We start from the raw sequence: 56,132 nt of genomic DNA, 5'->3' as shown, positions 1-56,132 counted from the left end.
ACTGGCCGGATATCGGCGGCATGGTGCCGGGCGGCTTCTCGGCCCACGCCACCGAGGTCGAGCAGGAGGGGCTGCGCCTGCCCCCGGTCAAGCTGTTCAAGCGCGGCGCGATGGATCCGGAGATCTTCTCCATCATCACCTCGAACATCCGCGTCGCGGACCAGCGGATCGGCGATATCCGGGCCCAGGCCGCGTCCCTCGCGGTCGGCGAGGCCCGGCTGCGGGAGCTCCTGGAGAAGGTCGGCCGCGCCACCCTCGACGCGGCGATCCGCGAGATCCGCATCCGCTCGGCCGAGCGGATGCGGGCCGAGATCCGCCGCATCCCGGACGGCACCTACGCCAGCGAGGCCTTCGTCGATTCGGACGGGGTGGTGGACGCGCCTTTGCGCATCGCCCTCACGCTGACCAAGCGGGACGACACCCTGCACTTCAACTTCTCCGGCTCCTCGCCGCCGTGCCGGGGGCCGATGAACTCGGTCCTGGCGACCACCGTCTCGTCGGTCTACCTCGCGGTGAAGCACGTCTTCCCGGACGTGCCGATCAATGCCGGCACCTTCGAGCCCCTGGTGATCCGCCGGCCCGAGGGGACCTTCCTGGATGCCCGCTACCCGCGCCCGGTCTCGGGCTGCGCCGCGGAGGTGAGCCAGCGCATCGCGGAAGCCGTGTTCCTGGCCCTGGTCCAGGCGATCCCCGACCGGGTGACCGCGGCGCCGGCCGGCACCTCGGGCAATTTCGCCCTCGGCGGCTTCGACCCGCAGAAGCAATCCCCCTACGTCATGTACCAGATCACCGGCGGCGGCTACGGCGGCAATGCCGCGCATGACGGGCTGTCGAACGGCTGTTCGACCATCGGCATCTCGAAGACCGCGCCCGTCGAGGTGATGGAGCAGTATTACCCGGTGCTGTTCCGCCGCTTCGCGCTGCGGGAGGGCTCGGGCGGGGCCGGCGCGCACAGGGGCGGCTTCGGCGTGCATTACGAGGTCGAATTGCTGCGCGGGGAGGCGCGGGCCTCCTTCGTGATGGATCACGGCCGCTTCGGCCCGCCCGGGGTGCGCGGCGGCGGCGACGGGGCGCCGAACGTGGTGCGCATCCACCGCGACGGGGAGACCTTCACGCCGGCCCACCTGTCGAAGGACCAGAACATCGCCATCCGGGCCGGCGACCGGGTCGAGATCATGACCCCCGGGGGAGGGGGCTACGGCGATCCGCGGGAGCGCGATCCGGCCCTGATCGCGCGGGACGTGCGGCGCGGCTACTACACGGCCGAGGAGGCCGAGGCGCTGTGGGGGAGGCGGGAATGAGGGCGGGATCTCCGATGCGCGGCATTCCGGTCTCCCGCCCGCCGGCCGCGGAGGCCGCCTGATGCGCTACTTCCGCCCCACCACCCTCGCGGAGGCCCTGGCGATCCGCCGCGCGCAGGCCGTCACGGTTCTGGCCGGCGGCACCGACCTCTACCCGGCCGCCGCCTCCCGGCGGGCCTGGGGCGACCCCGCGCAGCCCGACATCCTCGACATCTCCGCCATCCCCGAACTGCGCGGCATCGCCGAGGAGGGCGGCCACTGGCGCATCGGGGCGCTCGCGACCTGGACCGACCTGATCCGCGCCGACCTGCCGCCCCTCCTCGACGGGCTCAAGCGGGCGGGCCGGGCGGTCGGAGGGGTGCAGATCCAGAACCGGGGCACCCTCGTCGGCAATGCCTGCACGGCCTCGCCGGCGGGGGACGGCATCCCGAACCTGCTCGCCCTCGACGCGGTCTTCGAGGTCTCCGGCCGGGACGTCCCGGCGCGGGATTTCTTCACCGGCTACCGGACCAATGCGGTCGGGCCGCAGGACCTCGTCACGGCGATCCGCATCCCGAAGCGCGCCGGGCGCGGCCATTTCGAGAAGCTCGGGGCGCGGCGCTACCTCGTGATCTCCATCGCCATGGCGGCCCTCGCGGTCGAGACCGGGCCGGACGGGCGCGTCCGGGAGGCCCGGATCGCGGTCGGCGCCTGCGGGCCGGTGGCGCGCCGCCTCACCGCCCTCGAGGCCGATCTGCGCGGGGTGCCCCTGGCGGCGGCGCCCGGCCTCGTCGCCGCCCATCACCTCGCGGATCTCGCGCCGATCGACGACGTGCGGGCGAGCGCCGCCTACCGGCGCGCCGCCGCCCGTGCCCTGGTGGCGGACGGCCTCTCCGCCCTGATCGAGACCGACCGGAGGGCTGCCTGATGCGCGTCACGCTCCTCGTCAACGGCGTCTCCCACGTCGTCGAGGCGCCGCCCCTGGCGACCCTCGCCGACACGCTGCGCGAGCGCCTGCACCTCACCGGCACCAAGATCGGCTGCGAGGCCGGCGATTGCGGCACCTGCACGGTGCTCCTCGACGGCGAGCAGGTCTGCGCCTGCCTGGTGCCGATCGCCCAGGCCGAGGGCCGCGCCGTGACCACCATCGAGGGCCGCGACCCCGAGGGCTGGATCGACCGGCTGCGCGAGGCCTTCCTGGCCCGCGGGGCGGCGCAATGCGGGATCTGCACCCCGGCCATGATCCTCGCGGCCGCGGACGGCCTGCGGCGCCAGCCGCGGCCGGACCGGCGCGCGATCGAGGACGCGATCGGCGGCGTGCTCTGCCGCTGCACCGGCTACGCGGCGATCGTCGAGGCGATCATGGACGTGGCCCGCGGCGGCGGCGCCGCCGCGCCCGCGCCGGAACCCGGCGCCGCGGTCGGAACCCGGATGGCGCGCGTCGACGGCCGGCCGAAGGTCGAGGGCACCGACCTGTTCGGCGCCGACCACCAGCCCGAGGGCGCGCTCTGGCTGCGCCTCGTGCGCGCGCCGCACGCCGCCGCCCGCTTCACCCTCGGGGAGCTCGCCCCCGTCCTCGCCCGGCATCCGGGCCTCGCCCGCATCCTCACCGCCCGCGACATCCCGGGCGAGAATTCCTTCGGGGTCTTCCCCCACATCAAGGACCAGCCGGTCCTGGCGGACGGCCTCGTGCGGATGCGCGGCGATCCGGTCGCGGCGCTGGTCGGCAGCCGCGAGGCCGTCGAGGGCTTCCCCGATTCCGACCTTCCGATCGCCTACGCGCTGCTCCCGGCCCTCTCCGGCACCGCGGCGGCGCTCGCCCCCGGCGCCCCGTCCCTGCACGCTTGCGTCCCCGACAACGTGCTCACCCACGGCAGGCTGACCCGCGGCGACGTCGAGGCCGGCCACGCCGAGGCCGCCGCCACCGCCTCGGGCAGCTTCGAGACCGCCTTCGTCGAGCACGCCTACCTGGAGCCCGAGGCCGGCTTCGCGCGCCGGGTCGGCGAGCGCATCGAGGTGACCGCCTGCACCCAGGCCCCGGTGATGGACCAGGAGGACGTCGCCCGCGTCCTCGGCCTGCCCGCGGCCGCGGTGCGGATCGTGCCCACCGCCTGCGGCGGCGGCTTCGGCGGCAAGCTCGACGTCTCGCTGCAGCCGATCCTGGCGGTCGCGGCCTGGCTGACCGGGCGCCCGGTGCGGATGGTCTTCACGCGCACCGAGAGCATGGCCGCGACCACCAAGCGCCATCCGGCGACGATCCGCGCCCGGCTCTCGGCGGATGCGCGGGGGCGCTTCACCGCCTTCGAGCTCGACGCCGATTTCAACACCGGCGCCTACGCCTCCTGGGGGCCGACGGTCGCCAACCGGGTGCCGGTCCACGCGCCCGGCCCCTACCGGGTGGCGCATGTCCGCAACCGCACCCGGGCCGTCTACACCAACGACACCCCGGCCGGCGCCTTCCGGGGCTTCGGCGTGCCCCAGGCCACGATCGCGGCCGAGACGCTGATCGACGACCTCGCCCGGGATCTCGGGATCGACCGCTGGACCATCCGGCGCCGCAACGCCCTCGACCACGGCGACGCGACGGCGTCCGGGCAGGTGCTGCACGCCTCGGCCGGCCTGCCGCAATGCCTCGATGCCCTGCGCGACGATTTCTTCCGGCTCGTCGCCGAGGCCGAGGCCGCCAATGCCGGGGGCGGCCGGATCCGGCGCGGGGTCGGGCTCGCCTGCATGTGGTACGGCTGCGGCAACACCTCGATGTCGAATCCGTCGCGGATGCGCATCGCGCTCGGGCCGGACGGCGCGCTCACCCTCCTCAACGGCGCCGTCGATATCGGGCAGGGCTCCTCCACGGTGCTGCTCCAGATCGCCGCCGACGCGCTCGGGCTGCCGCCGGACCGCTTCCGCCAAGTGGTCGGCGACACGGACCTGACCTACGACGCGGGGAAGACCTCGGCCTCCCGCCAGACCTTCGTGTCGGGCAACGCGGCGCGGCGCGCCGGGGAGGATCTGCGGCGGCGCATCCTGGCGCTCGCCAATGCGGGGCCGGCGGCGCGGCTCTCCCTCGACGGGGCCTGGCTCACCATCGCGGACGGGCCGGCGAGCCGCCGCATCGACCTCGCGCGCCTGACCCCCGACGCCACCGGCGCGGTGCTGGCCGGCGAGGGCTGGTACGACCCGCCGACCACGGCGCTCGACGCCGAGGGCCAGGGCATCCCCTACGCCACCTACGGCTTCGCCGCGCAGCTCGCGGAGGTCGCGGTCGACACGGTGCTGGCCACCGTGCGGGTGAGCCGGATCATCGCCGCGCACGATGTCGGGCGGGCGATCAACCCGACCCTGGTCGAGGGCCAGATCCACGGCGGCATCGCGCAGGGCCTCGGCCTCGCCCTGATGGAGGAGTTCATCCCCGGCCGCACCGAGAACCTGCACGACTACCTGATCCCGACCGTCGGCGACGTGCCGGAGATCGCGGTGCGGATCATCGAGGATCCCGACCCGGAAGGCCCCTACGGCGCCAAGGGCGTCGGCGAGCCGGCCCTGGTGGCGACCGCGCCCGCGATCCTGTCGGCCATCCGCCACGCCACCGGGGCGCGGCTCACCCGGGTGCCGGTGCTGCCGCACCGGCTGCACGCGGCGCTCAACCGGAGGGAGGCGGCGGAATGAGACTCGCAGGCGCGCCCGCGCCGTCCGGATCCCGGCCGCACCGCGCCCGGAGCCGGCCATGAGCGCCGATCCCCTCTCCCCGGACGCCCGCGCGAACAAGTTCGGCGCCGCCGAGGGCGACGGCATCGTGCGCTGCGATGCCTGCCCGGTGCTGTGCCGGATCCGGCCCGGGCGCGCCGGCGCCTGCGCGCGCTACGCCAACCGCGACGGGCGGCTCGTGCGCACCGACCCGGTCGTGCTCCTGCACGACACCGTCGAGGCGGGCGGCCGGCTGGTGCCGTTCGGGGCCGCCGCCTGGGACGGGCACGGGGCCGATCCGGCCCGAACCTTCGTGACCGGGATCGGCGCGGGCACGACCTATCCGGACTACAAGCCCGCCCCCTTCATCGTCGCGAGCGAGCACGAGGGCGTCGAGACCGTCACGGTCGTGACCGAGGGCATCTTCAGCTATTGCGGCGTGAAGGTGAAGATCGACACCGACCGCCATCTCGGGCCCGAGCGCGCCGCGGTCCGGGCCGGCTCCGAGGAGGTCGGCCACGTCACCACCGCCGAGTACGGCTCGCAGATGCTCTCGATCGGGGGCGTGCGCCACCTGACCGGCGGCTCCAAGAAGGAGGGGCAGGTCACCTGCGAGACGCTGCTCGCCCTCTGCTCCGGCGCGCCGGCGACGCTCGCCATCGACGGGGGCCACGCGGTCGTGGTCCAGGCCGGCCGCGCGCCGATCGTCGACGGCGTGCCGGAGCGCCGCATGCGGGTCGGCTGCGGCTCGGCCACGGTCGGCATCTTCGCCCGTCAGTGGCTCGGCCACGCCGACGAGGTCATCGTCGTGGACGACCACATCACCGGGGTCCTGACCGAGCATCAGGCCGGCAAGGTGCTGGGCATGCGCCCCGCGGGGATCCGCGTGCGGGGCCGGCGCTCGACGCCGGGGCGCTACTTCCAGGTGGCGAAGCCCGGCACCGGCTGGGGCGGCACCGACATCGCCGACCCGCTCGCCATCATCCAGGCGATCGATCCGGCCGTGGCCTGGCCGGGCCTGCGGCTGCTGATGACCTCGACCACCGGCGAGCACGCCCTCTGGCTCGTCCTCGACGAGCGCCTCACCCCGGTCCCGGCCGAGATGCCGCCGGCGATCCGCGCGGTGGTCGCGCGCATCGGCGAGAATTGCGAGCCCTCCCTCTGCACGGTGCTGTTCGTGGCCGGCGCGGGCGGGTCCCTGCGGGCGGGGGTGACCGAGAACCCGGTGCGCCTCACCCGCTCGGTCGCCTCGGGCGAGACCCGCGTGACCATGGGCGGCGCGCCCGTCACGGTCTGGCCGGGCGGGGGCATCACCGTGATGGCGGACGTCACGCGCCTGCCCGGCAACGCCTTCGGCGCCGTGCCGACGCCCGCGCTCGTCGCCCCGATCGAGTTCACCCTGCCGCGCGCCCTCTACGCCGATCTCGGCGGTCACCTGGGCGAGGTCGTCGCCATGGCGGACCTCCTGCGGGAGGTGGGGCCGGGCGCCCGCCACGAGGCGTGGCGGCCGGACAATCCCTGGCCCGCCCGCCCCGCCGCGAAGGGAGGGGGGCCGTGAGCGAGCCCCGGCGCCGCGAGGGGCTGCGCGTCGACCCGGAGGCGGTGCGGATCTACCGGCTCGAGGAGCAGATCGGCTACCTGATCCGCCGGGCGCACCAGCGCGCCTCGGCGATCTTCGAGAGCGTGATGCGCGACTTCGACGTGACGCCGGTGCAGTTCGCCGCCCTGGCGAAGCTCCACGACCTCGGGCCGACCTCGCAGAACCAGCTCGGGCGGCAGGTCGGCATCGATCCGGCGACGATGAACGGGGTGGCCCGCCGGCTCGCCGCCCGCGGCCTCCTGCGGCCCTCCCCCGACCCGGACGATGCCCGCCTCGTGCGCCTCGCCCTGACGGCGGAGGGGCGCGGCGTGGTCGAGGCCATGAAGAGCCGGGGCGCCGAGGTCACGGCCCGCACCCTCGATCCCCTGACCCAGGCGGAGGCGAAGGATCTCACCCGCCTCCTCGCCAAGCTCGGCTGAGCGCCGTGGAGGGGCCGCGCGTCCAGGCGCTGCCCGGCGGGCGACTCCACCTCCAGCACGGGCCGATCGACGTGGTGCTGCGGGCCCACGGCGCCGAGGCGGCGGTGCGGGAGGCCTACCGGGCGGCGGCGGCGCGCTTCGCGCCGCTGCTCGGCGAACTCGTCGCCGAATTGCCGGCCCTGCGCCGGCCGATGCGCGCGCGGCCGCGCGTCGAGGGGGCGGTGGCGCGCCGCATGGTGGCGGCCTGCCGCCCGCACCGGGAGTTCCTCACCCCCATGGCGGCCGTGGCCGGGGCGGTGGCGGACGAACTCCTCGCCGCCATGCTGGCCACGGCGCCCCTCGCCAAGGCCTTCGTCAACGACGGCGGCGACATCGCCCTCCACCTCGCCGAGGGCGAATCGATCGCGGTGGGCGTGGCGGGGGATTTCTCCCGCGGCCCGGTGCCGGCGCTGAACGGCCGGGTGCGGCTCTCGCACGCGGACGGGATCGGGGGGCTCGCGACCTCCGGGCGGCAGGGCCGCTCCTTCTCGCGCGGCATCGCCGATTCGGTGACGGTCCTCGCCCGCGACGCGGCCGCGGCGGACGCGGCCGCGACGCTCATCGCCAACGCGGTCGACCTCAAGGGCCATCCCGGCATCCGCCGCGCGCCGGCCGACAGCCTCGATCCCGATTCGGATCTCGGCGCGCGGCTCGTCACGGTGGGGGTCGATCCGCTGCCGCCCGAGGCGGTGGCGGCGGCGCTGGAGGCGGGCCGCGCCCGCGCCGCCGCGATGCGCGGCGCCGGCCTGATCCGCGACGCCGCCCTGATGCTGCAGGGGCGGAGCGTCGTCCTCGGCGGGATCGGGCGGATCGGCGCGGGCGCCTGAGCGGCGCGGTCGATCCACCTATCGCAGCTGCTCCAGGTTCTTGGCGGCCGCGAGGTTGCCGTTGGCCTTGGCTTGGCTGAACCAGGCCCGCGCCTGGGCGAGGTCCCTCGGCACGCCCGCGCCGCGCGCGTAGGCCACGCCGAGGGCGTTCTGGGCGGCGGCGTTGCCGTTGCGCGCCGCGCGCTGGTACCAGGAGACCGCCTCGGCCGGGTTGGCCGCCACGCCGTTGCCCTGGTCGTACATCGTGCCGAGATAATACTGCGCGAGCGGCTGGTTCTGCTGCGCGGCGCGCTGGAGCAGGGGCAGGGCCGCGGCCGGATCGCGGGGCCCGCCCGTGCCCAGGAGCAGCGCCTCGCCGGTCCTGGCCTGCCCCAGCGGGTCGCCGTGCTCCGCGGCGCGGCGATAGAGGGCGAGGGCCTGGCCCGGGTCGCGGGGCAGGCTGGTGCCGGTCTCGTAGGCCGCGCCGAGTTCGGCCTCCGCGAACCCGTCGCCCGCCTCGGCGGCGCGGCGGAACCATTGCAGGGACAGGCCGCGGTCGGCCGGCACGCCGGACCCGTCGCGGTAGGCGAGGCCCATGCGCCGCTGCGCGAAGGTGTTGCCCTGGTCCGCCGCCTTCTGGAACCAGGACACCGCCTCCTTCGGGTCCATCGGCTTGCCGTCGCCGGTGAGGAAGGCGTAGCCGAGCCGGGCCTGGGCCTCCGCGTCGCCCCGTCCCGCCGCCCGGGCGAGGTGCTCCATCGCCTGGGCCTTGCTGGCGGCGATGCCGCGCCCCTCCAGCAGGTGCACCCCGAGCAGCCGCTCGGCCCCGGCATTCCCCTGCGCGGCGGCCTTCTGGTACCAGCCCACCGCCGCGGCCTGATCGGCGGGGAGCCCGCCGAGCCCCCGCTCGTAGGCCCAGCCGAGCTCGGCCTGCGCGAAGGCGTCACCCGCCTCCGCGGCCCGGCGGAACCACGACGCGGCGCGGGCCGGATCGGCCGCCATGCCGACGCCGCGCTGCGCCGCGAGGCCGGCGAGGCGCTGGGCCGGCACGACGCCCTGCTGCGCCGCCTTCTCGATCCAGGGCAGGGAGGCGGCCGGGTCGGCCGGCACGCCGCCGCTACCCCAGTAGAGCGCGTTGCCGAGGTTGAACTGCGCCGCCGCGTGGCCCTGCTCGGCCGCGGCCCGGTAATGCGCCAGCGCTTGGCGCATGTCCGGCGCCGTGGTGGCGCGCCGCAGCGAGAGGGTCGGATCGAACAGGGTGCCGAGGCTGAACTGCGCCTCCGCGCCGCCCTCCGCCGCCGCCGCCCGCAGCTGCGCGAGCGCGGCCGGGTCGCCGAGGGCGCGGTCGCGCAGGGCCGTGCTCTCCGGGCCGGTGAGCGGCGCCTTCGGGCGCGCCCAGGGGGCGGCCGGCTCGGGGACGGGGAGCGCGCCGCCGAGGACGAGCCAGCCGGCGGCGAGCAGGGCCGCGGCCTGCGGCCAGATGATCCAGGCCCCGCGGTACCAGGGATCGCCGCTCCACAGGAGCGCGTGCTTGAGGGCGAGGGACGAGCCGGCCATGCCGTCAGCTCCTCATGCCGATGGCCGCGTCCAGGTCCGCCGCCTCGATCCGGCGCAGGTCGGCCTCGGGCTCGCGGGCGAGCCGCACGGCCTGGGCCTCGCGGGCGCGCTCCAGCAGCGTGCGCATCGCGCGGGCGTTGCCCCAATCCTCGCGCCTGGCATTCTCGGCGAGCCAGCCGGACAGCCGCGGCCCGAGCGGGTCGGGCAGCGCGTAGGCCTGGGCCGCCGCCATGCGCCGGAGGATCTCCTCCAGCTCCGCGACCGAGTAGGCCGGGAAATCGATGGTCTTGGTGAAGCGGCTGGCGAGGCCCGGATTGGTGCCGATGAACCGGCGCATCTCGTTCGGGTAGCCCGCCACGATCACGATGATGCGGTCGCGGTGGTCCTCCATGAACTTCAGCAGCGTGTCGATCGCCTCGCGCCCGAACGAGCCGCCCCCCTGCCCGTCGGCGAGGGCGTAGGCCTCGTCGATGAACAGGATGCCGTCGAGCGCCTCCTTGCACTTGTCCAGGGTCTTGGTGGCGGTCTGGCCGACGTAGCCGGCCACCAGCCCCGCGCGGTCCGTCTCGACGAGGTGTCCCTTGCGCAGGACGCCGACGCCCCGGAAGATCTCGCCGAGCGCGCGCGCGACCTGGGTCTTGCCGACCCCGGGCGGGCCGGTGAACACCATGTGCAGGCTCATGGCCGAGACCGGCAGGCCCTGCTCGCGCCGCTTCTGCTCGACCTGCAGCCGGGAGATCAGGGTGTTGACCTCCTCCTTCACCGGCGCGAGGCCCACCATCGCGTCGAGGTCGGCCAGCGCCGCCTCGGCCGGGCGGGCGCCCTGCGCCCGGGTCGGCACGCGCAGCAGCGGCAGCGGCGCGGTCGCCTGCCGGGCCTGGCCGGGGAGGGCGAAGCCGAGCGCGCTCTGGAAATCCTCGATCTCGATCCGGGAGAGATCGGCCTGCGGCTGGCCGGCGATGCGCAGCGCCTGGGCCTCGCGGGCCTTCTCCAAGAGGGTGCGCATCTCGCGGGCATTGCCCCAATCCTCGCGCTTGGCGTTCTCGGCGAGCCAGCCGGACAGCCGCGCCTCGATGTCCTCGGGCAGCTGGAAGGATTGCTTGGCCGCCATGGCGCGCAGGATCGCCCCCAGCTCGGCCGGGTCGTAGGCCGGGAAGGCGATGGTCTTGGTGAAGCGGCTGGCGAGACCCGGATTGGTGCCGATGAACCGGCGCATCTCGCTCGGGTAGCCCGCCACGATCACGATGATGCGGTCGCGGTAATCCTCCATGAACTTCAGCAGCGTGTCGATCGCCTCGCGCCCGAACGAGCCGCCCTCCTGCCCGTCGGCGAAGGCGTAGGCCTCGTCGATGAACAGGATGCCGTCGAGCGCCTCCTTGCACTTGTCCAGGGTCTTGGTGGCGGTCTGGCCGACGTAGCCGGCCACCAGCCCCGCGCGGTCCGTCTCGACGAGGTGTCCCTTGCGCAGGACGCCGACGCCCCGGAAGATCTCGCCGAGCGCGCGCGCGACCTGGGTCTTGCCGACCCCGGGCGGGCCGGTGAACACCATGTGCAGGCTCAGCGGCGCGCCGGCATGGCCCTGCTCGCGCCGCTTCTGCTCGACCTGCAGCCGGGAGATCAGCTTGTTGACCTCCTCCTTCACCGGCGCGAGGCCGATCATCCCGTCGAGTTCGTCGAGGGCGTCCTGGATCGGGCGCACCGGCGGCTTCTGGGAGGTGCGCAGGAGCCGCAGCGAGCCGACGGCCGCCCCGCCCGTGGCGAGGAGCACGTCCTGGCTCTGCGCGAGCCGGGCCGCCACGTAGGTGAGGGCCGCGCCCGCCGCCAGGATCGCCAGCACCGTCGCGACCTTGAGCAGGAGCGGGCCGGCCGTGCCGCCGGCCGCCGCGAAGTATGCGAGCGGGCTGCTCTGCGGGTTGATGAGCCACGCGCTCAGCACCGCGGCCGCCACGGAAATCAGGAAGAAGCCGAGCATCGGCCGGTCCCGGAAGAACGTCTTCATCGCCGAGTCCTCGTCGTGTCGGGGCGGAAACCGGGTCGGAAACCGGCGCGCCGCGGCGTCAGCAGATCTTGCCAGGCATCCAGACGACCGGGATCGAGGCCGCCCCGGTCGCCGGATCGAAGCGCCAGCCGGGCGACAGGAAGAGCCCGAGGCCGGCGAGGTCGCCCTCGACCGACAGGCTGCCGCGCCCGGCCGGGTAGGGGGACGGGAACGGGAGGGCGACCCGCTGGGGCGCCTCCCCCGGGACGATCTCGGGCGAGACGTAGGGGCCCGAGCGGATCCGGATGCCGCCCCGGCCCGCGCCCGCCCGGGTCACGCTCACCACCGCCAGGGGCGCCGCGCAGCTCCTCGCCTCCTGGACGAGCTGAGGCGCCCGCGCGACCGCGAGCGTCCCGGCCGCCGCGGCGATCTCGCCGGGGGCGACCTGCGCGAGCGTGAAGGAGGCCGGCCCCGCGGCGGTGCCGAACAGGGTCACCAGCAGGGCCGCGGTCGCGAGACCACCCGCGCCGGCGACCAGGGCCGGCGCGACCGGGCCGGCTTTCCGATCTCGCTCCTTCCCAGGCTCCCGAGACCCGGCGACTTGCGCGATCATCCGAGCATCCTCCCAAGCGAAGGCGGCGGGTTGCACGCGACGATTACGACGATGATAGGCGAAAAGCCTGTCGGTGAGAATGTGCGCCCGCGGAGACTTGCTGAATCCTGGGATCGACTTGCGCCCGTCGGGCGCGACGCGGCGATCCCGCCCGCCGCCGCGGCCGCATTCGCGCCGGCCGAGGATACTCCCCTAGAGGATACTCGCCGGGCTCGGCCCTCCCCTCGCCCGAACGGGCACGATTTCCTTTGGGAACTATTCCATCGCGCCCTCGATTAGTGCGGCGCGACGTCGACCGGTCCGCCGGGTCACCCTCGCTCCCGTCCTGCACACCCCCTCGCGGAGATCGTCATGAGCGACCTGCGCCCCTCCGCACGCGCCGCGGAGCCGAGCCCGTCGCGCCGGGCGCTGCGCGGCCTCGACGCGCTGAACTTCTTCCTCGCCGACGTGCGCGACGGCCTCGGGCCCTACCTCGCGATCTACCTGCTGGCCGTGCGCGGCCCCGCCCAGGGCTGGAACGAGGCGACGATCGGCCTCGTCATGACGGTGGCGGGCGTCGCCGGCCTGGCGGCGCAGACGCCCGCGGGCGCGCTCATCGACCGGACCCGGCGCAAGCCGGCCATCGTCATCGCGGCGGCCCTCGCCGTGACGGCGAGCTGCCTCGTCCTGCCCTGGATCTCCAACGTCTACCTCGTGGCTGGCACGCAGGCCCTCGCCCACGTGGCCGGCGCGGTCTTCCCGCCGGCCCTCACCGGCATCACCCTCGGCCTCGTCGGGCCGCGGCTCTTCGCTCGGCGGATCGGCCGCAACGAGGGCTTCAACCACGCCGGCAACGCGGTCTCGGCCCTCCTCGCGGCGGGCCTCGCCACCGTGTTCGGGCCGGCCATCGTGTTCTGGCTGATGGGCCTCCTCGCGGCGCTCAGCATCGGCGCGATGCTGGTGGTGCCGCGGGCGGAGATCGACGACGACCTCGCCCGGGGCCTTGACGGCCGCCAGCACGATCCCTGCGAGCAGCCCTCGGGCCTCGCGGTGCTGCTGCGCAACCGCCCCCTCCTGCTCTTCGCCGCGCTCTGCGCCGCCTTCCACCTCGCCAACGCGGCGATGCTGCCCTCGGTCGGCCAGCTGCTCACGAAGGTGGTGGGCAAGGACTACGCCACCTCGCTCATCGCGATCTGCATCGTGGCGGCCCAATGCGTGATGGTGCCGATGGCGATTCTGGTCGGCGCCAAGGCCGACCGTTTCGGGCGCAAGCCGATCTTCCTCGCCGCCTTCGGCATCCTGGCCCTGCGCGGCATTCTCTACACGCTCTCGGACGATCCCGTCTTCCTCGTGGCGGTGCAGTGCCTCGACGGGGTAGGGGCCGGGATCTACGGGGCCCTCTTCCCGATCGTGGTCGCCGACCTGACCCGCGGCAGCGGCCGCTTCAACGTCGCGCAGGGCGCGGTCGCCACCGCGCAGGGCGTCGGCGCCTCCCTCAGCGCCGCCCTGGCGGGACTCGTGATCGTCTCGGCCGGCTACGCGGCGGCCTTCCTGGTCCTGGCCGGGATCGCGGCCCTCGGCTTCGCCCTCTACCTCTTCGCCATGCCGGAGACGCGCGGCCTCGCTCCGGGCCATCCGTCCCCGGCCGCGGCCCCGCTCGCCGTCCCGGCAGAGTGAGGGATCCCGCGCGGGCGCGACGCGGCGCCGGGGCACCCGAACCAGGCGCGTCCTGGGCAGGCTTGGCCTTCGATGGCTTGGCCCTCGATGGCTTGGCCTTTGACGGCTTGGCCTTACCAGGCTTGGCCTTGGAAGGTTTGGCCGGAGCCGCGAAGGCCGGCACGGCTGGCCCCACCGCACCGATCCGGGAGATCCGTCACCATGGGCGCGCTCGGCGTCACACCCCACCTCGCCACCTGGGGCATCGCCGCGCTGGCGACGCTCGGCGTGATCCTGCGCCCCCTCGGCTGGCCGGAAGCGGTCTGGGCCGTGCTCGGGGCGATCGTGCTCGTCGCCCTCGGCCTGCTCCCCGCCGGCACCGCCTGGGACGGGGTCCTGAAGGGCACGGACGTCTACCTCTTCCTGATCGGCATGATGCTGCTCGCCGAGGTCGCCCGGAAGGAGGGGCTGTTCGACTGGCTCGCCGGCATCGCGGTGCGGCGGGCGCGGGGCTCGGCGACGCGGCTCTTCACCCTCGTCTACGCGGTCGGCACGGTCGTGACGGTGTTCCTGTCGAACGATGCCTGCGCGGTGGTGCTGACGCCGGCGGTCGCGTGCGCCGCCAAGGCCGCCCGGGTGCGCGACCCGCTGCCCTACCTGCTGGTCTGCGCCTTCATCGCCAACGCGGCGAGCTTCGTGCTGCCGATCTCGAACCCGGCCAACCTCGTCGTCTACGCGGCGCACATGCCCCCGCTCGCCGAGTGGCTCGCCCGCTTCACCTTGCCCTCCGCGCTGGCGATCCTGGCGACCTACGCGGCCTTGCGCCTCACGCAGGGCCCCACCCTGCGCGCCCAGGAGGTGGCGACCGACGTGCCGCGCGCCGACCTGTCCCGCACCGGGCTCGTCGCCGGGCTCGGCATCCTGGCGACGGGGCTCGTGCTGATCGCCGCCTCGGCGCGCGGCCTCGCTCTCGGCCCGCCGACCTGCCTCGCGGGACTCGCCACCGCGCTCCTCGTCCTGGCGCTGCGGCGGGAGGGTTTGGCCGAACTGGTCCGGGACGTGTCCTGGAGCGTGCTGCCCCTCGTCGCCGGGCTGTTCGTGCTGGTCGAGGCCCTGGAGAGGACCGGGGTGCTGCGCCTCGTCGCCGACACCCTGAGGGTGCAGGCGGGCGCCCATCCGGCCGGCACCGCCTGGGGGGCGGGCGCGCTCGTCGCTTTGCTCTGCAACCTCCTCAACAATCTGCCGGCCGGGCTGATCGCCGGCGCGGCGGTGCAGGCGGCGGAGGTCTCCGACAGGATCGCGGGCGCGATCCTGATCGGGGTCGATCTCGGCCCCAACCTCTCGGTCACGGGCTCCCTCGCCACGATCCTCTGGCTCACCGCGATCCGGCGGGAGGGGCAGCATGTCGGGGCGTGGCGCTTCCTGGCGCTGGGAGCGCTGGTGATGCCGCCCGCCCTCCTGCTGGCGCTCGCCGGCCTCCTCCTCGTGCCCTGAGGCCGCCCCCGACCGCCGCGCGCCCGTATCCCTTCATCCTGGCGGCGGGCGCGCTCCGGGCGCGCGGCAAGCCCGTGAAGGCGCAGCCGCGCGGGGCGCCGGCCACCGAAGGACCTTCGGTCCCTCAGTGCTTCTCCTCGCCCGGCCGGTGCGTCTGCGGCCGATGGCCGTCCTGGCCGGGATTGTTGTGCTTGTTGTGGTCGCGGCTCTCCTGATGGGTCGTCGGCGGCCGCGCCGGGTCCGCGCTGCTGCGGACGCGGTCGCCTCCCGCCGGGACGTTCGGCCCCTCCCGGTGCTCGATGATCCGCTGGTGCTGGGCGTGGGTCTTGTCGCCGTGCGGCTTCTCGCCGGCCATGGGTGCCTCCGTCGCGCGAGGGGTCAGGCCGCCCCAACCCCCGGCGCGGCGCGCCTGTTCCGGCCGCCCCGCGCGGCCCTCAGGAGGCGAGGGGGACGGCGCCCGGGCAGGGCGGCAGCGGCGCGCGCAGGACCTCGAAGGCGGAGAGGATCGGCTTCGGCTTGCCGAGGAAGTAGCCCTGCGCCTCCCGGCAGCCGACCTTGCGCACGAAATCCAGGTGGTCGGCGGTCTCGATGCCCTCCGCCGTCGTCGCCATCCCGAGTTCGTCGGCGAGCCCCACGATGGCGCTCACGATCGCGAGCGAGTTCGCCCGCGTCGTCATCTCGCGCACGAAGGATTGGTCGATCTTGATCTTGTGGAACGGGAAGGTGCGCAGGTAGCTCAGCGAGGAGTAGCCGGTGCCGAAATCGTCGAGCACGATCCGCACCCCGAGGGCGCGGATGCGCTCCAGGAGCTGCACCATCCGCTCGCTGTCCTCCATCAGCGCCGTCTCGGTGATCTCCAATTCGAGCCGGGCCGGAGCGAGCCCGGATTCGGCGAGGGCGGTCGCGATCCGCTCGACGATGTCCTCCGCCCGCAGCTGCACCGGCGAGAGGTTGACCGCGACGCGGATGCCGGGCGGCAGGGCGGCCGCATCCCGGCAGGCCCGGTCGAGCACGAAGGCGCCGATCGCCTCGATCTGCCCGGTCTGCTCGGCGATCGGGATGAACTGCGCCGGGCTGACGAAGCCCCGCACCGGGTGGTTCCAGCGCACCAGGGCCTCGAAGCCGCTGACCCGCCCCCCGGCGAGGTCGAAGACCGGCTGGTAGGCGAGGACGAGCTGGCCGCCCGGAACCGCCTCGGCGAGGTCGGATTGCAGGGCCAGCCGCTCGTGCAGGCGCGCGGCGATCGACTTCTCGAACACGCAGGCCAAGCCCCGGCCCCGCCCCTTGGCCTCGTAGAGGGCCATGTCGGCGTGGCGCAGCAGCGTGTCGGCGTCCCGCGCCTCCGGCCCGGACACCGCGATGCCGACGCTCGCCCCGACCTGCACGGTCCGGCCCGCGAGCGCGTAGGGCGCGCTCAGCTGCGCGATGATCCGCGCCGCCAGCGCCTGCGCGGCGGCCTCGCCCTCCGCGCAGGCGACCGCGAATTCGTCGCCCCCGAGGCGCGCGACGACCCCGCCCTCGCCCACGCAGGCGCCGAGCCGCGCCCCCACCGCCGCCAGCAGCGCGTCGCCGACCGGATGGCCGAGCGTGTCGTTCACGTTCTTGAAGGCGTCGAGGTCGAGGTAGAGCAGCGCGGTCGCGTCCGGCGCGTCGGCGCGCATCATCGCGTCCAGGCGCTCGCGGAACAGGACGCGGTTCGGCAAATGCGTCAGCGGATCGTGCTGGGCGAGGAAGCGGATGCGGTCCTCGGCCTGCTGCTGCTCGGTGACGTCCTCGTAGATCGCCACCGAGCCGCCATCGGCCATCGGCCGCTGGGTGATCGAGAGGGTGCGCCCGTCCTGACCCGAGATCTTGAAGGTGCCGGCACCCTCGCGGGTCGCGCTGCAGCGCGCGCATCCGGGCGAGGGCGCGCCGGCCCAGGGAGCAGCGGGCCCCGATCTCGGCGAAGATCACCTCCATGCTCTCGCCCGGCGCCAGGGTCTCGGGCGCGGTCCCGAGGAGTTCGGCGAGGCGGCGGTTCGCCACGATCAGGCGGCCCGCCGCGTCCGCCATCAGGAGCCCGTGCGACATGTTGCCGAGGGCGGCGTCGAACAGCCGGTTCTGGGTGCGCAGGGAGCGGTCGCGCTCCAGGAGGGCCGTGTTCTGCGCCTGGACCTCGGCCATGGCCTGCCCCGCCCGGGCATTCGCCGCCGCGAGATCCTCCAGGGCGGCCTTGAGGGCGGTGATGTCGGTGCGAATGCCGACCGTCTCCCCGGTCGCCGTGCGGCGCTCGGTGATCAGCACCCAGCGGCCGCCGGGCAGCAGGCGTTCGAGCGTGCCGTGATCGTCGCGGTGCCACGCCACCACGTCGCGCACGAAGGCGTCGAGGTCGCTGCCGGCCTGCGGGTACTGGCCGCGCTCCGCCCCGTACCGGATGATGTCCTCGAAGCGCGCGCCGGGCCGCAGCGCCGGTTCGCTGAGGGCGTAGAGCGCGCGGTAGCGGCTGTTGCAGGTGACGAAGCGGTCGTCGCGGTCCCACATCACGAAGCCGTCCGCCATGGCCTCGATGGCGTTCTCCAGCATCCTGTGAGCGCGGTCGCGCGCCGCCTGAAGCTCGTGGTAGACGCGCCACCCCGCCAGCAGAGCCGCGGCCGCCGCGAGGAGCAGCGCCTCGATGAGGCAGGTCACCGCGACGATGCGGGCGCGGTCGCGCGACCAATCCGCGAAGGCCTGCGCGGTCTCCAGCGTCACCGCCACTGCGACGTCGCCGTACAGGGTGGACCGCGCCGCCGCCAGGACGGGGCCGTGCCCGGGGCCGGCCGGGAGGGCGAAGGCCCGGTCGTCGCGCTCCCGCACGCTGATCCGCTGGGGCAGGATCCGGCCGGTGGCGAGTTCGTCGTGCGGCAGGCTCGCCAGCAGCCGCCCGTCCGCGCGCTCGAGCGTCACCCGCTGCCCGGGCGCGTCGCCCGCCTCGGCGAGCAGGCCCTGCACGGAGGAGAGCGGCACCTCGGCCACGGCCACGAGCTCGCCCTCGCCCGGCAGCGTGACGGTGCGGGCGAGGTGGAGCACCCACTCGCCCGTGCGCCGGTTGTGGGTCGGGCCGGCCAGGGTCATCATGCCCCGGCTGCGGTCCGGGATCGTTTCGTCGAGCGGGAAGCGGGCCGAGCGGGCGCGGGCCGACGTCCACAGCGTGCCGTCGCGCCGCACCAGCATCAGGTCGCGGAAGGCGAAGCTCTGCACGTTGAGGCCGCGCAGGAGCCGGCCCGCCCGTTCGGGCGAGATCGCCCCCGGCGTCGCGGCCAGCGTCGAGAGCAGGACCGGCAGGCTCGCGAGCGCGCTGTCGATCTGCAGGAACTGCCGGTTGATCGTGTGGGCCAGGGTCTGGGCGGTGCGCTCGACCGAGCGCTCCGCCGCCACCCGGACGGTCTCGTGGGTCTGCTGCAGCAGGAGGACGCTGCCCCCGAGCAGCGCGCCGGACACCAGCGCGACGACGCCCAGCACCGCCAGGACGAGGCGCCGCGGCAGCCTGGCGCGGGCCGCCTCAGCGCTCATCGGCCCGGATCCCGGTCGTGGCGGCGAGCGCGGCGTTCCAGGCGGCGCCGCAATCGCGGCCGCAGCGCTCGATCCAGTCCGGCGGCACCCGGCGCTGGAGGAGGCGCAGGCGGCGCTCCTCGTCCTCCGCGCTGACCGGCACGAGGGTGAGACCGGCCCGCGACCCGGGCGGGCACTCCGCCGCCCCGGTGCTGCAGGCGAGGCCCCGGGCCGTGTCCGCCTCGGCCATGCGCCAGATGCGCTCCTCGAGGTCACCGACCCCGCGCCGGATCGCCTCGCGCAGGTCCGGCGCGATGGCGCCCCAGGCGTCGCGGTTGGCGCCGAAGATCGAGAGCCCCCAGTTGATCGGCAGCGCGTGGACGTGGGAGGTCACCGCCGTCAGCCCGATCTCCAGGCCACTCAGGGTGCCGGTGATCGCGCAATCCGCCACGCCGCGCGCCACCGCGCCGGTCGTCTCGCTGAACGGGACGATGATCGGCACCCCCCCGAGCGCCCGCACGAACTCGGACTGGTTCACCGAGGAGATGCGCACCCGGCGCCCCGCCAGGTCGTCGAGGCCCCGGAACGCCTCGGCGCAGTAGAGCACCTGCGCCGGATAGGCGTAGACGCCGAGGAGCTCGATGCCGTAGCGCTCGTCCAGCACCCGCCGCATATGCGGGCGGAAGGCCGCCAGGCTGCGCCGCAGCGCCCGCGTGTCGGGGTTCAGGCCGGGCAGGTCGACCGCGGTCAGCTCCGGGTCCTCTCCGGCGGCGAGGGACAGGAGCACCGTGCCGAACGGGACGACGCCGAGCCGCATCAGCTGCAGCATGTCCTCGCCGCGCAGGCCGCTGCGGTCGAAGGCGTGGATGCTGGCGACGACGCGCCCGCCCGAGCGCTCCGCGATCTCGCGCGACCAGAACGGCTCCTCGAACTGGGTGAATTGCCGGACGCCAGCGAGGCCGCCGACCACGCGCAGCGCCAGGGGGGTTTGCGCGGCGCCAGCCCCGGTGGCCGCGAGCAGCATCAGGGACGCGCCGACGCCCCGCGCCCGGACGCGCCCCAGCCAGCCTCGTCGCCCCGCGCTGACGCTCATCGAACGCCGCTCCCGACGGAGCCCCCGCATGGCGGCAGGCCCTCTTCGCCCTCGTCAGACGCACCATGCGCGGCGGGCGTTAAAGAATCCCCCATCGGGCGGAGACGAGCAACGAAGAGCGGCCGGTCGTCTCCGATCCGGCCAAGTCGGTCCCAGATTTCTCCGGATGATCCTGGACTTCTGAGAACTCGCGGTTGTGGTGCGATGTAAGATCCCGCCGGAGTTTACCTGGGAAGGGGCGATGCCCGGGAGCGGTCACCCTGGCTTTACGTGAGGGCGCGACTCGCCGCAAGCCGGGCGCCCGCCGCGGCCCCGCCTGGTCATCCGACATCCGGTTGATTGCTTCGCCATGCGGATGTCGGCTTCGCTCAGGCGCCGCGCGGGCTTGTCATCCGACATCCGGTTGATGGCTTCGCCATCTCCGATTTCGGCCATGCGGATATCGGCTTCGCTCAAGCGCCGCGCTCGGGCGCCGCGCAGGCTCGTGAGACGGGAGCCGCTTCGATCGAGCGGATCCCGGATCAGGCCACCCCGACCTGGAGCAGGTCGTGGATGTGCAGGATGCCGATCGGCCTTCCGCCCTCGACCACGAACATCGCGGTGATCTGGCGGCGGTTCATCATCTCCAGGGCCGCGCTCGCGAGCCCGCCCGGCAGCACCGTGATCGGGGCGGGGGTCATGATCGCGTCGACCGGCCGGTGCAGCAGGTCGCTGCCCATGTGGCGGCGCAGGTCGCCGTTGGTGATGATCCCGACGAGCCGCCCGGCCTCGTCGACCACGCCCGCGCAGCCGAAGCGCTTGCCCATGATCGCCAGCAGCGCCTCGGACATCGGGATGCCGCGGGGCACCAGGGGCATCTCGTCGTCGGTGTGCATGAGCTGGCGCACGGTCTTGAGCCGGGCCGCGAGCTTGCCGCCCGGATGGAAGACCTTGAAGTCGCTTGCCGAGAAGCCGCGGCGCTCGAGCAGCGCGATGGCGAGCGCGTCGCCGAGCGCGAGCTGCATCACGCTCGACGACGTCGGCGCGAGGTTGTGCGGGCAGGCCTCCTTGACCAGGGGCAGCGGCAGCAGGATGTCGGCCGCGAGCCCCAGCGTGCTCTGCGGGTTCGAGGTCAGGGCGATCAGCGGCACCGTGAAGCGCTTGGCGAAGCTCACGATGTCGCCGAGTTCCGCCGTCTCCCCCGACCACGACAGGGCGATGACGATGTCCTGCGCGGTGATCATGCCGAGGTCGCCGTGGCTGGCCTCGGAGGGGTGGATGAAGGTGGCCGGCGTGCCCGTCGAGGCCAGCGTCGCGGCGATCTTGCGGGCGATGTGGCCGCTCTTGCCGATGCCCGACACGAAGACGCGCCCGGGGCTCGCGTGGATCGCCGCCACCGCCTCCGCGAAGCCGGCCCGCAGCTCGCCGTCGAGGGCGCGGGCCAGCGTGTGGAGGGCCTCCGCCTCGGTGCGGATGGTGCGGATGGCCGAGAAATGGCCGGCCTCGACGATCTGCGCGGCGCTGCTCTCCGCGGTCTCGGCCGTGTGGGTACGCTCCATCCTGCTTCCTCGTCGCGACGGGCCCGCGCCGATTCGGCGCGGCCCGGGAAAGGCGGGAGCTTAGCGCCGGATTTGCGGCCAGATTGCGTGCGCGACGTCAGGGCACCTCGACGGCGATGTTGGGCAGGCGGATCGCGAAGGTCGAGCCGGCCCCGGGGGCGTGGCTCTCGGCGGTGGCCCGGCCGCCGTGCAGTTCGGCGATGCGCTTGACGATCGACAGGCCGAGGCCCGTCGAGCCCTCGCCGCCGGTCGGCTTGGCCGAGAGCCGCTGGAAGCGCCCGAACAGCCGGCCCTGATCCTCCGGCGACAGGCCGGGGCCGAAATCCCGCACCGCGAAGACCGTGTCGGTCTCGTCCTGGGCCACCGCCACGACGATCTCGCCGCCGTTCGGGCTGTACTTGATGGCGTTTGAGACCAGGTTGTCCATCGCCTCGCGCAGGCGCTCGCCGTCGCCGCAGATGAACAGGCTCGCGGGGATCTCGGTGCGCAGGTGCTGCGCCTTGGTCTCGGCGAGGGGGGCGTTCGATTGCGCGACCTCGCGGGCCAGGGCGGCGAAGTCGACCGGCTCGCGCCGCAGCGTGATGTCGAGGGCGTCGTTCATCGCGTCGGCGATCAGGCTCTCGATCATGCCGGTCAGGCGCCGGGCCGATTCGCGGATGTGGCCGACCTGGGCGCGCATCGCCTCCACGGGCTGGGGCAGGGTGCCGACGAGGTCGCCCAGCATCTCGGCCCGCCCGAGGATCACCGCGAGCGGGTTCTTCAGGTCGTGCGCGACCGTGCCGAGGATCTCGGTCTTGAGCTGGTTGGCCCGCCGGAGGTCCGAGCGCTGCAGGGCGAGGCGGCGGTTGGCCCGCATCAGCTCGGCGGTGCGCTCCACCACCCGCTGCTCCAGGCCGACATTCGCCCGCTGCAATTGCTCGTACAGGATGACGTTGTCGAAGGCGATCGACAGGCGCGAGGTGAAGAGCGCGATCAGCGCCCGGTCGGTCTCGGACAGCGAGCGGTCGGCCTTGAGGAGGGCCACGATCTCGCTGCCGCTCGCGGTGTGCACGTAGAGCGTCGACCACCGGTCGCCGAAAGTGTGGCTCCGCTCCGCGAAGGCCCGCTCGACGATCCCGCGCACCTCCCCGTCGAGGGCCACGGCCCGGGCGGGCGCGACGAGGTGCTGGTAGCAGCCCGAGCCCGCCAGGACGCAGAAGCTCTCGTCCGGCGCGGCGCGCTCGCGCAGGACCAGGATGCCCTCGCAGGCGACGTTGAGCAGCGAGGCGACCTGCGTCAGCACGCCCTCGGCCAGCCGCTGCATCGACTTGTGGTCGAGCAGCATCGGCGCCGCATCGATGATGATCTCCAGTCCCCGCCGCGTCTCCTCCAGGCGCTTGAGCTGCTGGTAGGCCCGGAGGGCGGCCGTCAGGCTGGTGAACAGCTTGTCGGCCGTGAGCTCGGTCTTCGCCTTGTAGTCGTTGATGTCGTAATCGACGATGACGCGGCGCTCGGGGGCCTGCCCCGGCTGGCCGGTGCGCAGGATGATGCGGACGGTCTCGTCGCGCAGGTCGCGGCGGATGTAATCGACCAGGGTGAGGCCGGCATCCTCGGTCTCCATCACCACGTCGAGGAGGATCACCGCCACGCCGCCGCGCCGCGCGGCGAGCAGCGCCCGCGCCTCCGCGGCCGAGTGGGCCGACAGGATGTCGAGCCGGGCCCCGTCGAGGGCGTAGCCCGCCAGCGCGAAGCGGGTGCCCTCGTGCACCGCCGGGTCGTCGTCCACCACCACCACCGACCATTGCGGCGAGGCGGCCTCCTCCGGCGCGGCCTCGTCGTCGGGTACCAGAAACAAGAAATCGTCGTCGCTCATCGACCGTCCGCCAGCATCCTTCCAAGGTGCGCGGCCGCATCCTGACCGGACGGGGCCGCCCGAACAAGCTTACCTTGCCGAAAATGCCGGAATGACATCGCCGAGCGCGCGATCTGATCGATGACGGGCGGTCGAGGCGGCGGCCCGCATGGTCGATCGCGGCCGAATCGGGTCGGAATGTGCGTCAGAGCACAGCCCAGGGTTGGCGATCGGACGCAATCCGCTTGTAACAGTCCTTGCTTACATCGCGCCGTCGTCGCGACGCGCGACGGGCCAAGCACGGGAGATCGGCGATGCTCTGCACGACCCAGTCAGGTCTTCACGCGACGCAGAGGCCCGCGACCCCGGGAGCCGAGCCCTGGCGCGCGGATCTGGAGGCCCTGCGCCGCCTGCTGCAGGATTCGCGGCCGGCCGAGCCGAGCCGCGGCGAGATCGCCGACCTGATCGAGGACGAGGCGCCCGGCGCCCTGCCGCGCCGGGCCCGCGAGCGCATCGCGGAGCGGCTGACGGCCACGCTGCGCCGCCTCGCCTGAGGGACCCGGGCGCGGCGTCGCGCCCGCCCCCGCCGTGATCGCCGGCCCACTAGACGAGCCCGCGGCCGGGACTGATCAAGACTGTAAACCTCTCGGAAAAGGGCGCGGGCACAAGGTTCGAACCGTCATGCCCGCCCGCAAGCGTCCGTGACAATGCTGGCTTGATCTGTTATCGCCAGCGCGTCCAAGCCTGGACACGCCCTGCTTTGTCATTTGCCATGATGCTCACCTCGGATGCTCTCGCGGGAGCCGGCCTCGGTCCCTGGCGCCGACGCCGCATGATCGCGCGCGGGGCCGGCATGGACGCCGGCCCGGTTCGGCGCCATTGTGGTGCGCGGCCTCTCGACGCGCGCGTGTTGTTTCCGGTGCCGATCAGACCCGATTTCCTCCGCCCGGCCCTCGTGGTTCCACCGGAGGCCGCGCCATGACGGGCGCCGCCCAGCGGATCTACGTGGTCGACGACGAGCCGGACGCCCGCGCGATGGTCGGCGACTACCTGCGCCTGCACGGGTTCGAGGTGGATCTCTGCGACGGCGGCGCCTCCCTGCGCCGCCTCCTCGCCGCGCGCCCCCCCGACCTCATCGTCCTCGACCTCAACATGCCGGACGAGGACGGGCTCTCCATCGTGCGGGACCTCAAGGCGCGCAGTCAGATCCCCATCATCATGCTCACCGCCACGGCGAGTCCCATCGACCGGGTGGTCGGCCTCGAACTCGGGGCCGATGACTACCTGCCCAAGCCCTGCGAGCTGCGCGAGCTCGTGGCCCGGGTGCGCTCCGTCCTGCGCCGCGCCGCGCAGACCCGTCCGGCCGGGGCGCCCGAGCCCCGCGAGCCCGGCGGCGTCCGCTTCGGGCGGATGCGGGTCGATACCGAGACCCTGCGGCTGCGCGACGAGAGCGGGGCCGAGCAGCTCCTCACCCGCTCCGAATTCGCCCTGCTCAAGGCCTTCCTCGACAATCCCAAGCGGGTGATGAGCCGCGAGCGGCTCCTCGACCTCGCCGATGCCCGCGACCCGGACGCCTTCGACCGCGCCATCGACGTGCGGATCAACCGCATCCGCAAGAAGATCGAGCCCGATCCGGCCAACCCCCGCTTCATCAAGACCGTGCGCGGCCTCGGCTACGTGTTCCGTCCCGACGGCGATTGACCCTCCCGCCGCGATCCGGTGGAACTCAAGTCTCGCTTCCCCGTTCATGCTCCAATCTCGGCATTGAATTCGATGGAGGCGAAGATGCTGAAAGGCGGACTCCTGTGGCTGATCGGAATTCCCCTGCCGATCATCCTGATCCTGTTCTTCCTCGGCTACCTGCATTGAGGTTCTGAACCTGGCCTGAGCGGTCGGCGGTGTCCGGGCGGAGCAGCCCGGGCACCGTCTCGGCGCGCGCCTCGGCCGCCGCGCGCCGCCGCGTGGAATCCCGCTTCCCCTCCTCTTGAAACCGCGCGGGGGCGCCCGCATGTAAATGTCGTTCACATTCACATCTCCTCGGGAGACACGACGTGACCTTTTCCTCCGCCCCCTGGTCGAACGGCCGCTCCTGCCGAGGCGCCGGTCCGTTCCCGCGCCGCTCCCTGGAGATCGGCGCGATCGTCCTCGGTTTCATCTATGTCTGGCCCGTCGCGGCCGCCTACGTGGTGTGGAAGCTCATGGGATACCCGGCCCTCGACGAACTGAAATCCTTCGCTGAGCGCAACCTCCGCGGCGGGTTCGTCCGCCGGGAGGCGTTCCGGCAGGGCACCGGCAACTCGGCCTTCGAGGAGTACCGCCGGCGCGAGCTGGACCGCCTCGAGGAGGAGCGCCGCCGCCTGGAGGAGGAGAGCCGTGCCTTCACGGACTTCGTGGAGGAACTGAAGCGCGCCCGCGACCGCGAGCAGTTCGACGCCTTCATGGCCCGCCGCAAGGCCGGCACGAACTACTGAGGGCCCGGGCGGGCTCGCACCGTCCCAACTTGACGCTCCGGCCGGCATCGGCCATCGTCAGCAAGGTCAAGCCAACGAGGCTCTCCGCGCGGACAGCGCGGAGAGCCTTCGCCGTTCAGGATGAGGCGGGACCGCATGACCACGTCCAACCGCTCGACGCATATCCGGCTCACCTCGCATCCGGAGCCGGGCGCCGCCCGCTGGCCGATCCGCTGGGGCGCCGCCGATCCGCGCGAGCGCGGCCCCGTGATCGGCACCGTCACCAACCCGGCCGACCGCAACGTGATCGGGGCGAATGGCGGGGCCTATTCCCTCTACCGGGCGCTCGCCATCGCCGGGCGCGCCCTCAACCCGCTGGCCCGGCCCGACCTGACGAACACCCATCCGGTCGTGCCGATCGGCCCGCACCCGCAATGGAGCGAGCCGGACCGCATCGTCTCCCTCGACCCCTGGGGCCACCTGCCGGGCGAGGTCTTCGCCCGCGAGATCGCCACCGGCGCCGACATCCGCCCGACCATCGCGATCACCAAGGCGCGGCTCTCGCTGCCGGAGATCCTGGCGGCGATCGGCGCCCACCGCCTCGCGCCGGACGGCGCGATCCTGCATCCGGGCGGCGACATCTCGGTGGTGAAGATCGCGGTCGATCCGGTCTGGCACCTGCCGGGCGTCGCGGCGCGGTTCGGGACCAGCGAGACGGCCCTGCGCCGCACGCTCTTCGAGCAGACCGGCGGCATGTTCCCGGAACTGGTGACGCGGCCCGACATGCAGGTCTTCCTGCCGCCGATCGGCGGCTGCACGATCTACATCATGGGCGACGCGGCGCGCATCGCCGAGCCGCGCACCCGCATCGCCTGCCGGGTCCACGACGAGTGCAACGGCTCGGACGTGTTCGGCTCGGACATCTGCACCTGCCGGCCCTATCTCACCCACGGCATCGAGGAATGCGTGCGGGAGGCGCAGGCGGGCGGCGTCGGCGTCATCGTGTACAATCGCAAGGAGGGGCGGGCCCTCGGCGAGGTGACGAAGTTCCTGGTCTACAACGCCCGCAAGCGCCAGGAGGGCGGCGATTCCGCGGCCACCTACTTCGAGCGCACGGAATGCGTGGCCGGCGTGCAGGATGCGCGCTTCCAGCAGCTGATGCCCGACGTGCTGCACTGGCTCGGCATCCGCCGCATCGACCGGCTGATGTCGATGTCGAACATGAAGTACGACGCGATCACCGGTTCGGGGATCGCGGTCGGCGAGCGGGTGCCGATCCCGCCGGAACTGATCCCCCCGGACGCGGCGGTGGAGATCGAGGCCAAGAAGGCGGCCGGCTACTACACGCCCGGCGAGGCGCCCGATGCGGGGGCGCTCGACGCCGTGAAGGGGCGCGACCTGGAGCGGTTCTGAGCCGGACCGCCGCCCGGCCGGCCGGGGCTGTCCGGCACGCTCCCGGAACCCGCACCGGGCCCCGCGCCGGCGGCGTCCCCGATCCCGAGTGCAAGGAGAGTGTCGTGAGCGGACAGCCCGTCAGCATCGAGGCCGCCCCGGGGGTGCGCTGGCTCCTCACCCCGGAGGCCGTGCGCGCCCGCGCCGAGGGCCTGCTCGCGCTCGGGCTCGACGGGGCGCTCGATCACTTCGCGGTCCATCCCGAGAAGCTCGGGGCCTGCGCGGACGCGGTCGTGGAGACGATCCGGGCGAGCTACCCGGACCTCGCCATCCCGTACCACGCCCGCTGGCGGCACTTCTCGGTCGGCGGCTTCGACCGCTGGGGCAGCCTCGCCGAGGCGGCGCCCTGGGAGGAGGCGGCCGCGCGGGCGCGGGCGGCCTTCGACCTCGTCATCGTCAGCGTGCTCCTCGACGCCGGCGCCGGCCCGACCTGGCGCTACGAGGAGGGCCGGACGGGCGAGACCTACGCCCGCTCGGAGGGGCTCGCGGTGGCGAGCTTCGACCTCTTCATCTCCGGCCTGTTCTCCGAGGTGCCGGAGGATCCGTTCCGGGTCGATGCCCGGGCGCTGGCGAGCCTCTCCGTCGCGGACCTCGCCCGGGGCTTCCAGGTCTCGCCGACGAACCCGCTCGTGGGTCTCGACGGGCGCACTGCCCTCCTCAACCGGCTGGGGCAGGTCGTGGCGGCCGACCCGGACGGGTTCGGGCCGCAGGCCCGGCCCGGCGGCCTCTACGACCTCCTCGCGGCGCGGGCGGTGGACGGGGCCCTGCCCGCCCCCGCGCTCCTCGCCGCGCTCCTCACCCATCTCGGGCCGATCTGGCCGGGCCGCATCGCCCTCGATGGGGTCGATCTCGGCGACACGTGGCGCCACCCGAAGGCGGGAGGGGAGGGGGAGACGGCCGGGCTCGTGCCCTTCCACAAGCTCTCGCAGTGGCTCGCCTACTCGCTGCTGGAGCCCCTGGAGGCGGCGGGCCTCTCCGTGACCGGCCTCGACGCGCTCACCGGCCTGCCGGAATACCGCAACGGCGGCCTGTTCCTCGACAGCGGCGTGCTCTCCCTCAAGCGCCCGGACGAGGCCGCGCGGGCGCATCCGGTCGAGTCCGAGCTGGTGGTCGAGTGGCGGGCGCTCACCGTGGCGCTCCTCGACCGGCTGGCGCCGCTCGTGCGCGAGCGGCTCGGGATCGCGGATCCGGCGGCGCTGCCGCTCGCCAAGGTGCTGGAGGGCGGGACCTGGGCGACGGGGCGGCGGCTGGCCCGGTCCCTGCGTCCCGACGGGACGCCGCCGCTCACCATCGCGAGCGACGGCACGGTGTTCTGAGATGCCGGACCGGCCTAAGCTTCGGTCAGGAATCCGGCAGCTTCGGCCAAGAATCCGGTCAAGAATCCGGCCAAGGCTGTTTCGAGGGCGCGCCTGCTTCGAGGGCAAGGCTGCTGCAGGGGGATGACGAGGATGCAGGTTGCGAGCACGCGGGAGACGACGGGCGCCGCCCCGGTGACGGTCGTTTCGCATCCGCTGGTGCAGCACAAGCTGACGCTGATGCGGGACAAGGCGCGCTCGACCAAGGGCTTCCGCCAACTCCTGAACGAGATCGGCACGCTGCTCGCCTACGAGGTGACGCGCGACCTGCCCCTGGAGCCGGTCGAGATCGAGACCCCGCTCACGACCATGCAGGGCGTGCAGATTGCCGGCAAGAAGCTGGTCCTGGCGCCGATCCTGCGCGCCGGCATCGGCTTCCTCGACGGGATGCTCTCGCTCCTGCCCTCGGCCCGCGTGGCGCATGTGGGCCTCTACCGCGACCCGGACTCCCTGGAGGCGGTCGAGTACTACTTCAAGGCCCCGTCCGACCTCGCCGACCGCACGGTGCTGGTCCTCGATCCGATGCTCGCCACCGCCAACTCGGCCATCGCGGCGGTGGACCGGCTGAAGGAGCGCGGCGCCCGCGACCTGCGCTTCGTCTGCCTGCTCGCGGCGCCCGAGGGGCTCGCCAAGTTCCAGGGCGCGCATCCCGACGTGCCGGTCTGGACCGCCTCGGTCGACAGCCACCTCAACGAGCACGGCTACATCATCCCGGGCCTCGGCGACGCGGGCGACCGGATGTACGGCACGCGCTGAGGCGCGCGGGCCGAGGGACTTGCACCGAGGGACTTGCACCGAGGGACTTGCGGGCTGAGGGGCTTGCCAACCTCGGCCGAGCTGTCAGGTAGTGCGGCGAACGACCCGCGAGGAGACGCCCCATGCCCGCCATCCCCGAGACGATGCGCCAGGTCCGCTTCACCGGGGCCGGCGGGCCGGAGGTGATCGGGATCGAGACCGCCCCGGTGCCGAGGCCCGGCCCCGGCCAGGTGCTGATCGCCGTCGCGGCCGCGGGCGTGAACCGGCCCGATTGCCAGCAGCGCGCCGGCAAGTACCCGCCGCCCCCCGGCGCCACCGAGATCCCCGGTCTCGAGGTGGCGGGCCGCGTCGTCGCGCGCGGCGAGGGCGTGACCGGGCTGTCCGAGGGCGACGAGGTCTGCGCCCTGGTGATCAGCGGCGGCTATGCCGAGTACTGCGTCGCCGAGGCGCCGCTCTGCCTGCCCCGGCCCCGCCCGCTCTCGCTCCTCGAAGCCGCGAGCCTGCCGGAGAACATCTACACCGTCTGGACCAACGTGTTCGAGCGCGGGCGGCTCGCGCCGGGCGAGCGCTTCCTCGTCCATGGCGGATCGAGCGGCATCGGCTACACGGCGATCCAGATCGCCAAGCACGCCGGCGCCACAATCTACGCCACGGCCGGCTCGGCGGAGAAGTGCGCCTTCTGCGAGACGATGGGGGCGGACGCGGCCATCAATTACAGGGAGGCGGATTTCGCCGAGGAGGTGAAGCGCCTGACCGGCGGCAAGGGGGTCGACCTGATCCTCGACATGGTCGGGGCCGCCTACCTGGAGCGCAACCTGAAATCCCTGGCCCTGGAGGGCCGGCTCGTCGTGATCGCCTTCATGCAGGGCTTCAAGGTCGACGGCTTCAACATGACGCCGATCATGGTGAAGCGCCTGACCTTCACCGGCTCGACGTTGCGCCCCCGCACCACCGCCCAGAAGGCCGCCATCGCCGAGGGGCTGCGCCGCGAGGTCTGGCCCTGGCTCGAATCCGGCGGCTTCAAGCCGGTGATCCACGCGACCTTCCCGCTGGAGCAGGCGCGGGAGGCCCACGCGCTGATGGAATCGAGCGCGCATCTCGGCAAGATCATGCTGACGACCGGCGCCTGAGGCCACCGCTCCGAGGAACCGTGGCTGCCCGGCATCCGTTGCCCGGGCAGAGCGCCGCCCGCGAGCGGCCCCCATTCCCGGAGAGATCCCATGGCCCTTGACGATCGCGCCCGCATCGAGACGGCGACCGAAGCCCGCCAGGGCGCCCGCGGCAAGCCCGTCCTCTACGTGCTCCTCGGCAGCCTCGCGCTCCTGGCGATCGCCACCGTGGCGCTGCTGACCTGGAACGGCGCCAACGCGCCCAAGGATTACGCCAGCAAGAGCCAGGACGCCTCGCGCGCCCAGATCACCGGCTCGGCGGACGGCAAGGGCAACGCCGCGAACCCCTCGGCGAACAGCGCCGGCGTCCCGGCCGGCAACCCGGCCTACCCGTCCCCCTCGCAGCCGGCGACGACGGGTTCGACCAACCAGCGCTGAGGGGCTGACACCAACGGCCCGGGATGCCGAGGCATCGGGCCGTTGACCGCCTCGAATTTTCGACGGGCGCCATCTCGACAGGCGCCGAGAGCGTGACGACACGTCGAGAACGGACCCGACGGTCATGTTTCATGACCGTCGATGTTCGATCGCCCTGCCGCCTGCGTGGGACGGGGCCGGACGGTGCCCGGCCAGCCGGCGCGTCGGGATCCCGCCCGCCTCAGCGCGTCGGCACCGGCTCTGGCCCGCGGTAATCGTAGAAGCCGCGCTTGGTCTTGCGGCCGAGCCAGCCGGCCTCGACGTACTTCACCAGGAGCGGGCAGGGCCGGTACTTCGAATCCGCCAAGCCCTCGTAGAGCACCTGCATGATCGACAGGCAGGTGTCGAGGCCGATGAAGTCGGCGAGCTGCAGCGGCCCCATCGGGTGGTTCGCCCCGAGCCGCATCGCCGTGTCGATCGAATCCACCGAGCCGACGCCCTCGTAGAGCGTGTAGATCGCCTCGTTGATCATCGGCAGCAGGATGCGGTTGACGATGAAGGCCGGGAAATCCTCCGACACCGTCACGGTCTTGCCGAGCCGGCTGACGAAGGCCCGGGCCGACTCGAAGGTCGGGTCCTCCGTGGCGATGCCGCGGATCAGCTCGACGAGCTGCATCACCGGCACCGGGTTCATGAAGTGGATGCCGATGAAGCGCTCCGGCCGGTCCGTCGAGGCGGCGAGCCGGGTGATCGAGATCGACGAGGTGTTGGTCGCCACCATCGTCTCGGGCCGCAGCGACGGGCACAGGGCCGAGAAGATGGTGCGCTTGATCGCCTCGTCCTCGGTCGCCGCCTCGATGACGAGGTCGCAGGGGCCGAAATCGTCGAAGCTCTCGACCGGGAGGATCCGCTCGATCGCCGTGCGGCGGCCCTCCTCCGAGATCGTGCCCTTGCCGACCTGGCGCTGCAGGTTGCCGTTCACCGTGGCGAGCCCGTTCTTCAGGCGCTCCGGGTCGCGGTCGTTGAGGCGCACGTTGAGCCCGGACAGCGCGCAGACATGCGCGATGCCGCTGCCCATCTGGCCGGCCCCGATGATCCCCACGGTCTTGATCTCGATGCCCATCGCCCCGCACCTCACAGGGACCCAACCCGCAGCGGGGCCCTCTCGCACATCACGATTCTATCACGCCATGCGGGGCCGCGCCGTCGCAGCAACACGACAGCCGGCCCCGCTCTCATCATCCGCGAGCCGCCCCGCGCGGGGCCGTGCCCGTCAACCCTTGGCCCGTCAACCCTTGGCCCATCAACCCTTGGCCTTGGCGATCTCCTGGCGCAGCTCCGGCACGATCTGGAACAGGTCGCCGACCAGGCCGTAATCCGCGACCTGGAAGATCGGCGCCTCCTCGTCCTTGTTGATCGCCACGATCACCTTCGAGTCCTTCATGCCGGCGAGGTGCTGGATCGCCCCCGAGATGCCGACCGCCACGTAGAGGTCGGGCGCCACGACCTTGCCGGTCTGGCCGACCTGCCAGTCGTTGGGCGCGTAGCCCGCATCCACCGCGGCCCGCGAGGCGCCCACCGCCGCCCCGAGCGCGTCCGCCAGCGGCTCGATCAGCTCCTTGAACTTCTCCGCGGAGCCGAGCGAGCGCCCGCCCGAGACCACGAACTTGGCGGAGGCCAGTTCCGGACGATCCGATTTGGCGATCTCCTCGCCCTTGAACGCGGATTTCGCCTCCGGCGCCGCCGCGGCGGCCGCCGCCTCGATCGGAGCCGCCGCGCCGCCCGCCTCCGCCGCCTTGAAGGCGGCCGTGCGCACAGTGATCACCTTCTTGGCGTCGGTCGCCTGCACGGTCTGGATCGCGTTGCCGGCGTAGATCGGCCGCTCGAACGTGTCGGGCGACACGACCTTGATGATGTCCGACACCTGCGCCACGTCGAGGAGGGCGGCCACGCGCGGCAGCACGTTCTTGCCCTCGGTGGTCGCGGCCGCGATCACCGCGTCGTAGCCCGCCGCGACCTCGGCCATCAGGGCGGCGGTCGGCTCGGCGAGCAGGTGGTCGAAGGCGGAGTCCTCGGCCAGCAGCACCTTCTCGACGCCGTCGAGGGCGGCGGCGGCCTCGGCGGCCTGCCGGCCTCCCGCGCCGGCCACGAGGGCGTGAACGGGGGCGCCGAGCTGCTTGGCGGCGGTCAGCGCCTTGAGGCTGGCATCCTTGAGCTTGCCATCGGCGTGCTCGACCAGGAGGAGGGTGGCCATGTCGCTTGTCCTCGATCTCGGGAGGCGCGTCAGAGGACGCCGGCCTCGACCTTCAGCTTGTTGACGAGTTCGGCCGGCGAGCCGACCTTGACGCCCGCCTGCCGGCCGCCGGGCTCCACGGTCTTGAGCACCTTGAGCCGCGGGCTCACGTCGACGCCGAGCGCCTCGGGCTCGACCGTGTCGAGGGGCTTCTTCTTGGCCTTCATGATGTTGGGAAGGCTGGCGTAGCGCGGCTCGTTGAGGCGCAGGTCGGTGGTGACGATGGCCGGCAGCTGCAGCGTGAGCGTCTGCAACCCGCCGTCGATTTCGCGGGTCACGTCGAGGGCGCCCTCGCCGGCCTCGATCCGGTAGGCGAAGGTGCCCTGGGGCCAGCCCAGCAGCGCCGCGAGCATCTGCCCGGTCTGGTTGGAATCGTCGTCGATCGCCTGCTTGCCGAGGATGACGAGGCTCGGACCCTCCTTGTCGACCAGCGCCTTCAGGATCTTGGCGACGCCCAGCGGCTCCACCGCGGCGTCGGTCTTGACCAGGATGCCGCGGTCGGCACCCATCGCCAGCGCGGTGCGGATGGTCTCCTGGGCCTGCTGCGGCCCGATCGAGACGGCGACGATCTCGGTGACCTTGCCCTTCTCCTTCAGGCGGATCGCCTCCTCGACGGCGATCTCGTCGAAGGGGTTCATCGACATCTTGACGTTGGCGAGCTCGACGCCCGAGCCGTCCGGCTTGACCCGGATCTTCACGTTGTAATCGACGACCCGCTTCACGGGCACCAGGACCTTCATGACCGTCGTTTCCTTCCGGGCCGGGAGGCCGTGCCGTCGCGCGCGCCGCGCGCAAGCCCGCCGACCATCCCTTTTGGGAGCAAGGTGCCGGACCGTAACGGCCGATTTTCCGAAATGTCAACGCGGGCGAAAGCCCGGGCCGGGGCCGCCGCGCGGGCGGCGGGGGGCCCGGCCGGGGGTTGGTTTCGAAAGATCGGTACGGTCCCGGCAGGGCGGCGGCGGCGCCTCAGGCGCGGTTCTGGCCGGGCACCCAGAGCACGTCCCTGGCGCCGCCGTCGTTGGCGACGCGCGAGGCCACGAACAGGAAGTCGGAGAGGCGGTTCAGGTACTGGATCGCCACCGGCGAGACCCGCTCGCCCGGCGTGGCGGCGAGCGCCACCGCGAGCCGCTCGGCCCGGCGGCAGACCGTGCGGGCGAGGTGCAGGGCGGCCGCGGCGGGCGTGCCGCCCGGCAGCACGAAGGAGCGCAGGGGCGTCAGCGCGGCGTTGAGCGCGTCGATCTCCCGCTCCACGCGCTCGACCTGGGCGGCGACGAGGCGCAGGGGCTCGTAGGGCAGGGGCTGGTCGCTCTCGGGCGTCGCGAGGTCCGCCCCGAGATCGAACAGGTCGTTCTGGGCGCGCGAGAGCATCGCGTCGAGCTCGCCGGTCGTGTGCTGGCGGGCGAGCCCCAGGCAGGCATTGGTCTCGTCGACGGTGCCGTAGGTCTCGATGCGCAGGTCCGCCTTGGAGCGGCGCTCGCCACTCGCCAGGGCGGTGGTGCCGGCATCGCCGGTGCGCGTGTAGATGCGGTTGAGGACGACCACGGCTTCTCGCTTCCCGACGCTTGGCGGCTGTCGGGACCGTCTACACGAGGGGGCGCGCGCTTCCAATTGGACAGAGGGCGCGCGGCCGCTGCCGTCCGGCCGGCGAGCGGAGGGTCAGAACGTGTAGGCCACCTTGCCGCCGACATTGGTCAGGCCGCGATTGGCGACGCAGAGCCCCGCATTGGACTGGTGCTCGATCGTGGCGAGCACGCTCCAGTGCTCGGTCAGGCGGAAGCCGAGCGAGGCGGCCTCGCGGAAGAGCGGCGAGCAGCCGAGCGCGTTGAAGTTCGGCGGCACGAAGCGGCCGGTGGCGCCGTTGTGGAACGAGGCGCCGAAGAAGCCCTCGACGAAGATCCGGTCCGTGATGTCGAAGGTCCAGGTCGCGCCCAGATAGGCGTAGCTGGTGCGGCCCGCGGTGTTGTAGCTGCCGCCGACGGTGGGCCGCGGCACGAACTGGCTCCAAAACGGGTCCGCCGGGACCACCGGCTTGGCGAACAGCACCTCGCTCACGACGTTGCCGCTGCCGGCCTCGGGACTCCAGGGGTCCTGCGCCGAGCCGCCGATGCGGAACTCCGACACGATGCTGAGCGGCTGCACCGGCGGCCGATAGGCCGGCACCGGCACCGGCGCCGCGAGATCGGCCGCGACGGCCGGCACCGCCGCCGCCGCGGCGGCAAGACCCAGAAGGTTGGCACGCATGTCGTCGAGAACCCGAAGCAGCCCTGCGGGGAGCCGGGGCGAGCCTAGCCCCGGCCCGGTCCCGGCGTCCCAGGGATGCGTGCCCGCCCGCGTCCTTTTCCTCTGGTTGCGTCCGGCATGCCACACTACTCCTGGGTCAGGTCCGGCGCCGCCGAGGACCCGGGCTCAGCGGCCCGGCGCGCGCAGCCCCAGGATCCGGATGACGAGGTACACCGCGAGCGCCGAGCCCCCGGCGATGCCGAGGGCGAAGAGGGAGGCCGCCTCGTGCTCGGCGAAGAACAGGCCCTTGGTGTTCATGCCGAACACGCCCGTCACCAGGGTGGGCGGCAGGAACAGGGCGGTGAGCACCGACAGGGTGAAGAGCTGCCGGTTCGTCTCCTCGGCGAGCCGCGCCGAGAGCTCCTCCTGCAGGAGGCGGCTGCGATCGGCCATGGCCAGCATGTCGCGGTCGAGGGAATCGAGCCGCTGGGCGATGCGGGCCGCGGCCGCGACCTCGCGGTCGGGCAGGCCCTCCGCCTCGCCCTCCTCCTCGAAGCGGTGGAAGACCGCCCGCAGGCCGAGGAGCTGGCGGTGCAGGCGCACGGCGTCGCGGCGGATCGGGCCGAGGCGGCGGCGCTCGACGCGCGAGGTCTCCTCGATGACGTGGTCCTCGATGGCGTCGAGCTCCTCCGAGAGGGCCGCGCCCTCCTTCGCCATGGCGCCCACGACGTGGCCGATCAGCGCCTCCAGCAGGCGCACCGGCGAGGTGATCGGCAGGCCTTCCTGGGCGGCGTCGCGGGTCGCGTCGGGGCCGACCACCGGGTGGCGGCGGCCGCTCACCAGGAAGCGCGGCCCCATCACGACGTGCAGGCGCCCGGCCGGGTCGACCTTCGCCCGCGCGCCGTCGCGGGCGAGGTCCGCCACGACCCCGCCGACGAAGCCGCCCTCGACGGCGATGCGCTGGTGCGCGTCGCGCCCCAAGGCCGAGGCGGCGAGCCGCGGCGGGCCGAGCCGGCCCTCCGCGATCATCGTGTCGAGGCGCGCGTCGACGAGGTTGAGGTGCAGCCAGAGGAAGCCCTCGCCGAAGCTGCCGAGGGCCGGCAGATCCTCGTCGTGCCCGACGAGCCGGCCGCGCCCCGTCTCGTCGAAGATCATCGCGAAGAGCAGGCCCGGCAGGGCCGGCTCGTCGCACAGGAGCCGCGGCAAGGCGGCCGGGGCCGGCGCCGCCATGCTCAGAACACCTGCGACGAGACCGCGTAGAGCAGGCCCGACAGGAGCATGGCGACCGGCAGGGTGAGCAGCCACGCCATGGCGAGGTTGCGCAGGGTGCCGGGCTGCAGCCCCGAGCGGTTCGCCGCCATGGTGCCGGCGGCGCCCGAGGACAGGACGTGCGTGGTCGAGACCGGCAGCACGCCCAGGAAGTTGAACAAGCCCGACCAGACCACCGCGACGGTGGCGGGCAGCGAGTGGCTGCAGATGACGGTGGCGACGGCGTTGGCGGTGTCGTGGAAGCCGGTCACGAACTCGAAGGCGAGCGCGATGGTCAGTGCCACGAAGGGCAGGATGACGGGCGGGGAGGTGACGACCGCCGTTCCGGTCTCGATGACGTCGATGCGCATGCCGCAGGCCGCGCAGAGCAGCGCGCCGCCGAGCACCGCGACGAAGATCGCGGCGGCGAGGACGGAGGTCCGGCCGTCGAGATTCGGCCGCCCCTCCTTCGGTTGCGGCGTTCCGGAGGGACCCGCCACCGGACCCAAGCCGCCGACCGCCGAACGCGACATCGCCGCTCCCCCGTTCTGGCCGGACTCACGGGCGAGTCCTTGCGCGGACCCTGATCCGCGGGGGGCGACACCCGTGTGACAGGCGCGGGCAGGTGCCGCGGGGGCCGGAGGGATCAGGGCAGGCGCGGCCGTCATCCGAAATCCGGCGGATTGCTTCGCCATCTCCCATTTCGGCCATGCGGATGTCGGGTCGGCTTCGCTCAGGCGCCGCGCGGGCGTGTCATCCGCTGCCCGGAACTGATCGTCCGGAAAGCGGATCGCGGGCCGTGAGGCGGGGCCGCCGCGGCCCTCGCCGCGGCGGCCCTTCAGCCCCGTCCTGCGTCATGCCGGCGGGACGCGCCTACTCCATCATGCCCATCAGGTCGCCGACGCGCATGTTGCGGATGGAGTCGAGGGACATGCCGCCCATGCCGCCTCCCATCCCGCCCATCATGCCGCCGATCTGGCGCATCCAGTAATTGGCCTGCCGCATGGCCGAGCGGCTGCCGGGCCCGCCGAGCCCGGCGAGGCCGGCCGGGATGCCGTAGCCGCGCCCGGCGACGTGCCGTCGCGACGCCGCGCGCGGGACCGGGCGGTCCATCATCGCGGTATGGGCGTAGCCGCGCCGCATCGCCAAGCGCGTCGGAGCCGGCCGGGGCGTCATCATCCGGGGGACGGGCCGGGCGGTCATCAGGCGCGGGGCGGGCCGGGCCTGGGCCATGCGGCGGAGCTGGACCGGCCGCGCGGCGGCTTGACGCTCCGCGATCCGCCGCTCGGCGACTCGGTGCCTGGTGATTTGGCGCTCGGCGACTTGCCGCTCGGGGCCACGCGCGACCGGGCGCGGCGCCGCTGCCTGCTGGGTCGGGGCCTGCACCTCGTTCATCACGGTGCGGCAGGCGGGACTCAGATTCGCGGATTCCCGCCGCAGGCAGGAGGTGATCGCCCCGATATTGGGGATCGCCGAGGCGCAGAGGCGCCAGACGTCCGGCGTGCAGGCAGCCCGCTGCTGGGCGGTGCCCTGCGCGAAGGCGGGCGGGCCCGCGAGCAGCAGCGTGACCGCTGCGAAGACCGAAGAGGATCTCATGCGCGTGTTCCTCTACCAAGTGAGGCTGACAGCTTCCTCGAAGAAGCCGCCCTTGTCTCGCGCCCCCTCAACAACGCGGCGGTGTGGCGGCGCACGGCCTGCGGCGCTTTTCTTCGAACAACACAGTCCGATCTGGTCGTATCGAGCGCCCGTGGTCAGGCCGTGCGGGTCCGCGGGCGGGCGGCGTGGCCGACGCGGCTGTAGCGGCGGCCGTAGCCGAAATAGATAGCCCCCGAGCAGCGCGGCGAAGACCATGAAGAACAGGTTCGAGCGGTAGGGCGTGCGCCAGGTCGGGTGGATCGCCGCGAAGAAGCGCGGCAGCAGCCGGTCCTGCGCCATGGCGTAGAAGACCCGCAACTGGCCGTAGAGCAGCACCAGCATGACGGTGCTGAAGCCCGCGATGACGCCGAGCGTCACCAGCGCCTGCAGGGACGGGAAGGGCGTGCGCGCGGTGGCGGTGGCGACCGGGGCGGCATCGCCCCGCATCGCGTCGGAGCGCACGAGGCCGGTCAGCACGGCCGCGAAGGCGATGTACAGGACGGTGCAGATCGCGAGCGAGCCGAGGATCCCCACCATCATGGTGCGCTGGGGGTTCTTCACCTCCTGGGCCGCCGTCGAGACCGCGTCGAAGCCGATATAGGCGAAGAACACCACCCCGGCCGCCCGCATGATCCCGCTGCAGCCGTACTCCCCGAAGGTGCCCGTATTGTCCGGAACGAAGGGGACGTAGTTCTGCGCCTTGACGTAGAACAGGCCCCCCCCGATCACGGTGAGCACCACCGCGACCTTGACGACGACGATCACGGCGTTGACCCGGGCCGATTCGCGGGCGCCGCGCCTCAGCAGGAGGGAGATCACGCAGAGGATTAGCACCGCCGGCAGGTTGACGAGGCCGCTGGTCCGGGTGCCGTCGGCGAGCGCGACCTTCTCGAAGGGCGAGTGCAGCAGCCGCGGCGGCAGGGCGATGCCCCAGCCCTGCAGCAGCGTCGCGACGTATGTCGACCGGCTCACCGAGACCGTGGCGGCCCCGACCGCGTATTCGAGCACGAGGTCCCAGCCGATGATCCAGGCGACGAACTCGCCCATCGTGGCGTAGGCGTAGGTGTAGGCGCTGCCCGAGACCGGGATCATGCTGGCGAGTTCGCTGTAGCACATGCCCGCGAAGGCGCAGCCGAGGGCCGCGATGGCGAAGGAGATGACGACCGCCGGCCCGGCATGCTCGGCCGCCGCGATGCCGGCGAGCGAGAACAGGCCCGCCCCGATGATCGCCCCGATCCCGAGCCCCACGAGGCTCCAGGGGCCGAGGCTGCGGTGGAGCCCGTGCTCGCCCGCCGCCGCGTCGGCGTTGAGCCGCGCGAGCGGCTTCGTCCGCAGCAGCCCGCCCGTCCCGCTCGCCATCGCCACCTCCCCCGACGATCAGCGCGCGCGGATGATGGGCCGGCCGATCAGCCGCTCAACGCGCGAGCTGCCGCAGGGACCGCCGGACTTCGCCGGTCCGGGGCGGGTGCCTCAGGGGGCGGCGGCGGCGAGGTCCGCCGGCGCGCCCGCCTCCTCCTCCGCCTCCGGCTCCTCGTCCCAGATCGCGGCGCGCGCGGGCAGCAGCCGGGCGACCAGGGCGGCGATCTCCTCCGGGAACGTGCCGCTGCGGTCGAGGGCGAAGGCCGTGTCGAGGGCGGGGACGAGGCTGTCGATCAGGGGGCCGGGCGATCGGTCGGCGCGCGGACTCGCCGCCGTCTCGGACAGGGGCGCGCGGGCGAGCATGGCGGGGCCGCTCCTGGGCACGCGCCGCCGCGCGCGCCGGGCCGGGGCGCGGGAGGCTGCGACTGACGACGATCGATGAAGCGGGACTATAGGGGCGCTGCATGAACGGCGGCTGACACGACCGGCCCGGCGGCGTTCAGGGAGCGTGGCTCCGGGGATGTCGCGCGGGATTCCGCGCCGCGGCGCGCCCCGGGGCCGGTCGGGCGAGGGGCCGGCCCGCGGCGATGAGCGGGCGGAGCCGCGACCCCGCCCTCGCCGCCCCTTAGGGGAACTGGACCGCGTCCACCACCTGGCGGAACCGCGGCAGGGTGGCGTCGCGGTCCTGCGCCCGCACCACCCCCACCGCCCGGAAGTAGCCGTCGGGCTTGAAGCGGATCGTCTGCGACACCACCACCGCCATGCCGGAGGGGATGTCGGTCGCCCGCGCCACCAATTCGTGCCAGTCGGCGCCGCCCTGCCGGAAGCTCTGCGCGCGCTCGATGGCGAAATCCTTGAGGGTCTGGTTGGAGTAGAGCGCCGCCTTGGCGAAGGCGTCGCGCTGGTCGGGCGGGAGCGGCGGCTGCACCGCCTCGGCCAGAACCAGGATGGGCTGCTCCAGGCTGGTCATCTGGTCCTTCGGCCCGTCGGTGTAGAGCACCGAGTTGCCGGCCAGCACCCGGACCGGCCGGAAGCCCGCCGTCTCGGTCACCCGGAAGGGCAGGGCGGCGACCTGCTGGTCGAGGCTGAGCGCCGCCCGCACCCGCACGCTGGTGAGCATCTTGCGCATCGCCTCGTCGGTCTCGGCGCCGGGCAGCATCTGGCCGATCACCAGCCCGGTCACGGTCGGGTCGGCCACGAGCAGCACCCATTTGGCGATGGTCGGGGCGCCGGGCTGCTCGATCGGCTGCTCGCCCGTGAACAGGATGCCCTTGGCCTCGCCGGCGAGGGTCAGCTCCTCGCGGTTCTTCACGGTGAGCCCCTGGGCCTTCAGGCTCTCGGCCGTGAAGCTCGCCGTGAGGGCGGAGAAGTCCTGCGGCGGCAACTCGACCACCGAGACCGTGGCGCCGCCGCCCGGCCGCTCGAAGCCGGTGAAGCGGCGGGAGACCTGCATGTCCTGGATCGGCTCGAAGCCGAAGCGGGAGCCGGGCGGATAGACCGGCTCGGCGGCGTGGGCCGCGCCCGCCAGGACGAGGCTCACGAACAGGGCGGCGAGGACGCGCAGGGACATGGTCGCGATCTCCTGCGGACGGCTCTGCGAGCCGACCGGGTGCAGGGCGCGATGCGTCGCCGCCCGGCCGCTGTCAAGCGCGGCCGGACAGGGTGACGCGTCGCAGGGTGAGGTTCACCCGCCCGCCCGGCGGCACCGGCACCGGCTCCGGCAGGGGCGGCGCCCCGAGCAGGTCGGGCGGCTCCGGGACGATCCGGTCCACGCCGTGGAAGATCAGCCGCGAGGCGCCGCCGATGACGAGGGCGTCGCCGCTGCGCAGGCGCAGGGAGCGGGTCGGATCCCCCCGCCGCGGGCCCCCGTAGCGGAACAGGGCCGTCGCCCCGAGGGAGAGCGAGAGCACGGGGGCGTCGAGCGCGTCCTCGTCCCGGTCCTGGTGCAGCCCCATCCGGGCCCCCGGCGCGTAGAGGTTCACGAGGCAGGCCTCCGGCGGGTCGGGATAGGCCGCGAGGTCGCTCCAGGCCGCCAGCAGGGCGGGCGGGATCGGCGGCCAGGGCACCCCGGTCCCGGGATGCGCGGGCTGGTAGCGGTAGCCGGCCTGGTCCGAGACCCAGCCGAGGGGGCCGCAATTCGTCATCCGCACCGAGAAGGGCTTGCCCGTCCGCGGCATGGTCGGGGTGAAGGCGGGCGCCCGCGCGAGCGCGTGGGCGAGGTCGGCGGCGAGCGCCGCCTGGCCGGCGGCGTCGAGGTAGCCCGGATAATGGATCAGGCCCGGCGCGAGTTCGATCAGGAGCGGCCCCCTCGGCGTTCGCTCGAGCCTCCATAGCACGTCCTGCCGAAGCGGATGCCGGTTCGGCGTAGACCATGCGGCGCAATCAAACACCTGGAGCAGCGCGAGTGCACCGTGATCGGGCTCCGCTCCACGCAGAATCGCATGGGGCAATTCCGCTCGGTCCCTTGGTGTCGCATCATGCCTCGCCGACGCGGTCCTTCGGCTCGCCGCCGAGCCGGTGACCCCCTCGGCACCGGCCGGTCCCGGCCGGCGGAAGGATGCTGAGGCCCCGGGCGGCGCCTGTCCCGCCCCTCAGCCCGGCGGCCGGGGCGATCCCTCGTCGGTCTGGCCCGCCTCGCGGGCGGCGCGGGCGCGCTCGGCCCTCACCTCGCGCTCCGCCAGCAGCCAGAATTCCAGGTCGAAGCCGTCCGGGCGGTGGTTGCGCTCCCAGAGTTCGTGGGCCCGCTCCCGGATCTGCTCGGGCGTGATGTCGGGAAGGCTTGCCATCTCGGGTTCCGATTGCCGCGCGGCGGCCGGCGGCCGCCGGACCTGACGAGGAGGCGCCGCCCGGCGCCGCGGAGCCTCGCGGCTGCGCCGGGCAGGCTCCGTCCTAACGAGGAATGCATGCCGTCGGGTCCCCGTCCGTCGCGATCCTTTCCGCGCGGGGACCCGGGTTGCGGCGGCGGCCGCGAGGGCCGCGCGATCCCCCGTCCATCCTCGCCCGGGCGGGCCCGAGGGGGCGCCCCCGGTCTCGGGGCGTCCCGGCCAAGCGCGCCGGGCAGCCATGTCCGAAAGCCCGATGGATCCTGGCGGCTGCTCCGGTTATTGACATAGGTGAAATCCGGCCCAACGGCGCAGTCTTGCCGCTCAGGTGACGACCATGACCGACCCGGTGACCCACTGCCTGCGCAAGCTCGACCACGCCTCCGGCGTGACCGCGGCGGGCGCCAGCGCCCTCGTGACCGAGGCGCTCGACGAGCTCGAATCGGCCTATGGCCGCGCGTCCGAGCGCATCGTCGCCCTGGAGGCCGTGCTCCACGACTACGACGACCGGGTCTCGCACCGGCGGGGCACGCCCTTCCACCGCTTCCTCGTCACCGCGATCGACCGCCGGCAGGGTCGGCTGGTCGAGGGCCGCCTGATCGAGGGCGACCGGTCGACGAAGCGGGCCGGCCGCCCCCTCGCGGCGATCCGGCACGGCTGAGAGGTGGAGATCCCTCGACCTCCGTCACACCACTCCGCGGTGATGCCAGAACGATAGCGTGGCCTGTCCGGTCCGCCTGTCGCGACGGGGCGAGGCCCGACGGGGGCGCGACCTCGCGGCCGCCGTGATCGAGCGACGCGCTCGCGACGCGAATCGCGCGATGTCCAGCCGCTGAGGCTCCCTGACCCCTGACCCCGCCGCGTCGCGGGCCGCCGGAGCGGCGCGCCGGCCGGTCAAGGTTTTGTCCGATGCCGGTGTATCCTCGGCCCCGCGCCGCCGCGGGACGGCAGGCGACGCTGCGACCGGAGGAGAGGCATGCAGCCCGTCACGCCGGCGATCTGGTCCCCCGCCGAGGCCGCCCTGTGGGACCGGATCGCCGCCCATCCCTTCGAGGTGCCGGGCCGGGACCTCGACTTCACCCGCCGCCTCGCCCGCGACCGGGGCTGGTCCCTGGCCTTCGCCCGCGGCGCCGTGGCGGAGTATCGCCGCTTCTGCTTCCTCGCCTGCCTCGGGGCGGGTCCCGTCACGCCGAGCGAGGAGGTGGACGAGGTCTGGCACCTCCACCTCACCGACTCGCGCGACTACTGGGACGTCTGGTGCCGCGACGTGCTGCGCACCCCCCTCCACCACGAGCCGGCGGCGGGCGGACCGGCCGAGCGGGCCCGCCTCGTGCGCCAGTACGCCGAGACCCTCGCCCGCTACGAGGCCCGCTTCGGCCCGCCCGGCCCGCTGTTCTGGCCGGGCACGCGGGCGCGGTTCCGCAGGACCCCCCGCTACCGCACCGTCGACACCGACCGGACGATCGTGCTCGCCCGCCCGCGCCTGCTGCGCGGGCCCCTGCGCGCGGCCGCTGCCCTGGCGGCCCTGCTCGCGGGGCTGGGCGCGCCGCCGGCCGCGGCCCTGCCGGCCGATCCCCTCGACTGGCCCGGACCGCCCTTCCTCCAGCTCTACGCGGGGCTCGCGGCGGCCGCCCTCCTGATCGCCCTGGCGCTGCGCGCCGCCTGCCGGGGCGGCGAGGCGCCGGCCATGCCGAAGCTGAGCCTGCCCGACCTCGCCTACCTGGCGGGGGGGCCGCAGCGCGTCGCCGACGTGGTGGCGCTGGCCCTCTACGAGCGGGGCGGCGCCTCGGTCGACCCGGCGAGCCGGCGCATCCTGGTCTGGCCGCACCGCCCGCCGCTCCCCTCGGAGCTCGAACCGTTCCGGCCGCCCGCGGGGGACCGCAGCCGCGCGGAGCTGCGGGCCGCCCTCGACGCCCCGGTCGAGCGGCTCTCGCACGCGCTGGCCGCGCGCGGCCTCGTGCCGCCGCGGGAGCGGGTGCGCCTGCTGCGGGGGATCGGTCTGGCGGTGCTGGGGGCGGTGCTCGCCCTCGGCCTCGCCAATCTCGGGGTCGGCCTGTCGCGGGACCGGCCGGTCGGCTTCCTGGCCCTGATGATGGGCGCGACGGCGCTCCTCGGGCTCTGGACCCTGCTGCATCCCATGACGCGCACCCGGGCGGGCGACCGCGTCCTGGAGGTCTACCGCTCCCACCACGCGCGGGCGGCGCGGGCCCCGCTGCCGAACGAGGTGCTGTTCGCCTTCGCGGTCTCCGGCGCGCTCGCGCTGGTCGGCACCGAGCTGACCGGCTTCGTCGCCTTCCTGCGCCCGCCCGGCGGCAGCGACGGCGGCGGGGGCGGCGACGGCGGCGGTGACGGGGGCGGCGGGGGAGGGGGCTGCGGCGGCTGCGGCGGTGGCGGCGGGGATTAGCCCCGGGGCGCGGCGCCGGCGGGCGCGGCCCTGCGCTCCTCCTCGAAGGGGCAGAGCCGGATCGTCTCGAGGGCCAGCGCGCCGCGGGCGGTCTCGACCTCGATCCGCTCGCGCAGCGGCACCCAGCGGATCGCCGGCTCCCGGTCCGGCGGGCGCGGGACCGGCGGCACCGGCTCGGGCGGCGGCGGCGGCAGGGGGAGCGCCACGGGGCTGAGCCGGACCCGGAAGCGGCGCCCGTCCGCCTCCCCCTCCCAGCCGCCCGCCGCGGCCTGGGCGAGGTTCACCGGCTGGACAAGGAGCGAGCGCGCCACCCGCGCGGCCGCGACCCGGTCGTCGATCCACAGCCAGCCGAGGCGCGACTGCACCAGGCCGCGCTGGAGGGCGAGGCTCAGCATCGCCACGATGGCGAAGGCCGCCAGCGCCTCGACCAGGGTGAAGCCGGCCCGGCCCGCCTCGCCCGAGATCCGGCCGGCCGCGGCGCGGATGCCGGCCCCGCGCGGGCGCCGCGCGGGGCCGGGACGCGCGTCACTCGCGGCCGATCGGGGCACCGCCGCGCTGCCCTTCGGGCCCCAGGGAGAGGATCGCGTAGGGGCCCGCCTTGCCGGGGGCCCGGTACTCGTAGGGACGTCCCCAAGGGTCGGGCGGCACATTGGTCTGCTTCAGGTAGGGACCGCCCCAGCTCTCGGCGGAGGGCGGGCGCTGCACCAGGGCCTGCAGGCCCTCGCTCGTCGAGGGATAGCGCCCGTTGTCGAGGAAGAAGAGGTCGAGGGCCGAGGCGAAGGACTCGATCTGCAGCTTCGCGGTCCGCTCGCGGGAACTCGACAGGTAGCCGAGCACCCGCGGGCCGGCGAGGCCCATCACGAGGCCGAGGATCACCAGCACGACGAGGAGTTCGACGAGGGTGAAGCCGGCGCGCGCGTCGCGGCGCGCGGGCGGCGGGGACGAGGGGCGGTCGAGGATCATGCGCCGGAACCCGGGATCATCATGGCAGCGGAGCATCCGGTGAGGGAAGAATAAGGCATCGTGTGGACAGGTCGCGGCCACGGCAGGATCAGACCAGAAGGTCGTTGATGCTCATCAGCGCCGTCATCACCGAGATGATCAGCCAGGCGATCAGGACGCTGACCAGCACCATGACGGCCGGGCCGACGATCGCGATCAGCCGGCCGAGGGCGGCCTCGAGCTTCACCTCGTAGAAGGCGGCGACCCGCTCGGCGCTGTCGGGCAACTCGCCCGCCTCCTCGCCCACCCGCAGCATCTGGACGACGTGGCGCGGGAACAGCCGGCGCTGGCCGAGCGCCTCGGACAGGCGCTGCCCCTGGCGCACGTCGGCGATGACCCGGTCGATCTCCGCGCCCGCCCCGGGCAGGCGCACGACGCCGCGGATCAGCCGCAGCGCCGTCGAGATGTCGACTCCGCCGCCGACCAGGATCGCCAGCGTCCGGCAGAAGGTCACGGTGAGTTCGTGCGCGAGCAGCGTGCGCACGACCGGCAGCCGGGCGAGGAGCCCGATCCACAGGCCGCGCTCGCGCCCGAGCCGCGCCAGCACCAGGGCGCCGCCGAGCAGGCCCGCGAGCCCGATCCCGATCAGGTCGAGATGGGCGTTCACCGCCGCCGAGAGATTGAACACGAACAGGGCGGCCGGATCGATGCGGTCGCGGAAGCCCTGCAGCGCCACCTCGAATTTCGGGATCAGGTAGATCAGCACGAAGGCCAGCACCGCGAAGGCGGCCGCGACCAGGAAGAGCGGGTAGGCGATGGCCGAGACGAAGCGGCGGCGCAGGCGCTCGCCGCGCTGGCGCTCGGCCGCGAGGCTCCCCAGCGCCCCTTCGAGGCGCCCCGCCGCCTCCGCCACCTCCACCATCTTGCGATAGATCGGCGGGAACAGGCGCGGGTGCCGGGCCACCGCCTGGGAGAGGCTCCTTCCCTGGCCGAGGGAGAGGTGGAGGTCGCGCAGCACGCCGACGAGCCAGCGCCGCGTCTCCAGCTGCGCCAGGATCTGGAGCGCGTCGGTCAGCGTCACGCCGCCCCGCAGGAGCATGGCGAGGTCGAGGGTCATGGCGGTGATGTCGTCCGGCCGCGGCTCGGGCCGCAGCAAGTCGCGCCAGCCCCGGCCCCCGGCCGGCCGCGCCGTCGCCGAGAGCGGCGTGAAGCCGGCCCGGTCGAGCTGGGCGATCACCTCGGCGCGGCTCTCGGCCTCGATCGCCCCGGTCTGGACGCGTCCGGCCGGGTCGAGGGCGCGGTACTCGTAGGTCGTGCTCACGGCGGCCCGCCCGCGAACCAGACGGCGAGGAGGGCCGGCGCCAGGAAGGCCCCGAACGGGATCTTGTCCCCGCGGCCGATCGGGCGCGCCCGCAGGCGGCTCGCGGCCACGACCGCGAGCCCGCCGAGGCTCGCCAGCAGCAGCGCCCAGGCGAAGCCTTCGAGCCCGGTGAGGAGTCCCCCCGCCGCCGCGAGCTTCACGTCGCCGAGGCCGATGCCGTCATGGCCGCGCCGGCGGTAATAGGCCTCGCGGATCAGCCAGAGGCCGCCGCCGCAGACGAGGCCGTCGACCGCGAGCGCCGCCGCCTCGGCGCGCGGCTCCCCGGCGCCCAGGCGCGCCGCCGCGGCGACGAGCCCGATCGCCGCGACGGTGCCGTCCGCGATGGTGAGGCTGACCACGTCCTGCCAGACGACCTGCGCCACCGCGGCGAGGAGCGCGAGGGCGAGGACGAGGCTCAGCGCCTCGGGCGAGCCGAGCCACAGGGTCGGGGCGAGGGCGAGGGCCACCCCGGGCAGGACGAGGCGCCCGGCCCTGCGCGCGAGCGCGGCGGTGCCCGTCGGATCAGCTGCGTGCACGGCCGCTTCCCACCGGATCGTCCCGCCGATTCATGCCACGCGCGCCGCGATCCCGCACCAGGTCGGGTCCGGCGCACCACCCTCCCGGCGCACGCCGCCCGTCAGCGCTTGAGCACCGGGGCCGCCGCGCGGGCGCCGCGGCGCACGCCCGCGTCCAGGAGCTGGCCGCGGTAATCCTCGGCCACCCGCTGCGCGTCGCGGCCGCTGCGCACCACCACCGGGCGGATGAACACGACCAGCTCCGTCCGCTCGTCGGCATTGTTGGTCGAGCTGAACAGGGCGCCGATCTGCGGCAGCCGGCCGAGGATCGGGATGCCGTCGCGCTCGCGCTGGTGCTTGTCGCTGATCAGCCCGGCGAGCAGCACCGTCTGGCCGTTCGCCACCGAGATCGTGCTCGCCACCCGGCGCTTCGAGATCGTCGGCGTGAGCGTGTCGGAGCCGCCCACCACCGCGGAGATCTCCTGCTCGATCTGCATCGTCACCGCGTCGTTCTGGCCGATGCGCGGGATCACGTTGAGGATGATGCCGGTGTCGCGGAACTCGACCTGGTTGATCAGCGGCGCGTTGGCGAAGTCCACGCTCTGGGCCTGACGCGTCGTGATCGGCACCGAATCGCCCACCTGCAGCGTCGCCGGCTGGTTCTCCAGCACCACGAGCGAGGGCGAGGACAGCACCTTCACGTCCGTGAAGCCGTCGAGCGCGTTGATCACCACGTCCGGCCCGGAATAGCCGCCCACCAGGAAGTTGAAGCCGTTGCCGGGCTTGAGGACGTTGCTGGCGCCGCTCGCCGCCGCGCTGACCAGACCGACCGAGCCCTTGTTGCGGCCGAGCCCCAGGCTGCGGCTGTCGAGGAAGAACTGGACGCCGTGCTTGAGCTCGTCGTTGAGCTTCACCTCCGCGATGGTGACGTTGACGGCGACCTGGGCCGGCACCGCGTCGAGGCGGCGCAGGGCGGCGTAGACCTTCTTGTACGTGTCGCCGTCCGCGTAGGTGACGACCGCGTTGTTGGCCGGGTCGGCGCTGATCGCCACGCCGCGCCCGCGCCCGTTCGGCTGCGTCGTCAGGTCGATCATGGCGCTGTTCATGCCGCCGCCAGCCAAGCCGCCGCCCATGCCCCCGCCCATGCCGCCGCCCGGATCCGCCGGGGCGGCCGGCACCGCGTCGCCGAAGGCCGAGGCGAAGCGCGCCCGCAGGAGCTCGTTGCCGTTGCCGCCCGGCTGCGAGGCCGGCAGCCCGGAGCCGCCCGGGCTCGACAGGCCGCCCCCGCCGAAGCCGGAGCCGAGCCCGCCCTGGCCCGACGATCCCGCGCCGCCGAGCCCAGACCGGCCCTGCTGGCCGAGGCCCGGCCCGGTCGGCCCCGCCGCGAGGCCGCCCTGGCCGTTGCCGAACAGGCCGTTCACGACCCGGGCGAGCTCCCGCGCGTCCCGGTAGCGCGCCTTGTAGACGAAGACGTTCTCCTCGGCCGCCTCGGTGACGTTGTCGAGCTTGCGGATGAAGGTCTCGGCACGGCGGATCAGGGCCGGGTTCTTCGACAGGACCAGCACCGCCCGCAGCCGCGAGACCGGCTTGAACTGGATCAGCCCCGAGCCGGCGCCGTTCTCCGAGGTGTCGAAGAGCTGGGCGAGTTCGGCCACCACGGCCTCGGGCCGCACGCGGCGCAGCTCGAACAGGCTGACCGACTGGCCGCGCATCCAGTCGCCGTCGAGAGACAGGATGGCGCTCACCGCCTCCTGGCGCTTGGGGCCCGGGCCCTTCAGCACGATGGTGTTGCGGGAGATGTCGAAGCGGACCCCGTCCGCCTCGGTGACGAAGCCGGAGACGAGGCGCGACATCACCGCGGCCGAGACGTGGCGCAGGGGCACGACCGATACGCCGTAGCCCGCCTGCGCGCCCGAGCCGAAATTCACCGAGCCGGAGCCCAGGGCGGTCGGGGCGATCAGGTAGCCGCTGCCGTTGCGGGTCAGGGCCAGCCCGTGGCTCGCCAGCACGCTCTCGATCGCGCCCAGCATCTCGGCCCGGGTCAGGGGCCGCGGCGAGGAGATCGTCACCTGCCCGGCGACGTCCGCCCCGAGCGTGTAGCTGAGGCCGAGCGTCTCGTTCAGGACCGTGTGCAGCACGTCCTTGATCTCGGCCCGCTCGAAGTTGAGCCGGAAGCTGCCCTCGCCCGTCGCCGCATTGCCGACGTCGAGGGGCTCGCCGAGATCGACCGGCAGGCCGCCCGTCGTCTCGATCGGCTCCGGCGGGAAATGGTAGCTGCGCCCCGGCGCGCGGTCGCGCGGGACGAGGCCGCCCTCCCGCCCCGCCTTCGCGCCGACCGGAGGGGTCGCGCGGGCGGTGAGGTCGAGGTTGAGCTCCGGCCCGGCCAGCGTCGCGCGGCCCGCTTCCTGCGACCGCAGCGGCCCGACGAAGCCCAGGAGCCCTGCAATCAACAGCGCTCCGGAGACAATGCGCGCCCTGTGCATGTGAGTTCGGTCCGAAGTGCGTTGGCGCAACCCTAGGCAGGGCCCCCGGGGGTGTCAATTTGTTTCCACTTATTAGGACTTGTGGCGAAGCGCCTGTGACTGTTTTATCACGCCATCATGAAATTGTTAGACTGCAATACTGGATAGGAAATTCGGCATTGACTGCCGAACGAGGATCTCTTGGTGCGGCGGACCTGTCGCAAGTGTTCCGCAAGTCGGAGCGTCTATCTCAGCGCGTGGCCGGGCTGCGTGGATAACATTCGCGCCAAGCCGGCCGCAGGGGCTCCGGTGGCGGAGCTTTTGGCGAACAGACGATATTCCTGCTCGCGCGGGCCGTCGCGCAGGAGGAGGCGGTCGCCCTCGATGCGGGCCACCTCCCAGCCCTCGACGCGGTCGCCGGCCCGCAGGGTGGCGGCCTTGTCGGCCGCCGCTCCCCGCACGACCGCGAAGGGCTGCTCGCTCCCCTCCACGATGCCGACGAGCCGCAGCTGCGGCGGCGGCCTCGGCGGCTCGGGCGGCGGGGGAACGAAGGCCACGACCGGCGGCGGCGCGGCGACCGGGATCGCGGGCGGCCGCCGGCTCGCCGAGAAGAGCGGGCGGGCGCGGGCCGGCCGGGCCGCCGCGCCGCTCGCCTCGGCGGAGGGCGAGGGCGAGGGCGCGGCCTGGTCGGGCAGCGCCGGCTGGCTTGGCAGCGCCGCTTGGCTTGGCAGCGCCGCTTGGCTTGGCAGCGCCGGCTGGCCGGGCTCGGCCGGCCCGGGCGGCGGAGCCGCGGCCGCGGGCGGGCCCGGCGCGACCGAGCCGGGAAAGAGCATCGCGCCGATCGACCCCGCCTGCGCGAGGGCGGGGCCGGAGAGGGCGAGGAGCGCCAGGGCGGCGGGCGGGCAGGCTCTCACGGTCGCTCCTCCGCGCGGTAACCCCTCACCGCGAGGGCGACGCGCAGCATCGGATCCTCCTCGGCCGCGGCTCCGCGCGCTTGGCTGCCGTACCCTTGGCCTCCGTACCCTTGGCCTCCGTACCCTTGGGCACCGTGCCCTTGCGCCGGGCGCAGGTTGAGGCCCTCGACGGTGAGGAGCGGCCGGCCGTTCTCCACGGCGGTGAGCAGGTCGAGGAGGCCGGGATTGCGGGTCTCCAGGGTGACGCGGGCGAGCAGGCTCAGGGGATCGGCGGCGGCCGGCTCCTCCTCGACCTGCACCTCGATCAGGCGCCCGCCCGCCCGCTCCACCAGGGCGACGAGGCGGGTCTGCAGCTCGGCCCGGGCGAGGCTCGGGCTGCGGGCTTCGAGGAACGGGGAGGCGGTCTCGGCCGGCGCGGCGGCCGGCGCGGCGGCGAGGCCGCGCACCTTCGCCTCCAGCCGGGCGAGCTGCGCGCCGCGCTCCCCGGCAGCCTCCGCGGCCTGCGACCAGCGCAGGGCGTTGGCGAGCGTCGTCGCGGCGAGCAGGCCCGGGAGGCCGAGGAAGAGCGCGAGCGCGGCCGGCCCGAGCCAGCGCCGGGCGGGAGTCTCGGTCACGGCACGCCTCCCGGGGGCGCCGCGCGCGTGGCGGCGAGATCGAACAGGTCGCGCCCCTCGCCGTCCCGCACGACCGGGGCGGCGAAGCGCAGGCCCGACAGGCCCGCCTGGGTCTCCAGCAGGCCCACCAGGGCCGGCGCATCGGCCGAGCGCCCGAGGAGATGCAGCGTGCCCCGGCCCGCGTCGAGTTCCCGCAGCACCGTGTGGTCCGGCAGGGCCGCGCTCAGGCGGTCGAGGAGGGAGCCCATTCCCGCCTCGGGGCGATTCGCGGCGAGCAGCGCCTGCGCGCGGCTCGCCCGCGGCCTGGTCCGGGCCTGAACCCGGGCCTGCAGGGCGGCGAGCCGCTCCTCCGTGGCCTGCAGCTCGGCCTCCGCCGAGGCCGCGAGCCAGGCCGTGCCCGCGCAGGCGAGCGCGAGGAGCGCGAGCGCGCCCGCGAGGCCGCGGCCGAGCCGTCGCCGCAGGACGGGATCGCCCGCCTCCGCCCGGCCGGCATAGAGGTCGATCGCCAGCGGCGCCGCGAGGGGCTCCTCGGCGCTGCCGAGGGCCGTCGGGCGCAGGCCCGCCGCCGCGACCCGCGCCAGGAGGGGCTCGGCCCGCTCCCGCGCGGTGACGAGGAGGTCGACCGTGACGTCGCCCCCCGGGGCGGGCGGCGCGACCCGGAACCCGTAGAGCACCCGGTCGGGCTGCCAGGGCGTGAGGCGTTCGAGCCGGTGCTCGATGATCGGCCGCAGGTAGGCGCGGCCCGCCTCCGGCACCGAGAGCGAGCGGCGCAGGAAGCAGCCGGCCGGGAGGCGTGCCTCGAGGGGCCCGCCGCGCAGGCGCTCGGGGGCGGCCTCGCCCGGCCCGAGCCGCGCGGCCAGCACCGCCTCGCCCCCGCGCGCGACGCCGTAGACGAGGAGCGCGTCCTCCTCCACCACGACCACCCGCCGGCCGCCGCCGAGGCGCGCCGCCACGGGGCCGAGTCGCCGGACGGCCTCGTCGAGCAGCGCCGCGAGGAGGTCGCGCAGGGGGCGGAGCGGCGGTCCGGCATGCCGGATCCAGGGGAGGGCCAGGGCCACGCGCGCCTCCCTAGCCGGTCATCCGCATCACCTCGTCGAGCGAGGTGAGCCCGTCGGCGGCCTTGGCGAGGCCGTCCTCCAGCATCGTCGTCATCCCGGCCTCGCGGGCGGCGCGCAGCAGCACCAGCGGGTCGGGCTCGCGCCGGATCAGGCCGGTGAGCGCCTCGTCCACCGGCATCACCTCGAAGACCCCGACCCGGCCGCGAAAGCCGCTGCCGCCGCAATGCGGGCAGCCGACCGGGCGATGGACCCGCGCGCCCGCCGGCCGCGCGAAGCCCCGGCGGGCGCAGACCGCGTCGAGCGCCGCGCCCCCGTCCGGATCCGGCGCCCGGCAGCGCTCGCACAGGCGCCGCACCAGGCGCTGCCCGACGACCCCCCGCAGGGACGCGGCGATCAGGTAGGGTTCGACGCCCATGTCGGCGAGGCGGATGACCGCGTCCGGGGCGCTGTTGGTGTGGAGGGTGGTCAGCACGAGGTGGCCGGTGAGCGCCGCCTGGATGCCGATCGCCGCCGTCTCGCGGTCGCGCATCTCGCCGACCATGATCACGTCCGGATCGTGGCGCAGGAAGGAGCGCAGCGCGTTCGCGAAGGTGAGCCCGATGCCGGGCTTGATCTGGGTCTGGTGGATGCCGGGGATCTGGTACTCGATCGGGTCCTCGACCGTGACGATCTTGCGGGCCGGGTCGTTGAGGAGCGAGACCGCGGTGGCGAGCGTGGTGGTCTTGCCGCTGCCGGTCGGCCCGGTGACGATGATCAGCCCGTGCGGCTCGCCGAGCATCCGCTCCAGCGCGTCCCGGTCGCGGGCCGAGAGGCCGACCCGGGCGAAGTCGAGGAGGCGCGCGTCCTTCACCAGGATGCGCAGCACCGCCGTCTCGCCGTAGAGGGTCGGCATCACGGCGACGCGCAGATCCGCCTCGCTCGCGCGCACCCGCACATTGGTGCGCCCGTCCTGCGGCAGGCGCCGCTCGGCGATGTCGAGCCCGGCCAGGATCTTCACCCGCGAGATGATCGCCGGGGCCATGTCCTTCGGCAGGGTCTGGTGCAGGCGCAGCCGCCCGTCGATCCGCAGCCGCACCCGCAGCTCCTCGCGGCCGGTCTCCAGGTGGATGTCGGTCGCCCCGACCTCGACGGCGCGCTCCAGGAGCGCGTCGATGGCCCGCACGATCGGGGCGCCCCGGGCGAGGTCCTGCAGCGCCTCGACGTCGTCCGTGAGGCCGAGATCCGCGTGGGCGGGGCGCGCCCGCGCCTCGGGCGCGGCGGTGGCGCCCTCGGCCCGGGCGATGAGTTCGCCGATCTCCTCGAAGGAGAGGACCCCGAGCCGGGGCGCGCAGCCGAGGGCGAGCGCCACGGCGCGGATCGCCTCCTCGTTTCCGGGATCGGCCACGAGGAGGAGCGGCCCCTCCGGCCCGGCGACCGGGTACAGGAAGGCGTCGGCGAGGAAGCGGCGGGACAGCCCGGCGGTCAGGTCCGGCAGGGCCGCGACCGCGTCGCGGTCGAGGCGGGGCAGGCCGTGATGCGCGGCGAGCGCCTGGGCGAGGTCCCCCGCCGGGACGCCGCCCGCGCGCCAGAGCGCCTCCGCGCCCCCCGCCTCCGGCGGCAGGGCCTCTCCCGTGACGGACCGCTCGAACGCCCCCACCCTCGCCACCCCCCGGTGCCGGCCCCCGGTGCCGGCCGGCTCGACTCGTCAGCTTGCTTGTCCGGTGAAGTCTAACGGCGATCTGCCGGCCCGCGGAGGCCGGCCACGCGCCGTTAAGAGAAAAGCAAGACCTGTGTCACGGGCAGCACAGGCGGTCCCGGTGCGCCGGGGCAGCGCCTTGTGCTGGTCATTCGCGCCACTCGGTGATGAAGTACGGGGCCTCGTCGGCGGGCGCGCGGATCAGGATTGCCGAGACGGCGCCCGTGGTGGCGCCGCGCCGGGCCTCGACGCGCACCCGGAAGGCGCCGCCGGGCTTGGCGCCGACATAGGCCTGCTGGCGCGCGAACAGCCGCGGCACCTCGCCGGCGGCCCGCTCGGCCGGCATCCGGCGCAGGGCCGCCGCCGCCGCGACGAGCTGGGGCGTCGCCTCCGGCAGGGCGAGGATCACCGGATCGGGCGCGGCGAGCACGTTCACCTTCCCGGACGGATTGTGCACGGTGACGATCTCGGCCAGGGCCGCGACGTCCTCGTCGGTGAGGCCGGGGAGCCAGCGCAGGTCCTCGACCGCGCGGAAGCCGTCGCGCTTGACCGCCTGCGCCCCCGGGGCCGCCGTCCCGGCGGCCGCGCGCGCCGTCCCGGCGGCCGCGCGCGCCGCCGCGGCGGCCCCGGCGGGCGCGGGCTCGTTGCGGCCGCGCCACGCCACCACGGCGGCCGCGAAATCGGCCGGGGCCAGGCCGCGCAGGCGCAGGGCGGCGGCCGCCGCCGCCAGCAGGGCGGGCTCGGACCAGTTCAGGTCGATGAGCCCGCTCTCGTCGCGCGCCGCGATCCGCACGGTGCCGTCGTCGAGGCGGATCTCGCCGGCGATGCGGTCGGGCGCGAGCCGCAGGCCGAGGAGCTGGTGGGCGGCAAGCTCGATCCCGGCCCGGATCAGCGCGTCGCGCCGCAGCACCTCGCCCTCGGTCCAGGCGCCCTCGACGCTGCCGCGGGTGACGAGGGCCGCCCCCCCGGCGAGGCTCGCGAGCAGGGCCAGGACGCCGAGCGTCGTCACCAGGATGAAGCCCTCGCGGCCGCCCCTCATCGGCGCACCTGGTAGGGGAGGGCGCCGAGGATCGAGGCCACGGAGGGCGCGTCGTCCTCGGGCGCCTTGCGCTCGTCGAAGCGGCTGCACAGGGCCTTGCGCGGCGACAGGCAGCCGGGCTCGGCGGCGGCCCGCAGGGGCACGCGCAGGCTCCCGCGGATCTCGCCCGAGGCCGGATCGGTGAGGGCGAGGCGCACCGCCTCGGGCAGGGCGTCCTCGGCCGGCCACTCGTCGGTCAGCAGCTCGGGCAGGCGCGGCGTGCCGGGGGTGACGTAGGCGAAGCGCAGCCGCGCCCCCCCGGTCGAGAGGCGCCGCGCCTCCCCGAAGGCGACCGCGTCGAGGTCCCGCAGCGACGGGACGAAGGCGCCCTCGCGCCACAGCAGCGCCCCGCCCTCCGGCGCCGGGACGCTCTCGGCCCGCACCACCACGATGCGCAGGGCGGCGCCCTCCCGGCGCTGCGCGGCGAAGACCAGCGTGTCGCGCGTGCCGGCGAAGACGAAGCCGCGGCGCGGGGCGTCCCAGCGCGCGCGGGCCGCGCCCTCGACGGCGCGCGCGAGGGTGGCGAGGCTGCGCCCGGCGCGCTCGCGCGCCTCGGCCCCGGCCGCGACCCGCTCGGCCTGACGGGTGAGGAGGGCGACGGCCGAGGCGAGGGCGGCCAGGACCGCCCCCGCGACCGCGAGGCTCGCCAGCACCTCGACCAGCGAGAAGCCGCCCCGCGCCCTCCGCTCAGCGGCCATGGCGGCCCTCCCGCGTCACCGTGACGGCGCCCGTGAGGTCGTCCACCTCCACGGCCGCGAGGCCGCCCCCGCCGGGCCCGGCGAGGAAGACCGTGCCGCCGGAGGCGCTGCCGTCCGGCCGGAAGCGGATCGCCGTCTCGCGGGCCGCGACGCGCAGGGCGTAGGCGGTCGGCACCGGCACCTCGCCGTTCGCCGCGCCCGAGCGCACCGCGCGGCGCG

The 56,132-nt window shown here is 74.2% G+C and carries 52 protein-coding genes and 1 pseudogene (2 of these 53 only partly in view); 19 read left to right on the top strand and 34 right to left on the bottom strand.

Going from position 1 to position 56,132, the window contains the following annotated elements; genetic code table 11:
* The 6 genes from MET2598_RS0117670 to MET2598_RS0117645 form a co-directional block, all read left to right on the top strand.
* Positions 1–1,301: the 3' portion of a hydantoinase B/oxoprolinase family protein gene (locus tag MET2598_RS0117670; protein ID WP_018261761.1), read on the top strand. 388 nt of this gene lie to the left of the window's left edge; 1,301 of the gene's 1,689 nt are visible here — the last part of the coding sequence; its start codon lies off the left edge, out of view; its stop codon occupies positions 1,299–1,301.
* A gap of 61 nt (positions 1,302–1,362) precedes the next feature.
* Positions 1,363–2,208 carry an FAD binding domain-containing protein gene (locus MET2598_RS0117665; protein ID WP_012331856.1) on the top strand — a complete coding sequence of 282 codons (846 nt, stop codon included), beginning with the start codon at positions 1,363–1,365 and terminating at the stop codon, positions 2,206–2,208.
* Positions 2,208–4,946 carry a molybdopterin-dependent oxidoreductase gene (locus tag MET2598_RS0117660; protein WP_012331857.1) on the top strand — a complete coding sequence of 913 codons (2,739 nt, stop codon included), beginning with the start codon at positions 2,208–2,210 and terminating at the stop codon, positions 4,944–4,946. Before MET2598_RS0117665 ends, MET2598_RS0117660 begins: the two co-directional genes overlap by 1 nt.
* Positions 4,947–5,004: 58 nt before the next feature.
* Positions 5,005–6,522: a 6-hydroxynicotinate reductase gene (locus MET2598_RS0117655; RefSeq protein WP_018261760.1), complete on the top strand. Its 1,518-nt coding sequence runs from the start codon at positions 5,005–5,007 to the stop codon at positions 6,520–6,522.
* The gene (locus tag MET2598_RS0117650) at positions 6,519–6,983 is read left to right on the top strand and encodes a MarR family winged helix-turn-helix transcriptional regulator (RefSeq protein WP_018261759.1); all 465 of its coding nucleotides are present in this window, start codon (positions 6,519–6,521) and stop codon (positions 6,981–6,983) included. The genes MET2598_RS0117655 and MET2598_RS0117650 overlap by 4 nt, the downstream gene beginning before the upstream one ends.
* 5 nt (positions 6,984–6,988) lie before the next feature.
* Positions 6,989–7,849 (top strand): UPF0280 family protein, encoded by an 861-nt coding sequence (locus MET2598_RS0117645; protein ID WP_018261758.1) that lies wholly within the window; start codon positions 6,989–6,991, stop codon positions 7,847–7,849.
* An 18-nt stretch (positions 7,850–7,867) separates the two neighbouring features.
* On the opposite strand, the gene MET2598_RS0117640 is transcribed toward MET2598_RS0117645, so the two are convergent.
* From MET2598_RS0117640 to MET2598_RS0117630, 3 genes are read right to left on the bottom strand one after another with little or no spacing between them, the layout of a single operon-like run.
* Positions 7,868–9,385, bottom strand: coding sequence for a tetratricopeptide repeat protein (locus MET2598_RS0117640; RefSeq protein WP_018261757.1), 1,518 nt, complete (start codon positions 9,383–9,385; stop codon positions 7,868–7,870).
* A gap of 4 nt (positions 9,386–9,389) precedes the next feature.
* On the bottom strand, positions 9,390–11,384 hold the full coding sequence (locus tag MET2598_RS0117635) for an AAA family ATPase (protein WP_018261756.1): 1,995 nt from the start codon (positions 11,382–11,384) through the stop codon (positions 9,390–9,392).
* Between the two features lie 58 nt (positions 11,385–11,442).
* A complete protein-coding gene (locus MET2598_RS0117630) occupies positions 11,443–11,976 on the bottom strand; it encodes a hypothetical protein (protein WP_012331863.1) in 534 nt (177 codons plus the stop codon).
* A 351-nt stretch (positions 11,977–12,327) separates the two neighbouring features.
* Here MET2598_RS0117630 and MET2598_RS0117625 point away from each other — a divergent pair, with 351 nt between their 5' ends.
* Positions 12,328–13,632: an MFS transporter gene (locus MET2598_RS0117625; RefSeq protein ID WP_012331864.1), complete on the top strand. Its 1,305-nt coding sequence runs from the start codon at positions 12,328–12,330 to the stop codon at positions 13,630–13,632.
* Between the two features lie 201 nt (positions 13,633–13,833).
* Positions 13,834–15,105, top strand: a complete 1,272-nt coding sequence (locus tag MET2598_RS0117620; protein ID WP_012331865.1) for an arsenic transporter — start codon at positions 13,834–13,836, stop codon at positions 15,103–15,105.
* 124 nt (positions 15,106–15,229) lie between these two features.
* On the opposite strand, the gene MET2598_RS0117615 is transcribed toward MET2598_RS0117620, so the two are convergent.
* From MET2598_RS0117615 to MET2598_RS0117595, 6 genes and pseudogenes are all read right to left on the bottom strand, one after another.
* The gene (locus tag MET2598_RS0117615; RefSeq protein ID WP_018261755.1) at positions 15,230–15,460 is read right to left on the bottom strand and encodes a hypothetical protein; all 231 of its coding nucleotides are present in this window, start codon (positions 15,458–15,460) and stop codon (positions 15,230–15,232) included.
* Between the two features lie 79 nt (positions 15,461–15,539).
* Positions 15,540–16,910, bottom strand: coding sequence for a putative bifunctional diguanylate cyclase/phosphodiesterase (locus tag MET2598_RS36785; protein WP_018261754.1), 1,371 nt, complete (start codon positions 16,908–16,910; stop codon positions 15,540–15,542).
* Positions 16,911–17,073: 163 nt separating this feature from the next.
* Positions 17,074–17,625: pseudogene (locus MET2598_RS43775) on the bottom strand (PAS-domain containing protein); the annotation flags it as partial.
* A 1,000-nt stretch (positions 17,626–18,625) separates the two neighbouring features.
* Positions 18,626–19,708, bottom strand: a complete 1,083-nt coding sequence (locus MET2598_RS0117605; RefSeq protein WP_018261752.1) for a TRAP transporter substrate-binding protein — start codon at positions 19,706–19,708, stop codon at positions 18,626–18,628.
* Positions 19,709–20,229: 521 nt separating this feature from the next.
* The gene (locus MET2598_RS0117600; RefSeq protein ID WP_012331869.1) at positions 20,230–21,246 is read right to left on the bottom strand and encodes a KpsF/GutQ family sugar-phosphate isomerase; all 1,017 of its coding nucleotides are present in this window, start codon (positions 21,244–21,246) and stop codon (positions 20,230–20,232) included.
* Positions 21,247–21,343: 97 nt separating this feature from the next.
* Entirely contained in the window at positions 21,344–23,098 is a 1,755-nt protein-coding gene (locus MET2598_RS0117595) for a DUF3369 domain-containing protein (RefSeq protein ID WP_018261751.1), read from the bottom strand.
* A gap of 293 nt (positions 23,099–23,391) precedes the next feature.
* Here MET2598_RS0117595 and MET2598_RS0117590 point away from each other — a divergent pair, with 293 nt between their 5' ends.
* From MET2598_RS0117590 to MET2598_RS0117550, 9 genes are all read left to right on the top strand, one after another.
* Complete coding sequence (locus MET2598_RS0117590; protein WP_012331871.1) at positions 23,392–23,631, top strand: hypothetical protein; 240 nt, start codon at positions 23,392–23,394, stop codon at positions 23,629–23,631.
* Positions 23,632–24,055: 424 nt separating this feature from the next.
* On the top strand, positions 24,056–24,778 hold the full coding sequence (locus MET2598_RS0117585) for a response regulator (RefSeq protein ID WP_012331872.1): 723 nt from the start codon (positions 24,056–24,058) through the stop codon (positions 24,776–24,778).
* A gap of 18 nt (positions 24,779–24,796) precedes the next feature.
* On the top strand, positions 24,797–24,946 hold the full coding sequence (locus tag MET2598_RS42520) for a hypothetical protein (RefSeq protein ID WP_210163414.1): 150 nt from the start codon (positions 24,797–24,799) through the stop codon (positions 24,944–24,946).
* Positions 24,947–25,128: 182 nt separating this feature from the next.
* A complete protein-coding gene (locus MET2598_RS0117575; protein WP_018261749.1) occupies positions 25,129–25,548 on the top strand; it encodes a DUF2852 domain-containing protein in 420 nt (139 codons plus the stop codon).
* 135 nt (positions 25,549–25,683) lie between these two features.
* Positions 25,684–26,940 (top strand): GTP cyclohydrolase II, encoded by a 1,257-nt coding sequence (locus MET2598_RS0117570; RefSeq protein WP_012331874.1) that lies wholly within the window; start codon positions 25,684–25,686, stop codon positions 26,938–26,940.
* A 104-nt stretch (positions 26,941–27,044) separates the two neighbouring features.
* On the top strand, positions 27,045–28,295 hold the full coding sequence (locus tag MET2598_RS0117565; protein WP_018261748.1) for a URC4/urg3 family protein: 1,251 nt from the start codon (positions 27,045–27,047) through the stop codon (positions 28,293–28,295).
* Between the two features lie 132 nt (positions 28,296–28,427).
* A complete protein-coding gene (gene upp / locus MET2598_RS0117560; RefSeq protein WP_012331875.1) occupies positions 28,428–29,090 on the top strand; it encodes a uracil phosphoribosyltransferase in 663 nt (220 codons plus the stop codon).
* Positions 29,091–29,212: 122 nt separating this feature from the next.
* A complete protein-coding gene (locus MET2598_RS0117555) occupies positions 29,213–30,220 on the top strand; it encodes an NAD(P)H-quinone oxidoreductase (protein WP_018261747.1) in 1,008 nt (335 codons plus the stop codon).
* 90 nt (positions 30,221–30,310) lie between these two features.
* Entirely contained in the window at positions 30,311–30,637 is a 327-nt protein-coding gene (locus tag MET2598_RS0117550) for a hypothetical protein (protein ID WP_012331877.1), read from the top strand.
* A gap of 220 nt (positions 30,638–30,857) precedes the next feature.
* Here MET2598_RS0117550 and MET2598_RS0117545 read toward each other — a convergent pair whose 3' ends face one another.
* The 13 genes from MET2598_RS0117545 to MET2598_RS0117485 all read right to left on the bottom strand — a co-directional run bounded on the left by MET2598_RS0117545 (position 30,858) and on the right by MET2598_RS0117485 (position 42,157).
* Entirely contained in the window at positions 30,858–31,739 is an 882-nt protein-coding gene (locus MET2598_RS0117545) for a 3-hydroxybutyryl-CoA dehydrogenase (RefSeq protein ID WP_012331878.1), read from the bottom strand.
* A 180-nt stretch (positions 31,740–31,919) separates the two neighbouring features.
* A complete protein-coding gene (locus MET2598_RS0117540; RefSeq protein WP_012331879.1) occupies positions 31,920–32,870 on the bottom strand; it encodes an electron transfer flavoprotein subunit alpha/FixB family protein in 951 nt (316 codons plus the stop codon).
* A 29-nt stretch (positions 32,871–32,899) separates the two neighbouring features.
* Positions 32,900–33,649, bottom strand: a complete 750-nt coding sequence (locus MET2598_RS0117535) for an electron transfer flavoprotein subunit beta/FixA family protein (protein ID WP_012331880.1) — start codon at positions 33,647–33,649, stop codon at positions 32,900–32,902.
* Between the two features lie 226 nt (positions 33,650–33,875).
* Positions 33,876–34,451, bottom strand: a complete 576-nt coding sequence (locus MET2598_RS0117530) for a cob(I)yrinic acid a,c-diamide adenosyltransferase (RefSeq protein ID WP_012331881.1) — start codon at positions 34,449–34,451, stop codon at positions 33,876–33,878.
* A 114-nt stretch (positions 34,452–34,565) separates the two neighbouring features.
* Complete coding sequence (locus tag MET2598_RS0117525; RefSeq protein WP_012331882.1) at positions 34,566–35,150, bottom strand: acyloxyacyl hydrolase; 585 nt, start codon at positions 35,148–35,150, stop codon at positions 34,566–34,568.
* 165 nt (positions 35,151–35,315) lie between these two features.
* Entirely contained in the window at positions 35,316–36,359 is a 1,044-nt protein-coding gene (locus tag MET2598_RS0117520; RefSeq protein ID WP_012331883.1) for a transporter, read from the bottom strand.
* Positions 36,360–36,361: 2 nt separating this feature from the next.
* Positions 36,362–36,910, bottom strand: a complete 549-nt coding sequence (locus tag MET2598_RS0117515) for an inorganic phosphate transporter (protein WP_018261746.1) — start codon at positions 36,908–36,910, stop codon at positions 36,362–36,364.
* A gap of 340 nt (positions 36,911–37,250) precedes the next feature.
* Complete coding sequence (locus MET2598_RS0117510) at positions 37,251–37,973, bottom strand: hypothetical protein (protein ID WP_018261745.1); 723 nt, start codon at positions 37,971–37,973, stop codon at positions 37,251–37,253.
* Positions 37,974–37,985: 12 nt separating this feature from the next.
* A complete protein-coding gene (locus MET2598_RS0117505; RefSeq protein WP_018261744.1) occupies positions 37,986–39,371 on the bottom strand; it encodes an amino acid permease in 1,386 nt (461 codons plus the stop codon).
* A 111-nt stretch (positions 39,372–39,482) separates the two neighbouring features.
* Positions 39,483–39,734 (bottom strand): hypothetical protein, encoded by a 252-nt coding sequence (locus MET2598_RS0117500; protein ID WP_018261743.1) that lies wholly within the window; start codon positions 39,732–39,734, stop codon positions 39,483–39,485.
* 262 nt (positions 39,735–39,996) lie between these two features.
* Positions 39,997–40,941 (bottom strand): hypothetical protein, encoded by a 945-nt coding sequence (locus tag MET2598_RS0117495; protein WP_012331888.1) that lies wholly within the window; start codon positions 40,939–40,941, stop codon positions 39,997–39,999.
* A gap of 73 nt (positions 40,942–41,014) precedes the next feature.
* A complete protein-coding gene (locus MET2598_RS0117490; protein ID WP_018261742.1) occupies positions 41,015–41,707 on the bottom strand; it encodes an alpha-ketoglutarate-dependent dioxygenase AlkB in 693 nt (230 codons plus the stop codon).
* Between the two features lie 255 nt (positions 41,708–41,962).
* Positions 41,963–42,157, bottom strand: a complete 195-nt coding sequence (locus MET2598_RS0117485; RefSeq protein WP_018261741.1) for a DUF2934 domain-containing protein — start codon at positions 42,155–42,157, stop codon at positions 41,963–41,965.
* A 373-nt stretch (positions 42,158–42,530) separates the two neighbouring features.
* On the opposite strand from MET2598_RS0117485, the gene MET2598_RS0117480 reads away from it, so the two are divergent.
* The gene (locus tag MET2598_RS0117480; RefSeq protein ID WP_012331891.1) at positions 42,531–42,854 is read left to right on the top strand and encodes a hypothetical protein; all 324 of its coding nucleotides are present in this window, start codon (positions 42,531–42,533) and stop codon (positions 42,852–42,854) included.
* 315 nt (positions 42,855–43,169) lie between these two features.
* The gene (locus MET2598_RS0117475; RefSeq protein ID WP_018261739.1) at positions 43,170–44,597 is read left to right on the top strand and encodes a TIGR04222 domain-containing membrane protein; all 1,428 of its coding nucleotides are present in this window, start codon (positions 43,170–43,172) and stop codon (positions 44,595–44,597) included.
* Here the strand turns inward: MET2598_RS0117475 and MET2598_RS0117470 are convergent.
* From MET2598_RS0117470 to MET2598_RS0117415, 12 genes are all read right to left on the bottom strand, one after another.
* Positions 44,594–45,145: a prepilin-type N-terminal cleavage/methylation domain-containing protein gene (locus MET2598_RS0117470; protein ID WP_012331893.1), complete on the bottom strand. Its 552-nt coding sequence runs from the start codon at positions 45,143–45,145 to the stop codon at positions 44,594–44,596. The two genes, MET2598_RS0117475 and MET2598_RS0117470, sit on opposite strands and share 4 nt — an antisense overlap.
* Complete coding sequence (gene gspG, locus MET2598_RS0117465; protein WP_012331894.1) at positions 45,123–45,560, bottom strand: type II secretion system major pseudopilin GspG; 438 nt, start codon at positions 45,558–45,560, stop codon at positions 45,123–45,125. Before gspG ends, MET2598_RS0117470 begins: the two co-directional genes overlap by 23 nt.
* Before the next feature lie 88 nt (positions 45,561–45,648).
* A complete protein-coding gene (locus tag MET2598_RS0117460; protein WP_018261738.1) occupies positions 45,649–46,860 on the bottom strand; it encodes a type II secretion system F family protein in 1,212 nt (403 codons plus the stop codon).
* Positions 46,857–47,435, bottom strand: coding sequence for a prepilin peptidase (locus tag MET2598_RS0117455; RefSeq protein ID WP_012331896.1), 579 nt, complete (start codon positions 47,433–47,435; stop codon positions 46,857–46,859). Before MET2598_RS0117455 ends, MET2598_RS0117460 begins: the two co-directional genes overlap by 4 nt.
* Before the next feature lie 101 nt (positions 47,436–47,536).
* Entirely contained in the window at positions 47,537–49,864 is a 2,328-nt protein-coding gene (gspD, locus tag MET2598_RS0117450; protein ID WP_018261737.1) for a type II secretion system secretin GspD, read from the bottom strand.
* A gap of 257 nt (positions 49,865–50,121) precedes the next feature.
* Positions 50,122–50,790 carry a hypothetical protein gene (locus MET2598_RS0117445; RefSeq protein WP_018261736.1) on the bottom strand — a complete coding sequence of 223 codons (669 nt, stop codon included), beginning with the start codon at positions 50,788–50,790 and terminating at the stop codon, positions 50,122–50,124.
* Complete coding sequence (gene gspM, locus MET2598_RS0117440) at positions 50,787–51,404, bottom strand: type II secretion system protein GspM (protein ID WP_018261735.1); 618 nt, start codon at positions 51,402–51,404, stop codon at positions 50,787–50,789. Before gspM ends, MET2598_RS0117445 begins: the two co-directional genes overlap by 4 nt.
* Entirely contained in the window at positions 51,401–52,462 is a 1,062-nt protein-coding gene (locus MET2598_RS0117435; RefSeq protein ID WP_012331900.1) for a PilN domain-containing protein, read from the bottom strand. The genes gspM and MET2598_RS0117435 overlap by 4 nt, the downstream gene beginning before the upstream one ends.
* A 10-nt stretch (positions 52,463–52,472) precedes the next feature.
* Positions 52,473–54,098 (bottom strand): GspE/PulE family protein, encoded by a 1,626-nt coding sequence (locus MET2598_RS0117430; RefSeq protein ID WP_026190790.1) that lies wholly within the window; start codon positions 54,096–54,098, stop codon positions 52,473–52,475.
* 187 nt (positions 54,099–54,285) lie between these two features.
* Positions 54,286–55,176 carry a type II secretion system protein GspK gene (locus tag MET2598_RS0117425; RefSeq protein WP_018261733.1) on the bottom strand — a complete coding sequence of 297 codons (891 nt, stop codon included), beginning with the start codon at positions 55,174–55,176 and terminating at the stop codon, positions 54,286–54,288.
* The gene (locus MET2598_RS0117420) at positions 55,173–55,913 is read right to left on the bottom strand and encodes a prepilin-type N-terminal cleavage/methylation domain-containing protein (RefSeq protein ID WP_012331903.1); all 741 of its coding nucleotides are present in this window, start codon (positions 55,911–55,913) and stop codon (positions 55,173–55,175) included. Before MET2598_RS0117420 ends, MET2598_RS0117425 begins: the two co-directional genes overlap by 4 nt.
* Positions 55,903–56,132, bottom strand: the 3' end of a protein-coding gene (locus tag MET2598_RS0117415; RefSeq protein WP_026190789.1) for a hypothetical protein. 247 nt of this gene lie beyond the right edge of the window; only the last 230 of its 477 coding nucleotides appear in the window; its start codon lies off the right edge, out of view; the stop codon is at positions 55,903–55,905. The genes MET2598_RS0117420 and MET2598_RS0117415 overlap by 11 nt, the downstream gene beginning before the upstream one ends.

This window comes from Methylobacterium sp. WSM2598, assembly GCF_000379105.1.
Lineage (GTDB): Bacteria > Pseudomonadota > Alphaproteobacteria > Rhizobiales > Beijerinckiaceae > Methylobacterium.
This window is presented reverse-complemented; position numbering and strand designations above follow the sequence as displayed.

Bases quoted from the DNA above. Each gene is read 5' to 3' on its own strand.
- MET2598_RS0117425 (WP_018261733.1), bottom strand. From the start codon at position 55,176: ATGAGGGGCGGCCGCGAGGGCTTCATCCTGGTGACGACGCTCGGCGTC.
- MET2598_RS0117660 (WP_012331857.1), top strand. From the start codon at position 2,208: ATGCGCGTCACGCTCCTCGTCAACGGCGTCTCCCACGTCGTCGAGGCG.
- upp (WP_012331875.1), top strand. From the start codon at position 28,428: ATGCAGGTTGCGAGCACGCGGGAGACGACGGGCGCCGCCCCGGTGACG.
- MET2598_RS0117485 (WP_018261741.1), bottom strand. From the start codon at position 42,157: ATGGCAAGCCTTCCCGACATCACGCCCGAGCAGATCCGGGAGCGGGCC.
- MET2598_RS0117510 (WP_018261745.1), bottom strand. From the start codon at position 37,973: ATGAGATCCTCTTCGGTCTTCGCAGCGGTCACGCTGCTGCTCGCGGGC.
- MET2598_RS0117655 (WP_018261760.1), top strand. From the start codon at position 5,005: ATGAGCGCCGATCCCCTCTCCCCGGACGCCCGCGCGAACAAGTTCGGC.
- MET2598_RS0117665 (WP_012331856.1), top strand. From the start codon at position 1,363: ATGCGCTACTTCCGCCCCACCACCCTCGCGGAGGCCCTGGCGATCCGC.
- MET2598_RS0117515 (WP_018261746.1), bottom strand. From the start codon at position 36,910: ATGTCGCGTTCGGCGGTCGGCGGCTTGGGTCCGGTGGCGGGTCCCTCC.
- gspG (WP_012331894.1), bottom strand. From the start codon at position 45,560: ATGATCCTCGACCGCCCCTCGTCCCCGCCGCCCGCGCGCCGCGACGCG.
- MET2598_RS0117480 (WP_012331891.1), top strand. From the start codon at position 42,531: ATGACCGACCCGGTGACCCACTGCCTGCGCAAGCTCGACCACGCCTCC.
- MET2598_RS0117545 (WP_012331878.1), bottom strand. From the start codon at position 31,739: ATGGGCATCGAGATCAAGACCGTGGGGATCATCGGGGCCGGCCAGATG.
- MET2598_RS0117505 (WP_018261744.1), bottom strand. From the start codon at position 39,371: ATGGCGAGCGGGACGGGCGGGCTGCTGCGGACGAAGCCGCTCGCGCGG.
- MET2598_RS0117585 (WP_012331872.1), top strand. From the start codon at position 24,056: ATGACGGGCGCCGCCCAGCGGATCTACGTGGTCGACGACGAGCCGGAC.
- MET2598_RS0117625 (WP_012331864.1), top strand. From the start codon at position 12,328: ATGAGCGACCTGCGCCCCTCCGCACGCGCCGCGGAGCCGAGCCCGTCG.
- MET2598_RS0117595 (WP_018261751.1), bottom strand. From the start codon at position 23,098: ATGAGCGACGACGATTTCTTGTTTCTGGTACCCGACGACGAGGCCGCG.
- MET2598_RS36785 (WP_018261754.1), bottom strand. From the start codon at position 16,910: ATGGCCGATGGCGGCTCGGTGGCGATCTACGAGGACGTCACCGAGCAG.
- MET2598_RS0117520 (WP_012331883.1), bottom strand. From the start codon at position 36,359: ATGGCGGCGCCGGCCCCGGCCGCCTTGCCGCGGCTCCTGTGCGACGAG.
- MET2598_RS0117600 (WP_012331869.1), bottom strand. From the start codon at position 21,246: ATGGAGCGTACCCACACGGCCGAGACCGCGGAGAGCAGCGCCGCGCAG.
- MET2598_RS0117635 (WP_018261756.1), bottom strand. From the start codon at position 11,384: ATGAAGACGTTCTTCCGGGACCGGCCGATGCTCGGCTTCTTCCTGATT.
- MET2598_RS0117495 (WP_012331888.1), bottom strand. From the start codon at position 40,941: ATGTCCCTGCGCGTCCTCGCCGCCCTGTTCGTGAGCCTCGTCCTGGCG.
- MET2598_RS0117605 (WP_018261752.1), bottom strand. From the start codon at position 19,708: ATGAGCGTCAGCGCGGGGCGACGAGGCTGGCTGGGGCGCGTCCGGGCG.
- MET2598_RS0117620 (WP_012331865.1), top strand. From the start codon at position 13,834: ATGGGCGCGCTCGGCGTCACACCCCACCTCGCCACCTGGGGCATCGCC.
- MET2598_RS0117555 (WP_018261747.1), top strand. From the start codon at position 29,213: ATGCCCGCCATCCCCGAGACGATGCGCCAGGTCCGCTTCACCGGGGCC.
- MET2598_RS0117640 (WP_018261757.1), bottom strand. From the start codon at position 9,385: ATGGCCGGCTCGTCCCTCGCCCTCAAGCACGCGCTCCTGTGGAGCGGC.
- MET2598_RS0117475 (WP_018261739.1), top strand. From the start codon at position 43,170: ATGCAGCCCGTCACGCCGGCGATCTGGTCCCCCGCCGAGGCCGCCCTG.
- MET2598_RS0117500 (WP_018261743.1), bottom strand. From the start codon at position 39,734: ATGCTCGCCCGCGCGCCCCTGTCCGAGACGGCGGCGAGTCCGCGCGCC.
- MET2598_RS0117540 (WP_012331879.1), bottom strand. From the start codon at position 32,870: ATGGCCACCCTCCTCCTGGTCGAGCACGCCGATGGCAAGCTCAAGGAT.
- MET2598_RS0117570 (WP_012331874.1), top strand. From the start codon at position 25,684: ATGACCACGTCCAACCGCTCGACGCATATCCGGCTCACCTCGCATCCG.
- MET2598_RS0117525 (WP_012331882.1), bottom strand. From the start codon at position 35,150: ATGCGTGCCAACCTTCTGGGTCTTGCCGCCGCGGCGGCGGCGGTGCCG.
- MET2598_RS0117630 (WP_012331863.1), bottom strand. From the start codon at position 11,976: ATGATCGCGCAAGTCGCCGGGTCTCGGGAGCCTGGGAAGGAGCGAGAT.
- MET2598_RS0117535 (WP_012331880.1), bottom strand. From the start codon at position 33,649: ATGAAGGTCCTGGTGCCCGTGAAGCGGGTCGTCGATTACAACGTGAAG.
- MET2598_RS0117590 (WP_012331871.1), top strand. From the start codon at position 23,392: ATGCTCTGCACGACCCAGTCAGGTCTTCACGCGACGCAGAGGCCCGCG.
- MET2598_RS0117420 (WP_012331903.1), bottom strand. From the start codon at position 55,913: ATGGCCGCTGAGCGGAGGGCGCGGGGCGGCTTCTCGCTGGTCGAGGTG.
- MET2598_RS0117615 (WP_018261755.1), bottom strand. From the start codon at position 15,460: ATGGCCGGCGAGAAGCCGCACGGCGACAAGACCCACGCCCAGCACCAG.
- MET2598_RS0117550 (WP_012331877.1), top strand. From the start codon at position 30,311: ATGGCCCTTGACGATCGCGCCCGCATCGAGACGGCGACCGAAGCCCGC.